Origin of the sequence: Viridibacillus sp. FSL H8-0110 (assembly GCF_038003565.1) — a bacterium.
Lineage (GTDB): Bacteria > Bacillota > Bacilli > Bacillales_A > Planococcaceae > Viridibacillus > Viridibacillus arenosi.
Window position 1 is genome coordinate 346,028 of the sequence record NZ_JBBOPJ010000001.1, and the last position, 57,671, is coordinate 403,698.

Below are 57,671 nucleotides of genomic sequence, written 5' to 3' on the forward strand. Positions count from 1 at the left end.
AACACTTTGAAAGCAAAACATATTACGGGTGTGCTTGTTGTCATTACAAGTTTACTGGCGCTATATTTCATCATTAAACAGAATTTTAATGTGGCTATACTGTTCATGACATTAATGTTCACGGTGACAAATGCATTTAGAGCAAAAGATTTTAAGGAAAAAGGTTTTGAAAAAGAGGCTAAATGGATGAGAGGAATGTCTATTTTCTTCGGTGTAGCTACGTTAGCGATTTTAGTAGTTAACTTCATGTAACCTTACTATGAAACGGTATCTTGCGATTGCTAGATATCGTTTTTATTGTTAAATGAAACATTAAAGCTTACATAGCGTCTATATAAAAGAGAATTGGTAATTGGTGATTCATTAGAATTACTAATAAATGATAGGAAATATACAAAAGAAGGATAGGTATCGATTTGTAATGAGTAAAAATAACCATATCGAATTTCCATTTAAGATGATGGCTTCATTTGCGGTTTTTGCGCTAATAATGTCAGGTTGTGGGAATAAAGATGCTGAAAATAAGGATGAACAATCATCAAAAACAACTGAAACATTCCAAGAGGATGTGGATTCTAAAGAGAGTTTAGAAACGCAAAATCCAAAAAAAAATGAGCAAGAAGTAGTACGTGATGCTGGTGGATATATTGTTGGACAAGAACTTCCTAAAGAAGCAACGTATATAAGCGATCTGTTAATCGCAAGTAAAAGGTATCCTTTACCTGCTGATTTTGCTCCAGGTGAAGATCCTGAAGCACGTGCAGCTTTTGAAGAATTAAATGCTGCAGGAATTCTTGAAGGATATACTTTTAATGCTTTTAGTACTTATCGTTCTTATGATCGTCAAGTTGAGTTGTATGCGAATTATGTAAATAGGGATGGCAAAGAAGCAGCAGATACATATAGTGCTCGTCCGGGTTATTCTGAACATCAAACAGGGTTAGCTTTTGATATCGGTGAGGTAGGAAGTGAACAGTTTTTTGCAGATGAAGGTTTTGGGAAAACTGAAGCAGGGAAATGGCTTGCAAAAAATGCCCATAAATATGGTTTCATCATGCGCTATCCCAAAGGAAAAGAAAATGTCACAGGTTATATGCATGAATCATGGCATTTCCGTTACGTAGGTAAAGATATTGCTAAAGATATCTATAATAATAAAAGTACATTAGAAGAATACTTAGAAATCGAAAAATAAAATACTATATATTAGGAAAGCCTTCTGAACATAAATTCAGAAGGCTTTTATTGTTTATAAAATTGGTGATAGCAACCGAGATATTGATTCTTTCATTTTAATCATTCGAGAGCGATTAGCGTATTTTTCGGGTGTTAATTCGGTACTTAACTGCATATCTTGCTCAAACAGTTCTGCTAATTGATGGGAAGTTTCTCGATCATAGATAAATGCATTCACTTCAAAATTCAATTTAAAGCTACGGAAGTCAATATTAGCCGTACCTACTGTAGAGGCTTCATCATCGATGACGATCATTTTTGAATGCAAGAAGCCATTTTCATAAATATAGATTTTAGCCCCAGCTTTAATGAGTTGACCAATATATGAATAGGTTGCCCAGTAAACAAACATATGATCAGGTTTGTTAGGAATCATAATACGCACATCAATTCCTGATAAACAAGCAATTCTCACTGCATCCATAAAACTATCATCAGGAATGAAATATGGTGTTTGAATATAAACGTACTTCTTAGCCATACCAATTAGTTTTACATAGCCGATTTTAATTTGTTCCCATTCTGAATCAGGTCCACTAGATACTATTTGCAAACCAACTTCACCTTTACGGGAAAACGTAGGGAAGTATCGATCAGAATATTCAATATCCTGATTATCAGATGCTTGATTCCAGTCTAAAATGAAGCGAGTTTGAAGTGGATGTACAGAACTTCCCTCTATACGTAAATGTGTGTCACGCCAGTAGCCGAATTTTTTGTTTAATCCAAGATATTCGTCACCGACATTAAATCCACCGATGTATCCTGTTCGACCATCAACTATAACAAGCTTGCGATGATTTCGGTAATTCAAACGGGGGTTAATGAGAGGTAAAATTGATGGGAAAAATACTTCCACCTCACCACCGGCCTCTATCAAATCCTTGAAATGCCGCTTGTGTACTCCTCTAGAACCCATTTCATCATATAATACTCTTACTTGTATCCCTTGCTTTGCTTTTTTTATTAACTCATTGTAGATATGTCTTCCCAAGTTATCCATTTTGAAAATATAGTATTGAATATGGATATGGTCTTTTGCGGTTTCAATATCTTTTAGCAAAGCTTTAAATTTTTCAGCACCATCAGAATAAATCCTCACAGAGTTATCTTGTGTTAGCACAGCATGATTTGTACTTAGGTGCATATAAATAAGGTCTTTATAATGAGCTGCATCATCTAAACGATATTCAAAGGTATCATCTTCAATTGCCTCCATTTGATAATCGATTAGTTTTTCAATCCCAATTTTCTTGCGACCTTCCCAACGGAAAAGGTGCTTTTTACGTAATTTTCGACCTAATAATAAATAAAGTATGAAACCGCCTACCGGGAAGAAGAAAAGGACTAATATCCAAGCCCACGTTGAGGAAGGCTCACGTCGTTCTAAAAATATAATGGGGATTGCTAATAAGATGTTCAACGATAAGATGAGGGATACCATAAATGAAAAGAATGTTACAACCATACGCTACACCTTCTTCCATTATTTCTTTTCTTTAGTATATCTTATAAATCTACAAGAAAGAAGAATATAAAGTCCATCTATAAGTTTCTTTAAAACCTACTTGACCAATAGGTATTAATGGTTTATGGTATTCTATATATTTATCATTATGTTGTTCTTTATTAGGAGGATTTACTATGGATACTTTATTGACATTACTCAATGTTGTAGTACTTGTATTACTCATTGGTTTATTAGTTATTATGCACCGCAAACATATATCATTTTCAAAGCGGGTATTTGCTGGACTAGGTTTAGGGATTGCATACGGTTTAATCTTACATTTTGCGTATGGCGTTGACGCACAAGTATTAGTGGATTCCGTTGGATGGTTTAGTATTATTGGCTCGGGATATGTAAAATTACTTCAAATGGTAGCAATGCCATTAGTGTTTATCTCAATACTTTCAGCGTTTACGAAAGTGATTATCGGCAAAAACTTTGGTAAAATGGCTGCACTTATTTTATTCATCTTAGTTGGTACAACGGCAATTGCTGCGGCAGTTGGCATTACTTCAGCAGTAGGTTTTCAATTGGATGCATCGCAAATTGTACAAGGTGATGCGGAAATGCAACGTGGTGAAGATATTGCTGCAAAATCAGCTGATATAAGTGAAAAAACATTACCACAACAAATTATCGATTTACTGCCTGCTAATCCATTTTTAGATCTAACAGGTGCACGTTCTTCTTCAACAATTGCAGTTGTTATTTTCGCAGCGTTTCTAGGGTTTGCTTATTTAGCAGTTAAGCGTCAAGACGAAAAGACAGCTGATACAATAAAAGTTGGGATTGATGCAATTTATGCTCTAGTAATGGGTGTTGTGAAAATCGTTTTACGTTTAACTCCATTCGGTATTTTGGCAATTATGGCAGCAACTGTTGCAACATCAGATTTTAGTGCAATCTACAATATGGGTAAATTCGTTATCGCTTCATATGTAGCGTTATTCGTTATGTTCATTGTTCATTTATTGATTGTAACTGCGTCAGGTTTAAATCCAATCACTTATGTAAAAAAAGTGGCGCCGACATTGTTATTTGCCTTCACTTCAAGATCAAGTGCAGGTGCATTACCACTTAATATTCAAACGCAGACAAATCGTTTAGGTGTTTCAGAGGGGATTGCAAACTTCTCAGGTTCGTTTGGTTTGTCAATTGGTCAAAATGGGTGTGCAGGTATTTATCCAGCTATGCTTGCTGTTATGATCGCACCAAGTGTTGGAATTAACCCACTAGAGCCATCATTCATTTTAACATTGATTGCTGTAGTGGCAGTTAGCTCATTTGGTGTGGCAGGTGTTGGCGGTGGTGCAACGTTCGCTGCAATCCTTGTCCTATCAGCGATGAATTTACCAGTAGCCCTTGCAGGTGTTTTAATTTCTGTTGAGCCTTTAATTGATATGGGACGTACAGCGTTAAATGTAAATGGTTCAATGACTGCAGGTGTTGCAACTGCACGTGTGACAGGTGAATTAGATAAAGATGTTTATAACACTGAAACATCACAAGAACTAACTGAAATTTAATGTACTTAATGAAAGCTTGCTCTAGTATTACTTAGAGTAGGCTTTTTTTACATCTAGCGTCCTTTTTTAAATACGTCTCTGGTCGGATATGGTATATCTTTCTTTTTGATATAGTAAAATAAAGGAAAGAGGTGCTGTAATGAAGAAAGTATTGATAAGTATATTCTTAATAGCAATAATTATAGTTTGTGGCTTTTATTACTTTACTGGATTGAAAATGAAAAATGCGATTATCGAGGAAGAGATTGACGTAACAGATATAGAGGCGATTGAGTTATTAAGCTCGTCGATTGACATTGAAGTCGTTGAAAGTAAAGGGGACAAAGCGGTTTTCACTATATCAGGGAAAGCAAATCCTAATTTGGCAAAGAAAGCTTCTTTAGATGTAAAGAAAACTGATCGCACTATTGTAGCTGAAGCGAAATTTAAAAGATCATTCTCATTTTTTAGTTTTAATAGAGGGTCAGTCCACTTAAAAGTAGCATTGCCTAAAGCTACGTATGAAAAAATATCAGTGAATACTTCTTCAGGTGATGTAGCGTTTATAGATATTGCTACAAAAGGGTTAGCTATTCATACCGCTTCAGGTGATATTGCTGGGAATAATATTGCTGTAGATGGTGACATAGAATTAACTACTTCTAGTGGGGATATAAGTGTTCGAGATATGCAAGCGAAGAAAGTTTTAATGGATGCAACTTCAGGAGATATTACAGGTCAAAGCATTATCGTAGATGGTGAAGCGAAATTAACGACATCTAGTGGAGATATAGGCACACAGGATGTAAAAGCAAAGAGCATAGTAATGAATAGTACATCGGGAGAGATAGCAGCGGATTATTTATCTGGGGATATTACAGCTAAAACTAGCTCTGGTGATATTGCAATTTTAGTGAATGCATTGAATGAAAATATAACGCTTAGTACTGCAAGTGGAGATACAGCAGTAATATTGAAAAACAAGGCAGATAATTTAAGTGTAGATTTCATGAGTGATTCAGGAGATGCGACAGTTATATATTCTGGTATGACTTTTAAAGAGAAAAAAGAACATCGAATTATGGGCGAAATCGGTAACGGAAACCCGATCGTGAAATCCCGAACAAATTCAGGTGACTTCGAATTAATTGCACAATAATACAAAATGGGGAATTACCTCCTTTTTTTCGTAGCCATTTAGCTATAAAATGAAAGTAGTAGAAAATATTCCTGTTTTGTAATTGATAGTATTAATATGGAAACTTCTATTTAAACATTTCGTTATTATAGTAAAACGTTAAAGGGGCTTTTCTATGTATTGGTGTAAAATTGCGCAAACAGAACATGAATTTGATGAAATCGCCAAACTTAACTACGAAACATTTGTAGAAGAAATCCCTCAGCATGAGCCAAACCCTAGCGGTCGACGAGTGGATGCTTTTCATCATGAAAATATGTACTTAATTGTATTGAAGGATGAAGAGCTCGTTGGTATGGTTGCTTTTCGAGATATTCGACCTTTCTCTTTAGATAAAAAGATTGGTCCAGTGGAAAAGTTATTACCTGCAGATGCTTTATTAGGGAAGCTTTGTGAGGTACGATTGTTAGCTGTTAAGAAGGAGCATCGTAATGGACGTGTCTTTTTTATGCTGACACGAGCTCTAATCGACTATGCTTATGAAAATGGCTATGGCGCTGCAGTTATCTCTGGTACTGTACGCGAAGAAAAATTGTATATGCAAATGGGTTTTGAGGCATTTTCAGAGCCAGTTGGGACAGATGATGCAAAATTTATCCCGATGGTATTAACGACAGAGCGCTATGAGAAATCGTTAGCAGGTCGTTTTAAACAACGACGTTACTCCTTTTATCCAGGGCCAGTCCAACTGACAGAGGACATTCAAGCACCCTTACTAAAAACGCCTGTATCACATCGTTCCTATTCTTTTTCTAGAACAATCGGACAGGTGCGAAGTAAACTGGAAGTACTTAGCGGAGCGCGTTATGCACACTTGCTGTTAGGAAGTGGCACATTGGCGAATGAGGCAATGATTGCGCAGCTTACTAAACTCTCTGGAAGAGGATTGATTGTTACAAACGGTGCCTTTGGTGAGCGCTTGCAAAAGCAAGCAGAGCGTTGGCATTTAGAACATGATTGGCTACGTTATGATTGGGGCCAATCTTTTAACGAAGCAGAATTAGATAGTATTTTAAAACAGTCTGATTTTGAGTGGCTGTTAATGGCTCATGGTGAAACATCTACTGGAATGTTAAATAATCTAGAGATGGTACAAAGTTTATGCGAGATATATAATGTGAAACTTTGTACGGATTGTGTAAGTTCTTTTGGAACATATCGCTTTTCAATGGAGAAGGTATTTATAGCAACAGCGGTTAGTGGTAAAGCAGTCGGCACAATGAGTGGTATAGCCGTAGTATTTTCAAATCATGTTATTGCAAAAAATGAGCAACTTCCATCGTATATTGATTTAGGCAATTATTCTAATCATAATATTCCATTTACTTATCCAGCGCAGTTGATGGAGAGTTTTAACAACGCGCTATTAGCCTATACTGAAGGAAATCGCTACGATTTATTGCAAACACGATATAAAAAATTACAACAGGCAGCTACAGATGGCGACTTTACTTTCTTAACAACTGAAGGCTATCCAATGATCGTCACATTGAAAGCAGACGAATCTTTAACGAGTATGGCAGATGCTGCAGCGATGAATGGTTTCCATTTACACTATGAAAGTACGTATTTAAAAGAGCGTGGATGGGTGCAAATTTCAATCATCCAACCTGACTTTGATGAAGCATGGGAACGCTTTAAGAAATGGTATAGTAAGTATAAGGAATACAGAAAAATTAAATGTTGAATAGGCTTGTATAGCTGATGAAAAAGGAAACTAAAAAGCAGATGGCGCTAACGCCCATCTGCTTTCTTTTTTAGCTTTTCATATGTGTTATTTATAAATTGCTTATAAGGTGTATCGATAAAATGTTCGACTATATCAACACCGATTTTAGCTTCCTCTAAAGCTTTTGCTAATTGACCTTGTTGCTCATAGCATAAAGCTTTATAAGCATGTAATTCATTTTGCATAGATAAATCATATGGGTGGTGAATTTTAGGAAACCCATCGATTTGTTCAAATGCTTCAAGTGCTTCAGAATAACGCTTCATCCCGAATAATGATTTACCTTTTTCAATATAGTAAAAGGCCATTGTTTTATTTCCTTCGCCTGCGTCAAAGTTGTAGAATTGCTCAGCAAATTCATTTCCTTTTTCATAATCTTTTAAAAAACTGTTATAGAAATGGGCTTTCGCGAAGAGGATAAAACCTTTTGTTGTGACATCGTCTGTAAAGTCAGCATATTGAGAGAGCTTTTTCAAATAATATTGTAAGTCTTGTTCGTTACCATACATCATTTCTTTGAACGCGGCTAATCGATAAAGGTCATCGATGCGATAGAAAATACGTGCTTCCTTCGATAGTTTGATGGCTTCGTTCATGACTCCAAAACCTTCTTCATCCATCCCGATAGCCAAGTATTCAACAGCTATCATATAAAGTAAATCAAGATTTGGTAGTTCATCTATTACATAGTGATTCAATTCCATGTCTTTTTTTGCCGCTAGTAAAATATTTAACGATTCTTCGTAATTATGATTAATGAACACAGCAGATGATTTTAAAATAAAGGCACGTAGCCAATCGTTCATTAAGTTCATCTTTTTGAAGGTGTGGATAGCACGATCTAATGGTTCTTCCCAATGTTGCTTCTCTACATCGTATTTGGCTTCAGCATATAACACTAAGAGTTGTCCTGCTTCGTAACTAATCGGGAGTCTGTCTATATAAGGCTCGATTAGTTGTAATCTTTCAAGTTGAGGATCAATTGCTTCTAACAGCTTAGGGACCTTGATACTTTTCACTTTCTCAAGTAACTCGCGTAATTCTGATGTGCTTACTTCCTCTAATAATTCACTTACTTCAATCTCAAGCTGTTCTGCAATATATGCCAAGCTATCCATAGAAGGATTGGCTTTATCATTTTCAATTAGACTAAGCATACCTTTTGTTAAACGGTCGCCTGCTAGCTCGGCTAATGTTAGCTTTCGCTCTTTGCGAATTTTACGTATTCGCGTTCCGAGAGTTTCCATACAGACACCTCACTATTTTGAATTAGTTTAATTATATTAAACTTTAGCTTGCAATGGAAGTCAAGTACATGGTATTATTTGTTTAATTAAATTAAACATTTCAATTAAATTAAACTGAAGGTGGAGATGGCAATTGGATGAAGCGTTAAAGTTAAAGAAAGCGACTTATCATTTATGGACTTTTACGATTAGTAAAATGATTTCTTCATTGGGTTCAAATGTATTGGGGTTTGGTATTAGTTTATATATTTTAGCGATGACGGGATCAGCGACTTCTTTTGCTGTGAATATGATTTGTTCCATTGTCCCTAGAACTTTGTTAGCACCAATTGCAGGTATGATGGCAGATAAATATTCGAAGAAACCTATCATATTAATTGCACAAGCTTGTACCGTATTAACTATGGGTGGACTCCTTACGTATTCATCTATATTTGGGATGTCAGTAACTGCGATCTATATTACAACAGCAATTTATTCAATCACTTCAACATTTATAGGTATTACATTTTCTTCTTCTATTGCAAATTTAGTTGATGGAGAACGTTTGCAAAAAGCTACATCATTTAATCAAGCTTCATTATCGGTAGCGGCAATTGGTGGTCCTGCTCTTGGTGGTATGATGTATGGTTTTGTTTCGATAGAAGTATTCTTAATAATTCATATGGCAGCATACGCTACAGCTTTTTTACTCGAAGCAACAATGGATTTTAAATTGTATTCAAAAAAAGAAGGTAAAAGTGATGGAGATAAAGAGAACTTTTTACAAAGCTTTAAAGAAGGGTTTAGATATTTAAAAACAAAGCGTGTCGTCTCAATTATTATATGGGTCGCGTTATGGATTAACTTTTTCTTCTCGGCTTTGAACGTAGGTGGAACTTATGTGTTAGTTGAATTATTACATGTGAATTCACGGCATATCGGAATTATTGAGGCATCAGGTGCAGTTGGGATGCTTATAGCTTCTATTTATTTTGCGACAAGAAAGCAAGTAAAATATCCTTTATTATTTTCAAAACGATTTATATTATTAATGGCAATATCTTTAGGTTTAATGACTATTCCACTTTGGATAGAGTTTTCGTATATTTTGATAGTTATTTTTTATATAGCTATTTTTATAAGCTTTTCAGTATTTGGAGTATTTACAAATACACCAATTGGCGTCATGATGCAAACTGAAGTAGAGGAAGAATATCGCGGTAGAGTATTCGGTATTCTGGAGACAATGGCGATGGCTATGATGCCACTTGGAACGATGCTATTTGGGGTGTTATTTGATAAATTCCCTGCACAGTGGATCTTGCTTGGATCAAGTAGTACTCTTATTGTTATTACGCTTTATATGTTGAGAGCATCTGTATTGAAAGAAGCGTATCCGGAATTGGCAAAAGTTGCAAACTCAATAAAATTTACAGAAAAAATCCAGCAACCATAATGGTTACTGGATTTTTGCTTTTATTCTGAAATACGTAATGTCTTTTTAGCTGATTTGAACAGCAAGATGACTAGAATACTTACTACTGCCAGTGAAGCGGAAATAAAGTATGTTGAGTTCGCTTGCATTGTGAAAACCCAAGTGAAGAATAGAGGGCCGATAATACGCCCCATATTATCCATTGAATATGTTATGCCAGCTGCTGTTCCGTATTTACCGCCAGATTCTTTTGATGTTAACGAAACTGTTAATGTTCTTGCTAAAGCGTTACCTGCTGTAAAGACGCATAGTGCAAAACCTGCGAAAGCAAGGCTTGTTGTAAAAGGAAATAGTAATAAACCGCATGCTGTAATAATTTGAGCGATCATTAACCATTTAGCTTCAGATCCGTCTTTAATACGACGAACAAGACCGCCTTGGACTAAGAAATCCACAAAGCCGCTAAATAAGAATAGTGACCCAAGTTGAGCAGAAGTGATGTTGATTTTATCCATTTGGAATAATTGGAGAGTAGACTCAACACCAGCAAGTAAAAATGTTACAACGAATGAAAATAGGAATAAGTATCGCACTCGATATTTGAAAAGAGTAGAAGCCCCTTTTGGAACAATTGCTCGTTTATTAGCTTCACCAAGTCGTTCAGGCTCTACTAACACAATACTTGCATAAATGAATAATAGGAAGATTAAAATGGCTGAGGCTGTAAATGGTAAGCTCAGGCTATAATGACCAAGTAATCCACCTATAGCTGGACCGAAGATGAAGCCTAAACCGATTGACATCCCCATGAAGCCCATGTACTTATTGCGATTTTCCTCTGTAGACATGTCACCTATAAAACCTGTGACAGCTGTATAAAGTGCTCCAGAGAATAGTCCACCGACAACGCGGGAAACATAGAGCATTGTAAGTGAATCGATAAAGAGCGAAATTAATAAGAAACTTGTGCAGAAGCCAAGAAGCCCCACTAAAATTAATTTTTTACGACCCATTTTATCTGATAACATACCCCAAAGAGGCGCTGTGAAGAAGCTTGCTAAAGAATAGACTGTTAATAATCCACCTACATGCATTTTGTTAAAGCCTTGTTGTACAACAACTTCAGGCAAAATAGGAATGATTAAACCAAATCCTAAATAAACGAAAAACTGTACGGACATTAATAATAGGATGGATTTTTTCATATAATCCCTGCTTTCTATAAACATAAGTATGTTCATTTTAACGCTGTATAAATTTAGAAACAACTATCAGAGATAAAATAAATGAGCGTTTGATTGTGTCGAAACGAAAGCTCATTACACCAAATTTATAGTTTTCCTGGTTGCAAGCATGAAGAATAATGAGACAACCATCGTGACACGATGACCTTTTGCGGTTGAGCAATTTCCTTTTTATCATAATGTGATAAGACTGAGTATTTTGTGATGATTTGTGGGTATATGAATAAAAAAGATTCTCCATGAACATAAAAAAACAACTGCTAGTAGCAGTTGTTTTGTGCGTGTTTTAAAATCATTAAGATATTTATGAAGGATCTACTAAGCCCTTTACGGCATATCCTGCTTCTTCAATAGCTCTTGAAATGTCTGTTTTATCCAATTTTGTATTATCATAAGCCACATCTACTGTGCTTTCTTGAAGATTTACTGATACAGCATCTACACCAGCAAGCTCACTAACGCCAGTTTCGATAGCTTTTACACAATGACCACAAGACATACCTTCTACGTTTAATTGAATTGTTTCTGCCATATCAAACACTCCTTATTTTCTCATTAATTTTTGTATAGTGGTGATAAGCTCATCTAATACTTCATCATCACCTTCAGCTAGTCTGTCCTTTACACAGCCTTTTAAGTGTCCGTTTAAGAGCACTTTTGCAACACTATTTAAAGCTGATTGTGTTGCGGATAGTTGTGTGATGATATCGTCACAGTAAACATCCTTTTCGACCATGCCCTTAATACCGCGAATTTGACCTTCGGCGCGATTTAGTCGAGTGATTAAATCTTTTTTTACTTGCTCTGGATGGTGACTTTTACGACAAGAGTTATCGTGACATTCGTTCGTCATTTTGTTCCTCCTACGTTTGATGAAATTATTTTATCATACTATAGGGGGGTATTCAAAATTAATGATTTGAATACCTTGTTTAAATATTGCTGTTCAAGGGAACTAAAGAGTAGTAAGTAGCATAAATATTTTGAAAATACCATTGTCAATGAGGCTTATCGTGTAGTATGATTTACTTCCGCTTAATATATGTAACAATATTGAAACGTATCAGATGGCGAAAAAATGTTATAATAATAAGCATGAAATACTTAATTAGTGGGTATGATGTAGTTGAAACCTTTTATGGGACACTGCGTCTTAAATACAAAGAAAAGAAGAGGTGGAAAGTATGGGAAGAGAAGTAGATTTGACTAAAATTGTTTCTAACTTATCAAAGCTTGGCGTTAAAGCAACGACTACAAAATCACGCTTGGAATTACTTAAAGCAATAGCACCACCAAAACAATCACCACAAACACAAAACTAACATGCTCCGCTTCGACTATACGATGTCGAAGTTTTTTTATTTGCAAAAAAGCCCAGAGAAAAAAATTTCTCTGGGCTTTACTATTATTATAAAAACTCTTCATCCTCATCATGATTTCCGAACATATAAGTACGGTGATGGAATTTCATACTGAATACTAGACCTAATGCCAGTGCATTTCCCATCATTGAGCTACCACCGTAACTGATGAATGGTAATGGAATACCTGTAATAGGTAGTAACTGAATTGTCATACCGATGTTTTCTAATACGTGGAATGTTATCATCGCTATAATCCCAGCACAAACATATGTACAGAATGGGTCTTTCATTTGCAAAGTTAACTTTGTTAAATGGAAGATAAGGAAAAAGAATAAACAAATAACGACGCTCGCTCCTATAAAGCCGTACTCTTCACCGATTACACTAAAGACAAAGTCTGTGTGGTTTTCAGGAACATATACTTCACGACCTTGGAAACCCTTTCCGAAAATCTCACCTGAGCCAATGGCGTTTAAGGATGAAATTAAGTGATAGCCATCACTAGAAGCATAGGAATAAGGGTCTAGCCAAGAATAGATTCGAGCAAATTGATAAGGGCTGAAACCCAATGTGTGTTGTAGGAAGTCTTGCATATAAAGGGCCATCCATAATAAACCCGCCCCTAAAGCTGCTGCACTACCTGCTATAGGTAAAATTATTTTCCAAGAAATCCCTGCTACAATTACAGTTGCAGCAGTAATAGCAAAGAATACGAGTGCAGAACCTAAATCAGGCTGTTTCATAATAAATGCTAATGGAATTAATAATACGCCAAAAATTTTACCCAATAACATGAAATCTGTTTTTAAAGATCTCATAGAGTATTTTTCATGATGCTTACTAACCATTCGGGCGAGTGCGAGTATGAAAAATGTTTTCATAAATTCGGAAGGCTGAATATCACCTACAGGTAAATGGAACCAACTTTTTGCACCATTTCTGGGTTCGGCAATTTGACCTTCTCCACCAGGGGCAATCAATAATAGAGCTAAAAGGAAAATTCCGGCTCCATATAAATACCAGGACATTTTCTTGTACTGGTCGGGTTCAAAATACATCATCGCACTAATAATACATCCACCGATAAAATACCAAAATAATTGTTTAGTTACAAAGTTTGCTGCATATTGACCAGAAGTTTGAGCTGAAGAGATAGCTATTATACTGATAATACAAAATAGGAGCATTATAAAAGCGAGCGTCCAGTCAAAACGATCGGAAAATTTTTTATTTGTATTCATTTACGTCACCTAAATTATTTAGTTTCATTTCTCATTTCATTATAGCGTAAATCATTGTATCACGCTTCATTATAAAGATGTGACGAAATCGAATCACAAATGTTTCAAATTATGATAATTCATCTTATAATGAGAGTTGGAAATGAGGTGATCGACTTGGCAAAAAAAATGCGAGCTGCTGATGATTTTTTGCACCACTTATATGTACATATGAATGAGATTAATCAATTTGTCATTTTTAGTGGTTTAACGTTTCAAGAATTCGTTTCTTCAGTCGGTCCGCTTCAAAATATTTTACTCTTGAAAAATGAATACGAAGACGGTTCATTCAATATGCATACACAGTTAGAATTCGTAGAGGAAAGAAGTATCCGCAAATTTATAAAGAAAGCCTCAGATTCAAAAAAAGAGCTTTGCTGGATTGATTTCTCTGACGAAAAACGATTAAATCTTTTAACGCCACAAGAACAGGCGGAGTTATTATATATTGGTCATAAAAAAGAGCCTGTCCGGACGCCGTTTTATCACCAGTTACAAAATAAATACGTATACTTGGCCAATGAAGATGAGAAGATGTCTAAAATTTATTTTCGAGATTTACAAGATGTCGAAGAATTAGTAGCTAATTTGTTTAATGCCATTATTCAAGAAAAAGAAAAACCTGCGACATTTTGGAGAAGAAAAGTAAAAGACAGTATTCCAGCCTTTACGAAAGAAATGCTTACAAGCTTTCGTGAGGAAGTGAAGGATGGCGTATTGTTTTCAATGTACAGAATTGAAAAGCCGGACCTTGCATATGTCTTAGAGCTACGCAATATTTCTGATTTAACTTTCCCGGATGAGATTTGGGATGAGTTAAATACAATATTAAAGAAAAAGGCAGAGCAAATTATGGAAGTTCATTGAGTGCCAACTGCTTTTAAAGGTTCTCCACGGATATTTCTGTGGAGAATTTTTTCATATAAGCATGCATAAATTTTCTAGAGTGCTATTATAAGTTAAGATATTTTTAGTAAGAAAAGATTGAAAGTCCTGCGACTCTTCACGATGAAATCATTTCATGAATCATTTTGATTCGTGATAAACTAAAAGTACAACAAACTGGAGGACGTTTATAAAATGAAAAAAAAATTAGGCTTATTATATGGTGGTAAATCAGCTGAGCATGATGTTTCTTTATCCACAGCAAGAGCAGTCACTCAAGCGTTAAACTTTGATAAATTTGATGTATTCCCTATTTTCATTACACGCGATGGTGAATGGAGAAAAGGAGACCAGCTAACTGCGCCAGCTGAGTCAATTGAACAATTACAAATAGGCAAAGGTACGCAGGATAGCATTCCGAATGATGTATCAAGCTTTTTGTTAAATAAAGATGAAAAAGAATTTGATGTTATTTTCCCATTACTTCATGGTACGAACGGGGAAGACGGTACAGTGCAAGGTTTATTAGAAGTATTGAACTTACCGTATGTCGGCAATGGAGTTTTAGCTTCTTCTGCAGGAATGGATAAAGTAGTGATGAAGCAATTATTTGAGCATGCTGGGTTAAAACAAGTTCCCTATGTCTACTTCATCCGTAAAGAGTGGAACAAAAGTCAAGATGCACTAATTGCTAAAATGGAAGAAGAGCTAACTTGGCCGATGTTCGTTAAACCTGCAAACTTAGGTTCAAGTGTTGGAATTAGTAAAGCATCTAACCGTGAAGAGTTGATTAAAGCAATCGATCTTGCGTCAAAATATGATCGCAAAATTATTGTTGAAACTGGAATCGTTGCACGTGAAGTAGAAATGGGTGTACTCGGAAACGATTCACCAAAAGTATCCGTACCTGGTGAAATCAAACCAGTAACAGACTTCTATGATTACGATTCAAAATATAATGATAATAATACAGGTCTAATTATACCTGCTCCAGTAACAACAGATGTTGTTGAACGTATGAAAGATATGGCTATTCGTGCATTTAAAGTATTAGATTGTTCGGGTCTTGTTCGTGCAGATTTCTTTGTAACAGCTGATGATGATATTGTTATTAATGAAGTAAATACTATGCCAGGTTTTACGCCTGTCAGTATGTATCCGATTTTATGGCAACATACAGGTGTTACCTACTCAGATTTAATCGAACAATTGATTGACCTGGCAATTGAAAGACATGATGAAAAGCAACAGCTTCAATATCAATAAGACATAAGACGCGAGTGTGATGAGAGAATGAAAAAAACATTAAAGCAAATTGCAAAGTGGTTAAATTGTGATCAGCAACAATTAGAAGATGTTGTTGTAACAGGAATCTCAATAAATACACGTACGTTGCAAGCGGGAGATTTATTTATCCCTTTCCGTGGTGAAAAAACAAATGGTCATCGTTATGTAACACAAGCATTTGAAAACGGCGCAGCGGCATCATTTTGGCTAAAGGATGAACCGAATCCTCCTGCTGGCCTCCCATTACTTTTTGTAGATGATGCAGAAGAGGCACTTCAACAAATGGCATCAGCATATCGCCAAGAGCATAGAGCAACGTTTATCGGTATTACAGGCTCAAATGGGAAAACTTCAACAAAAGACTTAGTAGCTGGAGTGTTATCGCCGTACTACAAAGTGCAAAAAACAGAAGGCAACTTTAATAATGAGTTAGGTTTACCGTTAACAATTTTATCACTAGACGAAGATACAGATTTTGCTATTCTCGAGATGGGAATGAGTGGTTTTGGTGAAATTGAATTTTTGACTAAATTAGCTAAACCACATTTTACAGCTATCACGAATATTGGAGAAGCGCATATGCAAGATCTTGGTTCAAGAGCGGGTATTGCAAAAGCAAAGTTTGAAATTGTTCAAGGTTTACAACCAGGTGGTAAGTTGTTCTATGACGGTGATGAGCCATTACTTACACCACTTGTTACAGTGCAAAAAGAATTACAAGCCGTATCATTTGGACTGAAAGGATCAGCGGATATAACGGCGACTAATATTGCGACAACTGAAAACGGTAGTTCTTTTACTGTTAAGGGTTTGTTGAATGGGGATTTCTTCATCTCAGTATTAGGAAGTCACCAAGTGAAAAATACATTGGTAGCGATTTTAATTGCTCGTGAAGTAGGGCTATCGGCGGAACAAATTCGCGAAGCTTTAAAAGAGGTTTCATTAACCAATATGCGCATGCAATTAGTAAATGGAGCGCAAGATATCTTATTTATTAATGATGCGTACAACGCAGCGCCAACTTCTATGAAGGCAGCATTACAGTTTTTACAAACGACAGAAATACGTTCAGATAAATGGGCAGTGCTTGGAGATATGTTAGAACTAGGTGAGCTAGAACAACAGTTCCATGAGGAAATTGCAGAGCAAATTGATGGTAAGAACATCCATCAAGTATGTTTATTTGGACCACGTATGAAGTGGTTATACGATAAGTTGAAAAATAATCTACCAGCAGATCGTCTATTATGGACTGCAGAAGATTATGAAATAATTATTCAACACCTTCGCAAGAATGCAGGTGCAGATTCTATTGTCTTGTTAAAAGGTTCACGTGGAATGGCACTCGAAAATATATTAAACGCGTTTAAATAATTTACTTATTTGTAAAAGCATCTAAAAAGGTTGAGTTCCTTTTAGATGCTTTTTTTCTATAAAATAATGGGTACACTATGAGCGGAGGTTGACGTGATGACAACAGGCGTGCTTTGTATTCATGGTTTTACAGGTGGACCACAAGAATTAAAACCGTTTGTGGATTTCTTGCAACAGAAAACGGATTGGCTTGTTCTTGTGCCTACTCTTTCAGGACATGGTGAAGAATTGCATTTAGATAATTATAAAGCTGAACATTGGCTAATGGATGCGGAACTTGCTTATAAAAAGTTAGCTAAAGAAGTAGATGTAGTCTTTGTTGTAGGTTTTTCGATGGGTGGACTAATAGCCCTTTATCTAGCGTTACGATATGAAGTGGAGAAGTTGATATTACTAAGCGCTGCGGCAAAATATATTAGCGTCCGTCAATTGCTAAAAGATATTAAAGAATTGACTAACGATTTGTTTCATGGAGAGCTAGAGCAAAATGAGCTATACCATCGTTATGACAATAAAATTAGCAATGTTCCGATGTCATCGACGTTAGAATTCCTTCGTTTAGTGCGGAAAATAGAACCTTATTATGAAAAAATCACAGTACCAATTTGTATAGTACAAGGGGAAGTGGATGGAATAGTGCCAGCAATAACCGCACAATTTTTATATGACCGATTAGGGTCTACAAAAAAACAATTAATACTTTCACCAAATGGTAAGCACCATATTTGCTTTAGCGATGATAGGTATGAATGGTTTCAATCTGTACTGAACTTTTTGTTAGAGTGAAAAAAACAGATAATTTTGACTGATGGATATTGATTGCATAGTGTGGATACTCGTGTTAGACTATTGAAAGCAATGGATACATTTTGTGTGAAGACTCTCCGAGATGATGGAGAGTGCTTTTTTTTGAACATTACGGTTTATTCTTTTTTGGGTTAGAATTCCCCGAGAATTGAACCGCTCGGCAAAGACCGGGCTTTACTTTATATATATAAAATTCCTCTGGAACTTATACAGAGATATATTAAGAGACGGAAACGTTCCTCTCACAAGGCTCGATTTGCCCTATTTTCATCTGAAAATGTAACCATTTGTCAAATGCATGAGCAAAAAGGAGAATGAAACTTTGACAAATTTTTCAGAATTAAACGTTAGCGCTTCTATCCAAAAATCCCTATCACGTATGGGCTTTGAAGAAGCAACCCCAATCCAAGAAGGTACAATTTCATTTGCGAAAGAAGGACGCGACATTATCGGCCAGGCACAAACTGGTACTGGTAAAACTGCAGCGTTTGGTATTCCGCTTATCGAGAAAATTGATATCAATAATCCTGCAATCCAAGGCTTAATTATTGCCCCAACTCGCGAATTAGCAATCCAAGTTTCTGAAGAACTTCATAAAATTGGTTATGATACACGTGCACGAATTTTATCAGTATATGGTGGACAGGATATTGGTCGCCAAATCCGTGCTCTTAAAAATAAACCGCAAATTATTGTTGGTACTCCTGGTCGTATTCTTGACCATATCAACCGTCGTACATTGAAATTAGATAACGTTCAAACACTTGTGTTAGACGAAGCTGATGAAATGTTAAACATGGGATTCATCGAAGATATCAATACAATTTTAGAAAACGTTCCAGCTGAACGCCAAACATTACTGTTCTCAGCTACTATGCCTGGACCAATTCGTAAAATTGCAGAGAAATTCATGAAAGATCCTGAAGTGGTTAAAATTAAATCTAAAGAAATGACAGTAGAAAACATTGAGCAATTTTTCGTTAAGTCTCAAGAACGCGAAAAATTCGATATCCTTTCTCGTCTTTTAAATGTTCACCAACCAGAATTAGCGATCGTATTTGGTCGTACAAAACGTCGTGTTGATGAATTAGCTCACGCTTTAAGCATTCGCGGTTACCTTGCTGAAGGTATTCATGGTGATTTAAGCCAAGCAAAACGTATTTCAGTATTACGTCAATTCAAAGAAAACAAAATTGATGTATTAGTTGCAACAGACGTAGCAGCTCGTGGCCTTGATATTTCAGGTGTAACTCACGTTTATAACTTCGATATCCCACAAGACCCAGAATCTTACGTTCACCGTATTGGACGTACAGGTCGTGCTGGTAAATCAGGTATGGCAATTACATTTGTAACTCCACGTGAAATGGGTTACCTACGTATCGTTGAAGAAACAACTAAAAAACGTATGACAGCTCTTCGTCCACCAACAGCGGATGAGGCTTTAGTTGGCCAACAAGCTCTTGCAGTAGAACAATTAACTGAACTAGTTGAGAAAAATCACTTAAGTGATTACCGTTCAATGGCAGAAGACTTATTAGCTAAACACGAAGCTGTTGACTTAGTAGCAGCGGCTATTAAATCAATGACTAAAGAGCCGGATGATACACCAATTAAAATCACTGAAGAACGCCCATTACCACAACGTGGCGGACGTTCAGGTGGTGGCGGCAGTCGTGGCGGTCGCTCAAGTGGCGGCGGTGGCGGTTACCGTGGCGGTCGCTCAAGCGGCGGCAGCAGCCGTGGTGGAGAACGCAGCGGACGTGGCGGAGAACGCGGTGGAAGCCGTGGAGAACGTGGAGGAGATCGTGGTCGTCGTGAAGGTGGCGGTCGTCGTGAAGGCGGAGCTAGCCAAGGTGGACGCACTCGTGCACCACGCAAACGTAGTGAAGACTAAAATTTATTTGAAAAAGCTATTCCATTTCGGTGGGGTAGCTTTTTTATTTTATATATATAGGTATGGATGTATTTGGCACTTAACTATTGGACAGTTCAACGGCCTCTCTGTAGACTGAAAATAATTGAAACATTTCATAGTATTCAAACGTAAAAGATTTATAAGAGAAGTGAGGTGGACAAAGTGAGTGTAGAACCAAAATACCAAATATCGAGAAAAGGTCTAACCGTATGGCGTGTTTACGGTATCATTCAATCACTGATTGTTTTATTAGTGGTGGCAGGTGTTGGGGCGTTAACGTGGTTTTTTGAATGGTATTGGTGGATATACATAATCTGCGCAGTAGTGCCGTTTGTTTTTGCATTTTTATTTATTTATCTATTTCCTAAAATACGTTGGGACCATTGGCGTTACGAAGTACGTGAACAAGAAATTGAAGTGCAACATGGGTTGTTTATTGTTGTTAGGACATTAGTGCCGATGGTGCGAGTACAACATGTTGATACTTCGCAAGGTCCAATATTAAAGCGTTATGGATTAGCTGAAATGACAATCTCAACAGCAGCAACGACGCATACAATTCCGGCGCTCGTCATGGCTGAGGCAGATGATTTACGGGCGCGTATATCTGAATTAGCAAGGGTGGCGGAAGACGATGTCTGATGAAAAATTTAAATTGCACCCAATATCAGCTGTTATAAATTTCATCACAGGTTTGAAGGATTTAATATTACCGTTTGTCATTATTTTAGTTAGTAATGGCTTTAAGTTGAATTTAGATCCACATGATGAAGAATTTTGGTCGGATCTTATACCATTAGCAATTGCTGTTTTCTTATTAATGCTAAATTTAATTGGTGGGATTGTGAAATGGAGGCGCTTTGTTTACTGGTTTGAAGACGGTGAACTTAGAGTGGAGTATGGACTTTTCGTAAAAAAGAAACGTTATATCCCATTTGAAAGGATTCAAAGCTTGAATTATCAAGAGGGGATTTTCCATCGGCCATTTGGGCTTGTCAAAGTCAGTGTAGAAACAGCTGGTAGTAATGATGGGAAAGCAGAGGCGGAATTGACTGCTATCACGCGAATCGCTGCTGACATGATTGAAATTGAGATGAAACGGACGAAAAGGGAGAAACGACAAGTAACTACTCTAAATGAATCAGTAGATGAAATTGGACATGAAAATGTAACTGAAACTGATGCTAAGACAGTCTCAAATCAACAAAAACAATATATTGAAGAGGATATCCAAAGAGATGTTATCTTCAATATGTCTATAAAGGACTTACTTGTTTTAGCAACCACATCAGGTGGTATTGGAGTGGTGTTTTCAGGCATAGCGGCTATTGCATCACAGTTTGGAAATATTATTCCTTACGATTATTTGTATGGTGAATTTCAAGCATTTATTAAAGTGGGCGTAGTATTATTAGCTCTAATGGTATTTTTCGTGCTACTTATTGCTTGGGCACTGTCTGTCGTTCTAACATTATTAAGTAATTATGGATTCATTGTTGAACGTGAAAATGACAAGCTTATTATTACGCGGGGGTTATTAGAGAAAAAACGTATAACTATTCCAATCAATCGAATTCAAGGTATTAAAATTGTAGAGAATCCATTGCGTCAAATGTTTGGTTATGCAACGGTTGTTGTGGAAAGTGCTGGAGGTGCAGTGCTGGATAAAGATAAGAAAATTATTCTTATGCCACTTGTGAAAAGGGGTCAAGCAATAACTCCTTTACAACAATTGTTCCCAGAAATTAATTGGTTACCAATACTGAAACGTTCCCCTAAAAAGGGTCGTTCGTTTTACTATCGCTCCGATTTTTTATGGATGCTACCATTGATTGGGGTGGTAAGTTACTTCTTTTTCCCTTATGGATTATTGTCATTAATCATTATACCGTTAGCGATTTTACTTGGTTTATGGCAGCATAAGACTGCGGGTTATGCAGTAGAGGGGCATCAACTAACAATTAGTTATCGTTCATTTAGTCGGATTACAGTCTTCATGGAGAAAAAACGTATTCAGCAGATGAGTTTGCGGCAAACGTACTTCCAAAGAAAAAAAGGTGTTGCTTCAATTGGAACGACGATTATGTCAGGTTCAATGGGGTCATCCGCAGTGATTGCTCATTTTGAAAAAAATGATATGGAAGAAATAATGACTTGGTATAAACCGAATATGAAACAGGTTCATGATGAACAACAGGTTTATGGGCCATAAGAAAAAGCTGTTGAGTATGAAACTCAACAGCTTTTCTTATTTTTTCTTTTTTATCCGCCAATTTAATATTCTTCGCGGATGGAAGTCAATTAGACCGATAATGAAACCGGTTAGCAAACCAACAATGTGCGCAGTTGCATTAACATTAGATTGTAGGAATGTCATTATTACACTTACAATGATAAGAGGCAGGATTGTTTGTTTTAATTGTGGCATGGTATTTCTCGTATAATAGACTAGTGCAGCAAATGCACCGAAAATACCAAATATAGCACCACTAGCACCAACGCTGATGTAGTTTGGTGGTTGTATTAAATAGGTTGCTACATTACCTAAAAGTCCTGCGAAAAAATAGATGGTGAAGAATCTCATCTTCCCTGCAATTTTTTCAAGTTCAGGACCAAATAAATAAAGCCAGAACATATTAAATAGTAAGTGTAGAAAACCTGCGTGAAGGAAGATAGGAGTCACTAGTCGCCAATATTCCCCGTCGGCAATTAAAAAGTTTGCACCGGCACCTAAGTTGAATACGTTATCACCAACAATAGGTAAAACCCCTATTGCATAGATTAAAATATTTAATGCAATTATTAATGAAACGACAGGGTAATATTTTATGTACTGTGAAAAATTTTCTCTACGATTAAACATCTATTCACCTCAATTTTGTATAATTATTATACATTGTTTTAGCTGATGAAAGAAAGGGGAACCTTATATGATAAAAGGAATCGGATTAGATATCGTCGAAATCAAACGTGTCAAACGATCCAATGATCTCAGTGAAAAATTTAGACAGCGCATTTTAACAAATAAGGAACTCGCTATTTTTGATACATTAAAAGCACGTCGCCAAATGGAGTTCTTAGCAGGGAGATTTTCTGCTAAGGAAGCTTACTCAAAAGCAAATGGAACGGGCATTGGTAAGAGTTGCGGATTTCTAGACATCGAAGTTTTGCCCAATCAGTTGGGTCAACCGATTCTTTATTTTAAAGGGAAAAGTGTAGATGGTTATGTAAGTATAACCCACTCTAAAGAATATGCTGCAGCTCAAGTAATCCTTCTAGCATAAACGCTTAGCTTGTTTCATAAGATATCTTAACGGATAGAATTGAGAAGGGATGGGAAATTGCGAAAACGTTTTATAGTGTTTGCGTTACTTATGATTGTATCACTGGTTTTGGGAGCTTGTGGTTCAAATTCAAAGGAAGCAGTTTTGAAAAAAACGAGTAATAAATGGACAGAAACAAAGGGGTATGATTTGACCGCCCAGATGGAGATTAAATCAGGTACAGAACCCCGTACTTATGATGTAAATGTATGGCATACAAAACCCGATTTTTATCGTGTAGCCGTTGCACAACAAGGGGAAAAAGATTCGCAAATGATTATACGCAATGAAGATGGTGTATTTGTAGTAACACCTTCTATGAAAAAGACGTATAAATTCCAAAGTGATTGGCCGAAACAAAATAGTCAGGCTTACTTAATCGGTGCACTTGCTGAAGATTTAAAGGCTGACGAGAATGCAAAAATGACAGAATCAGACAAGTCTTATGTCTTTGAAGTTAAGACACGTAATAATCATTCGAAGATGTTACCTTATCAGCAAATTTTTATTGATAAAAAGACATTACTTCCAACTAAAGTTTCGGTATTAAATGAAGCAAAGGAAGAACAAATTGTTATTACATTTAAGAAAATCTCGCTTGGAACGTCAAGAAAAGGTACAGACTATGCAGTAGAGGATTTCTCTAAAAAAGGCGCGAATGATAAAGGGACAACTGATGAAACAGCAACGAAGGAAAATGCAACTGATGAAAAAGCTGAAGGAACCACAACTGAAAAAGAAAATGCTAAAGATGACTCTGGAAAAACATCAGAGAATGCAACTGGAGAAGATAAAGCAGGGACTAAAAGCGTAACAGGTGATGCACAAGCAGGAGCTGAAATTGAAAATCCTGAATTCCAAACGCATTATCCAGTTCTTAAATGGGATAATGTCAAACTGACTGATGAAAAAACAGTTGCAAGTGCAGATGGTGAAAGAAGAATTTTGACATTCGAGGGTGACAAGCCATTCACAGTGATTGAACAAGCTGCTAAAACAAATCCACTCTCTGTTCCGGTATTTGCACCAGGTGATCCTGCTGATTTAGGATTTACTATTGGAGCAATTACAGATAATTCGATTAGCTGGGAGAAAAATGGGGTATCTTTCTTTATAGCGACAAATTCTTTAACTCGTGAAGAGATGGTGGAAGTTGCATCATCTATGGTAAATGGCGAAGTAAAGTGATGAAACATTTGACCTAACCTTTTTCAGGGCGGATAATAGAAAAAAATCCATTTTTAAAGAGGGATCATCTATGTATCAGCATCAATATTTCCGCCCTACTAAGGCAATCGTTGAATTAGAAAATATTCAATTTAACATCAAACAACTGCGTGAACACTTAAATACGACGACAGAAATTATTGCAGTTGTTAAAGCGAATGCATACGGTCATGGTGATTTACAGGTAGCAAATGCATCGTTACAGGCTGGAGCTTCAATGCTAGCCGTAGCGACTCCTGAGGAAGCACTTCATTTAAGAGAGTTTATAAAAGAAGCTCCAATTTTAATTTTAGGAGCAACACCGGTATATTTTGCAACTTTTGCAGCACAATACGATATATCTCTAACTGTGTTTTCGTTGGATTGGGTAAATGAAGTTGCGAAACAAGCAGCGAACTTTGAAAAACCTTTGAAGCTACATATTAAAATTGATAGCGGTATGGGACGTATCGGCGTTAGAAAACTAACTGAGTTAACAGCATTATATAATGCCATCGATGCGAACGAGCACTTTTTAATCGATGGCATTTTCACTCATTTTGCAACAGCAGATGAAGAAGATTCTACTCAATACAACGAACAATTAGCAACGTTCATATCGTTTGTAGAGAGTTTACCTAAGAAGCCGCGTCTTGTACATGCTGCCAATACAGCTGCCACATTAAATAAAGAAAATGTGCAATTTGATGCCGTCAGATTCGGTGTGTCTATGTATGGACTAGCACCATCACCATATGTGGAAAAGCATCTACCATTTTCTTTGAAACCAGCTTTGTCACTTGAAAGTGAACTTGTTCATGTGAAGAAAATTGAACAAGGTGATACAGTGAGTTATGGTGGCAACTATGTAGCAACTGAAGATGAGTGGATTGGTACAATGCCGATTGGCTATGCTGATGGTCTATTACGAGGACTTGCTGGTCAAGAAGTATTGATACAAGGGAATCGCGTTCCGATAATTGGACGTATTTGCATGGATCAATGTATGATCAAGCTTCCATATGAAATGTCGGTTGGAGAAAAGGTTATATTAATTGGTCGACAACAGCAAGAGGAAATTCAGATGAAAGAATGGTCAGATAGACTTCAGACAATTGTATATGAAATACCGTGTATGTTAACATCAAGAATCCCAAGAATTTATAAGTAATTTCAACAACTTTAAGTCTTTAATAACAATGATTGCAGCCGACAAATAAAAACATTTCCACCCACAATGTCAAATTCTTACCTTTCTTGTCTATTCAACAATTAATTTCAATGTTAAGATAGGGATAAGTTGAAAGTTGAATTGAAAAAGATGGAATGTTTTGTCGGAGGTGCTGGCCGTGAATAAGAAGAGGATAAGTGAAGTTATCTTAGAGCTCCCTAAGCATAAGATGGCTGAGAATATTGAACAAGCTTATAGACAAATTACGACAGAATGCGATGAATTCGTTTATACACCAACCAAGAGATACAAAAGAGAATACAAACAAAATCAAATACGAGAAGCAATGGTTAAAGGTTATATAGAGATGTCACAAATTAACTTATCCATATGTAGCGAATGTTTACATTTAGAATATGAAGCTGAACATATGGTGGAGCGTCTCGTAAGCGGAGGATGAAAACTTGATCGTAAAACGTGGTGACGTTTTTTTTGCTGATTTATCACCAGTTATCGGGTCTGAGCAAGGTGGTACAAGACCCGTTCTGGTTATTCAAAATGACATAGGAAATCGTTTCAGCCCAACAGTAATTATTGCGGCCATTACTGCGCAAATTCAGAAGGCAAAACTACCAACTCATGTCGAAATAGATGCTAAGCAGTATGGTTTCGAAAGAGATTCAGTCATCTTACTTGAACAATTGCGTACAATAGATAAATCACGATTGACTGATAAAATAACACAACTTGATGATCCCTTAATGGAAAAAGTAGAAGAAGCATTAGAAATTAGCTTGGGACTTTTGAAATTTTAACGGTATACATAAATGTTAAGCACTGAAGTGAATCTCACTTTGGTGCTTTTTTTAATTGATGATTGTCATTATTAGTCTAATGAGAGGGTGGATACTGAGTACATTTAATGTAAGAAATTTTAAAAAAACTAATGAAAAGGTTTAATGCTATCAAAATAGGGTAATATATGAGTAATTGAACTAGATTAGTAGTTGGAAGGAGATTTTAATGTGGATTTCAAACTAGAAACTATAGACGCACAAAAAAGTATAGCTTATGTCAATGGAGAAATAGATGCCTTCACTGCACCTAAGCTTCGTGAGCAACTAAATATCATTAAATTAACTGAGAATATTCAGATTGAATTAGACTTTCATGATGTAGTATATATGGATAGTACAGGATTAGGTGTCATCGTTGCTTTTTACAAAAACGTAATTAGCGTCGGTGGAGATGTGAAATTAAGAGGGTTATCACCACGTTTATATCGCTTGTTTAATATAACTGGACTAAGTGACATAATGAATATTGAAGAAGAGGGGAAGGCGACTACTAACCATGAAGGAATTTGATTACTTTGAAATGAGAATACCAGCAAAGCCTCAATATGTAGGGGTTATACGTTTAACCATTTCAGGTTTAGCGAATCGAATTGGCTTTTCTTATGATGATATTGAAGATTTGAAAATTGCATCAAGTGAAGCGATTACTAATGCTATTCAACACGCTTATGAAGAAGATGATGACGGTGAAGTCGTAGTAGGTTGTGCGTTATATAAAGAAAAAATTGAAATCATGGTAGCGGATTATGGTTATAGCTTTGATTTTAAGGAAGTGAGAAAAAGGGTTGGTCCTTATCATGAAGAAGAAGATGTTCAATTTATTCGAGAAGGTGGCCTCGGTCTTTATTTAATAGAAACTCTAATGGATGAGGTAAAAGTGCTTAACGACAATGGCGTTACTGTTTTAATGACAAAATATGTCGCCAGAGAGCAGGTGACTGAAAATGTGGAAAAAATCACCCTCTAAATCAGCTTCAAAAGAGCAAGTTATAGAATGGATTAATAGATATCAAGAAAATGAAGATAATGAAGCGCAAACCAATTTAGTTTTACAATATAAATACTTAGTAGAGTCGCTTGCAAGAAAGTATTCAAAAGGTGGATCTTACCACGATGATATTGTCCAAGTAGGTATGCTTGGATTACTTGGTGCTATTAGAAGGTTTGATGTGTCTTTTGGTCGTAACTTTGAAGCTTTTGCAGTTCCCACAATTATTGGTGAGATAAAGCGTTTTTTACGTGATAAATCGTGGGATGTCCATGTGCCAAGACGTATTAAAGAGCTTGGGCCACGTATTAAGTCCGCAGTAGAACAACTGACAATAGAATTCCAGCGTTCTCCTCATGTAAATGAAATTGCAGAGTACTTGGGAGTGGAGGAAGAAGAAATATTAGAAGCAATGGAAATGGGGCAGAGTTATCAAGCGTTATCGATGGATTATACATTGGAATCCGATTCAGATGGTAGTTCTATGACTCTTTTCGATATCGTTGGTAATGAAGATGAAGAATATGAGAAAACAAATCGACGCATGATTGTAGCTGAAGCTATGACGGTTTTAACAGAGAAAGAAAAACGTATCATTCAGCTTACATATTTGGAACAATTAAGCCAGAAAGAAGCAGGGGAAAGTCTGGGGATCTCACAGATGCATGTTTCAAGACTACAAAGAAAAGCGATTAAAAAGCTACGAGAAGCCGTTGGTGCCACCAGTAGTATCCATTGAAAATTTTTATATAAAATAGATTAATGGTTTAATAATCGTTATAAATGCAGGTTTATGTAATATAAGAATCTCTATCTATGCCATGCGCGAATTAATAATATGGCGTGGTATTGAAAGACTGGACACCTTATTAAAGCGGCGATGGTTGGCGAGAGCCAAAATAACAATAGAAACTTTGATGTTAGGAGTCTGCTCTTTTGAGTAGGCTTTTTTATTTATTGTAAATTAATGAAATTTAAGGTGATTCAAAGCCACCTGATAAAGGTTTTTGAACTTACCTATATGATAAGATAAATAGGATAGAGAAAGGTTGTGACTGTATGGACAACAAAAAAATGCAGCAATTAATTTCGAAAGAACTTAGCATCCGACCAAAACAAGTAGAATCGGTTATCGAATTGCTAGAAGGCTCAAATACAGTGCCGTTTATAGCGCGCTATCGTAAAGAAGCAACTGGTTCACTTGATGAAGTCCAGATTAAAGCAATCGAAGATCGTTATCAGTATTTACAACAACTACAACAACGAAAAGAAGAAGTACTTCGCCTTATTGATGAACAAGGCAAACTAACTGAAGAACTTAAAAAAGATATAGAGGCGGCATCCATTTTAAAAAGAGTGGAAGATTTATATCGTCCCTATAAACAAAAGCGTAGAACAAAAGCGACAATTGCTAAAGAAAAGGGGTTAGAGCCTTTAGCGGATGAATTGATGAAATTTGAATTAACTTCACTAGCTGAGTTAGCTGCACCTTACATTAATGAAAATGTGGAGTCAATAGAGGAAGCATTACAAGGTGCTAGCGATATTTTAGCAGAACGTTTTGCAGATGATGCAGCTATTCGTGAGAAAATTCGTAAGCTATCATGGCAAAATGGCAAGATTCTTTCGGCAGTAAAAGATCAAAGTTTAGACGAAAAATCAGTCTATGAAATGTACTATGAATATGAAGAACCAATTAATAAAATTGTTCCTCATCGCATACTAGCTATTAATCGTGGTGAAAAAGAAGACATTTTGAAAATCAATATAGCTGTACCAGTAGAGCGTGTACATCAATTGATGTGTACAGAATGGATTCCGCGTACATCCTCACCAGCAGCCAAACAAGTTGAATTAGCCGTTGAAGATGCATACAAACGATTAATTCAGCCTTCAATTGAAAGAGAATTGCGCGGAGAGTTGACGGAGAAGGCAGAGGCTCAAGCAATTCATATTTTCTCTGAAAATTTACGTAACCTACTATTACAACCTCCATTAAAAGATCGCTTTGTATTGGGACTTGACCCAGCATATCGAACGGGTTGTAAATTAGCTGTAGTGGATGACATGGGTAAAATGCTTGAAATCTCTGTTATCTATCCACATCCGCCAAAAGCGGATCCAGTGCAATCCAAGAAGGTATTCAAGGACATATTGCAAAGGTATCCTATATCTATTATCGCTATTGGTAATGGGACAGCCTCCCGCGAGTCAGAGCAGTTTGTAGCAGAATGTTTGAAAGAATTAAATAGTGAAACAGCATTTGTTATTGTTAATGAAGCTGGAGCAAGTGTGTATTCCGCATCGGAAGTAGCACGGGATGAGTTTCCGGATTTACAAGTTGAACAACGTAGTGCTGTTTCGATTGCGAGAAGATTACAAGATCCGCTGGCTGAGCTTGTGAAAATTGAACCGAAGGCAGTAGGTGTTGGGCAATACCAGCATGACGTATCTCAGAAAAAGCTTGCAGACTCTTTAACATTTATCGTTGAAACAGCTGTTAACCAAGTAGGTGTAGATGTGAATACTGCATCATCTTCACTTTTACAATATGTTTCAGGGTTATCAAAAACAGTAGCAGAAAACATTGTTAAAGTCCGTGGTGAAAATGGGAAGTTTACAGCTCGTACACAGTTGAAGAAAATTCCGCGTCTGGGGGCTAAAACGTATGAACAAGCAATCGGTTTCTTACGAATTTCTGAAGCGAAAAACCCGTTAGATGCAACGGGTATTCACCCAGAAAGTTATGACCTTGCAAACCAACTACTTGAAGTTGCTTCTATTAAGAAGGAACAGCTAGGTACAACAGAAGCTGAAAAAGCGCTAGCAAACTTAGATATTTCAACTTTGAGCTCCCAGTTGGATATAGGTGAAGTAACGTTAAAAGATGTCATTGATACATTGATGAAACCTTCACGTGATCCACGCGACGCTTTCCCGCAACCATTATTAAAGAAAGATATTTTGAAAATGGAAGATTTGCAATCAGGAATGGAGATGCAAGGGACGGTACGCAACGTAGTGGATTTCGGTGCATTTGTCGATATCGGTGTTAAACAAGATGGTCTTGTCCATATTTCTAAATTAAAAAACGGCTATGTAAAACATCCTTTAGATGTAGTAGCTCTTGGCGACATCGTAACAGTATGGGTAGAAAAGATTGAAAAGGATAAAGGGAGAATTGCCTTAACGATGCTTCCCCCAACAAAACAAATCGATTAAAATAGCAGGAAAATAAACCTCGCTTTAAAGCGAGGTTTATTTTATAGAAGAAAGGGAAGGATAATATGACAGATAAAGAGCTACAAAACCTTGTAATAGAAATCTCTATAAATGTATTCCATAAATCATTTAGACATCAAGCTTATTTTAATAAGCGATTACGCTCTACAGGCGGTAGATACTTATTACGATCTCATAATATAGAGATTAATCCGAAAGCGTTTGAAAAGTTCGGTATTCAAGAAGTAGAAGGGATTATTCGTCATGAGCTATGTCATTATCATCTTCATATAGAAGGAAAGGGGTATAAACATCGGGATGCAGATTTTCGGTTTCTATTAAAAGAAACTAATGCTCCTAGATACTGTTCTAACTTAACAGAGATAACGGGGAAGAAGTCTAATAAAAGTTATACTTATATATGTATAAAATGTGGTACAAACTATGATAGAAAAAAAAGAATGAACCCCGCAAAATACCGTTGTAGCAAGTGTTTAGGGCACATTAAACAAATTGGTTGAAAGTTTTTTTAGAAAAATGCTTGACCTTTTCAAAATACCTGTCTATAATAATAAAAGTCGACAAGGTGATGACGACAAAATGTAACGAAATGCAACATATTTTTCCGAAGTAGCTCAGTGGTAGAGCATCCGGCTGTTAACCGGACGGTCGTAGGTTCGAGTCCTACCTTCGGAGCCATATGGCCCCTTGGTCAAGCGGTTAAGACACCGCCCTTTCACGGCGGTAACACGGGTTCGAATCCCGTAGGGGTCACCAATCTTTATATGGTCCGGTAGTTCAGTTGGTTAGAATGCCTGCCTGTCACGCAGGAGGTCGCGGGTTCGAGTCCCGTCCGGACCGCCATTTATTTTTGGGGTATAGCCAAGCGGTAAGGCAACGGATTTTGATTCCGTCATGCCCTGGTTCGAATCCAGGTACCCCAGCCATTTTCATTATTTTAGCTACGAGTCATTAGCTCAGTTGGTAGAGCATCTGACTTTTAATCAGAGGGTCGCAGGTTCGAATCCTGCATGACTCACCATTTTAACTTGACATTATGTTTTAAGGTGATATAATATAACCTACATGTTTCAATTAAAATGCGGCCGTGGCGGAATGGCAGACGCGCTAGGTTGAGGGCCTAGTCGAGGTTTACTCGGTGGAGGTTCAAGTCCTCTCGACCGCACCAAACACTTATAATATATAATATACGATATGCGCCCGTAGCTCAATTGGATAGAGCGTCTGACTACGGATCAGAAGGTTGTGGATTCGACTTCTGCCGGGCGCGCCATATTTTTTAAAAACATAATATTAATGCGGGTGTAGTTTAGTGGTAAAACCACAGCCTTCCAAGCTGTTGTCGAGAGTTCGATTCTCTTCACCCGCTCCAATATAATTTATGAACCTTGAAAACTGAACATGCAAGACGTTAATCAATAAATGTTTTTGAACATCAACTCTGTTGGTGGATCAAAACAAAAATAGATATCATCTTCGGATGATACGCTAGCAAAGCTAATGAGCTTTCAAACTACTTTTATGGAGAGTTTGATCCTGGCTCAGGACGAACGCTGGCGGCGTGCCTAATACATGCAAGTCGAGCGAATGATGAAGAAGCTTGCTTCTTCTGATTTAGCGGCGGACGGGTGAGTAACACGTGGGCAACCTACCTAGTAGATTGGGATAACTCCGGGAAACCGGGGCTAATACCGAATAATCCATTTTGTCACATGGCAAAATGCTGAAAGGCGGTTTCGGCTGTCACTACTAGATGGGCCCGCGGTGCATTAGCTAGTTGGTGGGGTAACGGCCTACCAAGGCAACGATGCATAGCCGACCTGAGAGGGTGATCGGCCACATTGGGACTGAGACACGGCCCAAACTCCTACGGGAGGCAGCAGTAGGGAATCTTCCACAATGGACGAAAGTCTGATGGAGCAACGCCGCGTGAGTGATGAAGGTTTTCGGATCGTAAAACTCTGTTGTAAGGGAAGAACAAGTACGTTAGTAACTGAACGTACCTTGACGGTACCTTATTAGAAAGCCACGGCTAACTACGTGCCAGCAGCCGCGGTAATACGTAGGTGGCAAGCGTTGTCCGGATTTATTGGGCGTAAAGCGCGCGCAGGTGGTTTCTTAAGTCTGATGTGAAAGCCCACGGCTCAACCGTGGAGGGTCATTGGAAACTGGGAGACTTGAGTGCAGAAGAGGAAAGTGGAATTCCAAGTGTAGCGGTGAAATGCGTAGAGATTTGGAGGAACACCAGTGGCGAAGGCGACTTTCTGGTCTGTAACTGACACTGAGGCGCGAAAGCGTGGGGAGCAAACAGGATTAGATACCCTGGTAGTCCACGCCGTAAACGATGAGTGCTAAGTGTTAGGGGGTTTCCGCCCCTTAGTGCTGCAGCTAACGCATTAAGCACTCCGCCTGGGGAGTACGGCCGCAAGGTTGAAACTCAAAGGAATTGACGGGGGCCCGCACAAGCGGTGGAGCATGTGGTTTAATTCGAAGCAACGCGAAGAACCTTACCAGGTCTTGACATCCCAATGACCGCTCTAGAGATAGAGTTTTCCCTTCGGGGACATTGGTGACAGGTGGTGCATGGTTGTCGTCAGCTCGTGTCGTGAGATGTTGGGTTAAGTCCCGCAACGAGCGCAACCCTTGATCTTAGTTGCCATCATTTAGTTGGGCACTCTAAGGTGACTGCCGGTGACAAACCGGAGGAAGGTGGGGATGACGTCAAATCATCATGCCCCTTATGACCTGGGCTACACACGTGCTACAATGGACGATACAAAGAGTCGCTAACTCGCGAGGGTATGCTAATCTCATAAAATCGTTCTCAGTTCGGATTGTAGGCTGCAACTCGCCTACATGAAGCCGGAATCGCTAGTAATCGTGGATCAGCATGCCACGGTGAATACGTTCCCGGGCCTTGTACACACCGCCCGTCACACCACGAGAGTTTGTAACACCCGAAGTCGGTGAGGTAACCTTTATGGAGCCAGCCGCCGAAGGTGGGATAGATGATTGGGGTGAAGTCGTAACAAGGTAGCCGTATCGGAAGGTGCGGCTGGATCACCTCCTTTCTAAGGATAATTACGGAAACAGATCTTGGATCTGTCGATTAACGTCTTGCGTTCAGTTTTGAAGGCTCATTGTAAAATGATCTTCAAAACCTTGTTCTTTGAAAACTGGATAAAACGACATTGAAGCAAATTAAGTAACACATTTTTTATTATTAAGTTTTTTAGGCTTAATAACTAACTTTTAGGTTAAGTTATTAAGGGCGCATGGCGGATGCCTTGGCACTAGGAGCCGAAGAAGGACGGCACTAACACCGATATGCTTCGGGGAGCTGTAAGTGAGCTTTGATCCGGAGATTTCCGAATGGGGGAACCCACTGTTCGTAATGGAGCAGTATCTTGACGTGAATACATAGCGTCTTGATGGCAGACCCAGGGAACTGAAACATCTAAGTACCTGGAGGAAGAGAAAGAAAAATCGATTCCCTGAGTAGCGGCGAGCGAAACGGGAATAGCCCAAACCAAGAGGCTTGCCTCTTGGGGTTGTAGGACACTCTATATGGAGTTACAAAGGAATGAGTTAAACGAAGCGGTCTGGAAAGGCCCGCCAGAGCAGGTAACAGCCCTGTAGTTGAAAGTTCATTCTCTCTTGAGTGTATCCTGAGTACGGCGGAACACGTGAAATTCCGTCGGAATCTGGGAGGACCATCTCCCAAGGCTAAATACTACCTAGTGACCGATAGTGAACCAGTACCGTGAGGGAAAGGTGAAAAGCACCCCGGAAGGGGAGTGAAATAGATCCTGAAACCATGTGCCTACAAGTAGTTAGAGCCCGTTAATGGGTGATAGCGTGCCTTTTGTAGAATGAACCGGCGAGTTACGATTACATGCGAGGTTAAGTTTTAGAAGACGGAGCCGCAGCGAAAGCGAGTCTGAATAGGGCGAATGAGTATGTGGTTGTAGACCCGAAACCAGGTGATCTACCCATGTCCAGGGTGAAGGTAAGGTAACACTTACTGGAGGCCCGAACCCACGTACGTTGAAAAGTGCGGGGATGAGGTGTGGGTAGCGGAGAAATTCCAATCGAACCTGGAGATAGCTGGTTCTCTCCGAAATAGCTTTAGGGCTAGCCTCGTGATAAAGAATCCTGGAGGTAGAGCACTGTTTGAACTAGGGGTCCATCCCGGATTACCGAATTCAGACAAACTCCGAATGCCAGTGATTTATGCACGGGAGTCAGACTGCGAGTGATAAGATCCGTAGTCAAGAGGGAAACAGCCCAGACCACCAGCTAAGGTCCCAAAGTAATTGTTAAGTGGAAAAGGATGTGACGTTGCTTAGACAACCAGGATGTTGGCTCAGAAGCAGCCATCATTTAAAGAGTGCGTAATAGCTCACTGGTCGAGTGACGCTGCGCCGAAAATGTATCGGGGCTAAACAATTCACCGAAGCTGTGGATGGACATCTTAGATGTCCGTGGTAGGAGAGCGTTCTAAGTGCTGTGAAGTCAGACCGGAAGGACTGGTGGAGCGCTTAGAAGTGAGAATGCCGGTATGAGTAGCGAAAGACGGGTGAGAATCCCGTCCACCGAATGACTAAGGTTTCCTGAGGAAGGCTCGTCCGCTCAGGGTTAGTCGGGACCTAAGCCGAGGCCGATAGGCGTAGGCGATGGACAACAGGTTGATATTCCTGTACCACCTATTTACCATTTGAGCAATGGGGGGACGCAGTAGGATAGGGTAAGCATGCTGTTGGTTATGCATGTTCAAGCAGTGAGGCGTGAAATGAGGCAAATCCCATTTCTATAACGTTGAGCTGTGATGACGAGGACGTATGTCCGGAGTTCCTGATTTCACACTGCCAAGAAAAGCCTCTAGCGAGGTAAAAGGTGCCCGTACCGCAAACCGACACAGGTAGTCGAGGAGAGAATCCTAAGGTGTGCGAGAGAACTCTCGTTAAGGAACTCGGCAAAATGACCCCGTAACTTCGGGAGAAGGGGTGCTCTAGTAGGGTGAAAGCCCGAGAGAGCCGCAGTGAATAGGCCCAGGCGACTGTTTAGCAAAAACACAGGTCTCTGCAAAACCGTAAGGTGACGTATAGGGGCTGACGCCTGCCCGGTGCTGGAAGGTTAAGAGGAGTGCTTAGCGCAAGCGAAGGTGCGAATTGAAGCCCCAGTAAACGGCGGCCGTAACTATAACGGTCCTAAGGTAGCGAAATTCCTTGTCGGGTAAGTTCCGACCCGCACGAAAGGCGTAACGATCTGGGCACTGTCTCAACGAGAGACTCGGTGAAATTATAGTACCTGTGAAGATGCAGGTTACCCGCGACAGGACGGAAAGACCCCGTGGAGCTTTACTGTAGCCTGATATTGAATTTTGATACATCTTGTACAGGATAGGTAGGAGCCAGAGATTCCGGAGCGCCAGCTTCGGAGGAGGCGTTGGTGGGATACTACCCTAGATGTATTGAACTTCTAACCCATGCCCCTTAGCGGGGTAGGAGACAGTGTCAGGCGGGCAGTTTGACTGGGGCGGTCGCCTCCTAAAGAGTAACGGAGGCGCCCAAAGGTTCCCTCAGAATGGTTGGAAATCATTCGTAGAGTGTAAAGGCATAAGGGAGCTTGACTGCGAGACCTACAAGTCGAGCAGGGTCGAAAGACGGGCTTAGTGATCCGGTGGTTCCGCATGGAAGGGCCATCGCTCAACGGATAAAAGCTACCCCGGGGATAACAGGCTTATCTCCCCCAAGAGTCCACATCGACGGGGAGGTTTGGCACCTCGATGTCGGCTCATCGCATCCTGGGGCTGTAGTCGGTCCCAAGGGTTGGGCTGTTCGCCCATTAAAGCGGTACGCGAGCTGGGTTCAGAACGTCGTGAGACAGTTCGGTCCCTATCCGTCGTGGGCGTAGGAAATTTGAGAGGAGCTGTCCTTAGTACGAGAGGACCGGGATGGACACACCGCTGGTGTACCAGTTGTTCTGCCAAGGGCATCGCTGGGTAGCTATGTGTGGACGGGATAAGTGCTGAAAGCATCTAAGCATGAAGCCCCCCTCAAGATGAGATTTCCCATTACGCAAGTAAGTAAGATCCCTCAAAGACGATGAGGTAGATAGGTTCGAGGTGGAAGTGTGGCGACATACGGAGCTGACGAATACTAATAGATCGAGGACTTAACCAAATTTTACTTAACAAACTTCAATGTAATTTATCCAGTTTTGAGAGAACAAGTTCTCTAAAAGAGAGTTTCAAGACACAAGTAGTACAAGGAAATGAACGAATGATAACCGGAATGTACTTTAGTACATGAGGATTTGAATGAGTGAAATTGACGTAGTAATACGATGTGTATTGGAAGTCTAATATAGTCTAGTGATGATGGCAAAGAGGTCACACCCGTTCCCATGCCGAACACGGAAGTTAAGCTCTTTAGCGCCGATGGTAGTTGGGGGTTTCCCCCTGTGAGAGTAGGACGTTGCTAGGCACATCAAAGCACAGCTGATTTAATCAGTTGTGTTTTTTTATTTGTCAAAAATGTAATGGTATATAAGATTTATATATCATTAAATGTAGTTTTTTATATTGTTATAAGTTTGGCGGGTTTGCGGGTTTTATTTTCCGAATCAGAGGAGAGCTGGATTAGTAGCTTCATTATTATGGCTAATTTAATTTGAGACATGGTAAACAGTGATCAAAATTTGCTTGGTAGGGAAATTTCTTTATTTAGGAAAGTTTGAGATTTACAATTATTGAATATTGCCATTTAAATAGAGTAAATGTAACTTCATTAGTGTAACTATTAATGATAGGTAGTTTAAAGTATTAGAAAAAGCTAGAATCATACAATATTAGCTGGATAAAGTAAAAATATTTTATGTAAAAGTAGTTTTTTTATGAAAATCTATTGCTAAAGCGTAGATTAGCTGATATAATAAATCTTGTCTTAAAGAAATGGTTCGGTAGTTCAGTTGGTTAGAATGCCTGCCTGTCACGCAGGAGGTCGCGGGTTCGAGTCCCGTCCGGACCGCCATTTACTTTTAAATTCAAATGTAAACACAGCTAATGTAGCTGTGTTATTTTTTTATGTCCAAAAAATTTTAGCCCGTTCACTTTGAACATTTGCGGCGCTTTAGGTAAACTATAGTTAATGTAAGTTTGAGAGGATAAGGTCGAATGACAATGGAGATATTGGTTAATTCATTAGAAGAAACACAAAATCTTGCTTTGAAACTGGCTGATTTGCTGGAAGCGCAGGATACGATTACACTTGAAGGAGATCTTGGCGCAGGTAAGACGACTTTTACACAGTCTTTGGCGAAGGGATTAGGAATTACACGTACAGTAAATAGTCCAACATTTACAATTTTAAAGCAATATGAGGGTAGATTGCCATTCAATCATTTAGATGTCTATCGACTAGCTGATAGCGACGAAGATTTAGGCTGGGATGAATTGTTTTTCGGTGATGCTGTGTCTGTAATAGAATGGGCTCATCTTATTGAGCAAGATCTGCCAGCTGAACGTCTAGGGATTGAAATCCATCGAATAGATGAAAATAAAAGACGATTTTTATTGAAACCAATCGGTAAGCGTTATGAAAGATTGTGTGAGGAGTTAATGAAATGATTTGGTTAGGGATAGATACATCGAATTCCCCGTTAGCTGTAGCCATTGTAAAAGATGGTCAAGTTGTAGCGGAGGAAGTAGCGAATATTAAATTAAATCATTCAATTGGGGCTATGCCTGCAATTGAGCGATTATTTGAAAGAGCAAAGATGAAACCAGCTGAAATTGATGCAATTGCAGTTGGAGAGGGTCCTGGTTCTTATACAGGTGTGCGCATTGGTGTTACGATTGCTAAGACACTTGCTTGGACATTAAAGAAACCACTAGTTGGTATTTCTAGTTTAAAGCTCTTAGCAGCAAATGCAGCACTTTATAATGGAGTTGTATGCTCTATTATTGACGCGAGAAGACAAAATGTCTACGCAGGTGCTTATAATATGTCAGCAGGTCTAACGTCAGCAGTTGAGGATGGGCATTATAGCTTGCAAGGATTACTTGAAAATTTAAAGAACTTAAATGCACCAGTGATGTTCGTTGGACATGATGTGGATTTATTTTGGGAGTCAATCCAAGACCAACTAGGAGATCATGCAGTACGTGCACCTTTTACTTTAGATTTACCTAGTGCTAGTCAGCTAATTCAATTAGCTTCACAACAGGAATTGCCTGATATTGAAGCTGTACATTCATTTGTACCTCAATATCGTCGTTTAGCTGAAGCTGAGGCGAATTGGATAAAAGAGCAGAAAGGTCAGTAATAGGTGAAACGATGATTATTTATCGAGAGATGACAGTGGCGGATGTACCAGCAGTGCATGCAATTGAAGCTGAAGTATTCCCATCACCGTGGACGATGGATTCTTTTTATCATGAAATGACTACAAATACACAAGCTACCTATGTTGTTGCTGTGGACGGCACAGAGCAAATTATAGGGTTTTGTGGCATGTGGATTGTATTAGATGAAAGTCAAATTACAAATGTGGCAGTAACAGCATCTGCTAGGGGTTTAGGGATAGGTGAAGGACTAATGCGTGAAGCAATTCGTATCGCTCGTGAACGGGCAGTTGTCGTTATGAGTTTAGAGGTACGTGTTACAAATACAGTTGCCCAAAATCTCTATCGTAAACTTGGCTTTCAAGATGGAGGTATCCGAAAAGGATACTATACAGATAATCAAGAGGACGCTCTTGTCATGTGGGTGAATTTATAATGGAAAATCGATATATATTAGGAATCGAAAGTAGTTGCGATGAAACGGCAGCTTCTATTGTCAAAAATGGGTGTGAAATAGTGTCAAATGTAGTGGCATCTCAAATTGAGAGTCACAAACGTTTTGGTGGTGTTGTACCAGAAATTGCTTCAAGACACCATGTAGAGCAAGTGACACTAGTGATTGAAGAGGCATTGGCGCAGGCAAATATGAAGCCAGAGAATCTAGATGCGGTAGCAGTAACAGAAGGTCCTGGGTTAGTTGGGGCACTTTTAATTGGTATTAATGCAGCGAAGGCTTTTGCATTTGCTAATGGCCTCCCGTTAATAGGTGTACATCATATTGCAGGGCATATATATGCAAATGCTTTAATGCAGCCGATGGAATTTCCTTTACTTGCTCTAGTGGTATCTGGTGGACATACAGAACTTGTTTTCATGAAGGAACATGGCTCATTTGAATTGATTGGAGAAACTCGTGATGATGCTGCTGGTGAAGCTTATGATAAGGTAGCTCGCGTATTGAATATTCAATATCCAGGTGGTCCGCATATTGACCGTATGGCGCATGAGAGTGATGAAGCAGTTAAATTTCCCCGAGTTTGGTTGGAAGAGGATTCATATGATTTCAGCTTTAGTGGTTTAAAATCTGCAGTGATTAACTATAAGCATAATGCCGAGCAACGAGGCATCGAAGTAAATCCATTACATGTTGCTAAAGGTTTCCAAGATAGTGTTGTAGAAGTGTTAACAGCGAAAACATTACGTGCAGCGCGACAGTTCAATGTGAAACAAGTAATTGCAGCTGGTGGTGTTTCAGCTAATAAAGGTCTGCGTAAATCACTAGAAGAAACATTTGCTAATGAAGGTATTCCTTTTTATGTGCCACCACTTAAATTGTGCACAGATAATGCGGCAATGATTGCTGCTGCTGGTACATTTATGTTTGAAGCTGGAAAGCGTAGCGATATGGGAATGAATGGACGCCCAGGTATGGAATTAGTATCTTGGCATAAATAATATCACTTATTTACTAAAACTAAATTGTGTATGAGAAAAGATTACTTTCGTCAGAAAGTGATCTTTTTTTCATAAAATGGGAACAAGGGATGAAAAATACGAACATTCGTACTTATGCACAATCTGTGGATAAGTTGTGGATAATATGTGTGTTTTCAACATATGGTATTGTCTTTTACACAACTAAATGTGTGTAAAATAAATTTACGTTGTGGATAATGTGTATAACTATGTTAATATACTGGGAATAAAGGAGTTATAATGTGTATAACCCTGTGGAGAAAAAATACGTAAAATTTCTTCTTGACCTATATATGGGACATGAATTGTTCTTATACGACAAAAACCGCGTGCTCATCGACACGCGGTTTTCTTTTAAAACATTTCAAGTTGTTCGTTTAGTTCAAGCCATTCCATCTCAGCTGTTTCATGCTCTTCTTTGGTTTCATCAAGTTGATGTTGAAGGGCCATTACTTTTTCGTGATCAGGGAAGATTTCTGGATCGCACAGTTGCTCCTCTATGAAACGGATTTGCTCTTGATAGTTTGCCATACTATCTTCAATCTCTTCAATTCGTCGACGAATTTGACGTTCCTTCTTTTTCGCTTCCTTATCGATTTTTCCATTTGTCGTCACTTTTTCTGGAGCTTGCTCTTTTGGAAGAGGTATTGCTGCAAGTTTTTCAGCTGCTAATTCTTCAAGCTCTTTTTTCTTCTCTACAAAATAATCATAATCACCTAAATATTCAAAGCTACCATCAGCCGATAAATCAATAACTTTTGTAGCAATACGATTAATGAAATAACGGTCGTGGGAAACAAATAGTAAAGTGCCTGGATAATCGATGAGCGCATTTTCCAATATTTCCTTACTATCTAAGTCTAAATGGTTCGTCGGTTCATCAAGAATAAGGAAATTACATTTTTGAAGCATCAGTTTCGCGAGTGCAAGACGTGCTTTTTCCCCACCCGATAAATCTTGTACGATTTTACTGACGTCATCACCAGAGAATAGGAAGCGACCTAGCACTGTGCGAATGTCTTTTTCGTTCATTAATGGCCATTCATCCCAAAGCTCTTTTAAAACAGTTTTGTTGCTTGTAAGCTTCGCTTGCTCCTGGTCATAATAACCGATTTGAATATTCGTACCATAATGAATGTCTCCCGCAATGACAGGTTTGTCCTTTACAATGGTTTTTAGTAGTGTAGATTTACCAACACCATTTGGTCCAACAAGGGCAATGCGATCTTCGCGGAAAATACGCATATTAATATGTTGAGATACTAATTTCCCATCATAGCCTATTGCTACATCATTTACTGCCAGTACATCATTACCACTTTGTCGGTCGATGCCAAAGGTAAATGTCGCTGATTTCTCATCGCCATCAGGTGAATCCATCCAATCAGTCTTCTCTAACACTTTACGTCGGCTTTGTGCCATTTTCGTCGTTGAAGCACGAGCGATATTTTTTTGGATAAAGACTTCTAATTTTGCCTTTTCATCTTGTTGCTTTTCGAATAGTTTCATATCACGTTCATAGTTTTTCGCCTTCTCATCTAAGTAGCGACTATAGTTACCTGTGAACTTTGTGACATGATGACGAGAAACTTCGTAAACAATAGATACAACTTGGTCCAAGAAATAGCGGTCATGTGATACGATTAAAATAGCGCCGTCATAATTTTTTAAATAGTTTTCAAGCCAGCTTAATGTTTCAATATCTAGATGGTTTGTAGGTTCATCCAAGATTAACAAATCAGGCTTAGTTAAAAGAAGCTTTGCAAGGGCAAGACGGGTACGTTGCCCACCAGAAAGGGCAGAAATATACTTGTCATAATCAGCTGGATAGAATTGCATACCATGCAAAACGGAGCGTGTATCGGCTTCGTATTGATAGCCACCTTGCTCTTTGAAGTCATGCTGTAACTGATCGTACTCAGCCATTACCTTAGCATAAGTTTCTGCATCCTCATAAACAGCAGGATCAGCCATTTTATGCTCTAAGTTTCGTAACTGCTGTTCTTGTTTTTTTATCGGTTCGAAAATAGTCATCATTTCTTCCCATATAGTTAGAGAAGATTCTAAACCAGCATGTTGTTCTAAATATCCTAGGCGAACATCTTTTGGCATAATGATATCACCAGAATCATAAGAAAGCTGACCCGCTATAATTTTCAGTAATGTAGATTTACCAGCGCCGTTACGGCCAACAAGTGCAACACGATCTCGATGCTGTACTTCTAGCTTAACGCCGCTTAAAATTTCATCCGCAATGTAAGATTTATATAATTGATTGACTTGTAAAACAATCATTTTAGACACCTCAGTTCAATCTTAGTTTATCGGATTGCGCAGTTGGGTGCAATGAGATAACTTTACAGGATAACAATCGTCATGTAATATTGAAACGATTTCGGATTGATTGCAGGAGGAAACTGTGTGAAACACGAAACAACTAAAATTCCACAAGCTACGACAAAAAGGCTTCCTCTCTATTATCGATTTATTCAAAACTTCGCTAAAGCAGGGCAGGAACGCGTCTCTTCAAAGGAATTAAGTGAAGCGATGAAAATTGATTCTGCGACCATTCGTAGAGACTTTTCTCATTTTGGAGCGCTTGGCAAAAAGGGCTACGGCTACGATGTCCAAAAAATGCTAGCGTTTTTTAGAAATATATTAGACCAAGATGAGCGTATGAATGTAGCACTAATAGGGGTAGGGAATTTAGGGAATGCCTTTTTGAAATATAACTTTCAAAAGAATCATAATACAAAAATTGTCGTTGCATTTGATACAAAAGCTCCGCTAGAAGGTAAAATGATAAGTGGTATACCTGTGTATCATCCGGATGCGTTAGAGGACAAGTTTGTTGAGTACGGAGCAGAGCTTCCTATCTTAACTGTACCATCACGCTCTGCACAGATGATGACAGATCGTTTAGTGAAGATGAATGTTAGAGGTATATTAAACTTCACACCGATTAGAATATCAGTACCGGATTCAATTCGGGTGCATACGATTGACTTATCTATCGAGTTACAAACGCTTATATACTTCATGCGAAATGATGAAGAATAACTCGAAATATTCACATTTATAAAATAGCATAATTTAGCGAAATGAGTTAAAATAAGAAGATATTATGAGGAGGTGTCTGTTATGGTTGGCCCAGGGAGTGCTATTATCATAGGGACTGTAGCCCTACTTATTTTCGGACCGAAGAAATTACCTGAGCTTGGAAAAGCAATGGGTTCTACTCTCCGCGAATTCAAAAACGCTACTAAAGGTTTAGCAGAAGACGAAGAGGATACAAAAAAAGTCGTCGATGTTAAAAAAGAAGAAAAATAAGTTAGGATGTTAGTTGGATGAACAATAATGAACTAACGATAATCGAACATATAGAAGAATTAAGAAAACGGCTATATATTGTTGCCGTTTTCTTTGTTATTAGTGTTATCGGTAGCTTCTTTTTAGCTGAACCGTTAATCCACTTTTTACAATTTAATAGTGAAGAAGCACAACAACTACAATTGCATTCATTTAAAGTAACAGATCCAGTAAAGGTCTATTTCCAAGTTATTTTCATTCTATCTGTTGTCATAACATCGCCTGTTATTTTGTATCAGATTTGGTCATTTATTAGTCCAGGTTTATATGAAAAAGAACGTAGAGTAACACTAAGCTATATTCCATACAGTGTATTACTATTCTTGGGAGGCGTCGTGTTCTCATATGAACTATTGTTCCCTTATATTATTAAGTTTATGATGCAAATGTCTGTGGAATTAGATGTGCAACAAACGATAGGAATCAATGAATACTTCGAATTTTTAATGCAAATCACCTTGCCATTCGGAGTAATATTCCAATTGCCAATAGTGGTCTTATTCCTTACACGCTTAGGTATAATCACACCAATGATGTTGACTAAAGTACGAAAATACGCGTACTTTATCTTACTAATCATTGCGGCTATCATTACCCCACCAGATATTATGTCTCATATGTTTGTAACATTACCGCTTTGTATTTTATATGAGATTAGTATCCTTATTTCTCGTGTAGGCTACCGCAAGTATTTAAAAGCGGAACAGCAACGCCAAATTGAATTGGCAAACAATCCTTCTACTGATGAATAATCAGTAGAAGGATTTTTTATTTGGAAAATTAAAAATAGATGAGGGAATACATAAAAAAACCTACTCCACAAAAGAGTAGGTCGGCAATCTTACTGTCCTAAAAACTTCATAAGATCATCTTGATAAAGTTGAACTAAAGTTACAAAGCCATTTAGCATCATATGCGCAATAATCGATGTAATAATGCGTTGTGTCTTATGATATAAAAACGCGAATATAAAGCCTGAAATCGCATACAGTATGATGTGTGAAAAGTCGAAGTGGATCACGGCAAAGACAATTGCACTTACTGCAGCAGCAATAAAGAAATTTGTCTTTCGGAAAATTGAACCGAAAATAACACGGCGGAAGATAAATTCCTCTAAAATCGGTCCAAACACTACAATACCTATAATAGCTACTGGTGCCACATCTGCAATTTCAATTAAATTAGCTGTATTTTCTGAGCCAGTTTTTATGCCTAGACCTTGTTCGATGAGGGCACCGACTGTTTGGCCAAAGAATACGAGGAAGAAGCCAATTATACCCCAGCCGATTGACATAGGAATAGAAGCCTTTTCACCTTTAAAAACTTGCCAAAAACCTTTATCTCTCCTAACGAGAATGAGTGAAACGATTAGAGCGGTACCCATGCTGATGAATATCCACCAACCTTGGGTCATGAGAATAGCTGAGTTTAAACTAAGGTCAGGATTCATTTTCTGTATGAGCTTAAGAAGCGGTTTCAAAAAAAGAATAGATGACAGTTGCATAATAATGTAGACAATCAAAACAAAAAATGCGGTTTTCTTTGATTTCAAATTTAAAATCCTCTCTTAAAAAAGGTGTTATCTCTATTGTAGAATACTCGCTTTAGAAAACAAAATAATTTATGCTTCTTACTTGCAAAAAAAGATGGAATTCTTTATTATAAGAATTGTGTTAGCACTCATGACTTAAGAGTGCTAATAAAATATAAATTCAACATTTCTAGGAGGTTGTTTCACTTGTTAAGACCATTAGGTGATCGCATTATTATCGAATTAGTCGAAGTAGAAGAAAAAACAGCATTCGGCATCGTTCTTCCAGACTCTGCAAAAGAGAAACCTCAGGAAGGTAACGTTATCGCAGTAGGTACTGGCTTCTTGACTGACAGTGGTACAACAGTTCCACTTAACGTAAAAGAAGGAGACCGCGTTATCTACTCTCAATACGCTGGTACTGAAGTAAAATATGAAGGTAAAGAATATTTAATTTTACGCGAAAGCGATATTTTGGCTATTATCGGCTAATAACTGAAACTAAAAACTATTCAGGGGGTACGCATCAATGGCAAAAGATATTAAATTTAGTGAAGAAGCACGCAGCTTAATGCTTCGCGGAGTAGATAAATTAGCAGATGCTGTTAAAGTAACATTAGGACCTAAAGGACGTAACGTCGTTTTAGAAAAAACTTTTGGCTCACCACTAATCACAAACGATGGTGTAACAATCGCAAAAGAAATCGAGTTAGAAGATCCATACGAAAACATGGGTGCAAAACTTGTATCTGAAGTAGCTTCTAAAACTAACGAAATCGCTGGTGACGGTACTACTACTGCAACAGTTCTTGCGCAAGCAATGATCCGTGAAGGATTGAAAAACGTTACAGCTGGTGCTAACCCAGTTGGTATTCGTAAAGGTATCGACAAAGCAGTAGCTACAGCTATTACTGAACTACAAACTATTTCTAAACCAGTTGAAAACAAAGAAGCAATTGCTCAAGTAGCGGCTATTTCTGCAGCTGACGAAGAAGTAGGCGAGTTAATCGCAGAAGCTATGGAACGTGTTGGTAACGACGGCGTTATCACTATCGAAGAGTCAAAAGGCTTCACTACTGAACTTGATGTAGTAGAAGGTATGCAATTCGACCGTGGTTATGCATCTCACTACATGGTTACTGATACAGATAAAATGGAAGCTGTCCTAGACAATCCATATATCTTAATCACTGACAAGAAAATCGCTAACATCCAAGAAATTTTACCAGTACTTGAACAAGTTGTTCAACAAGGTAAACCACTTTTAATCATTGCTGAAGACGTAGAAGGCGAAGCACTTGCTACATTAGTAGTGAACAAACTTCGTGGCACATTCAATGCAGTAGCAGTTAAAGCTCCTGGATTCGGTGACCGTCGTAAAGCTCTATTAGAAGATATCGCAATCCTAACTGGTGGACAAGTAATCACTGAAGATATCGGTTTAGATCTTAAACAAACTTCAATCGATATGCTTGGTCGCGCAGCGAAAGTTGTTGTAACTAAAGACCACACTACAGTAGTAGAAGGCGCTGGCGAAATCGGTTCAATCGAAGCTCGCGTAGGCCAAATTCGTGCACAATACGAAGAATCTACTTCTGAATTCGATAAAGAAAAACTACAAGAACGCCTTGCTAAATTAGCTGGTGGTGTAGCAGTTATCAAAGTTGGTGCTGCAACTGAAACAGAACTTAAAGAACGTAAACTACGTATTGAAGATGCTCTAAACTCAACTCGCGCAGCAGTACAAGAAGGTATTGTAGCTGGTGGTGGTGTTGCACTAGTAAGCATCTACAACAAAGTAGCTGAAGTTGCAGATGCATACGAAGGCGACGTAGCAACTGGTGTTAAAATCGTTCTTCGCGCTCTTGAAGAACCAGTTCGTCAAATCGCTAACAACGCAGGTCTTGAAGGTTCAATCATCGTAGACCGCCTAAAACGCGAAGAAAAAGGCATTGGTTTCAACGCAGCAAACGGCGAATGGGTTAACATGATCGACGCTGGTATCGTAGATCCAACTAAAGTAACTCGTTCAGCACTACAAAACGCAGCATCTGTAGCAGCTCTATTCTTAACTACAGAAGCAGTTGTAGCAAACATCAAAGAAGCAGCAGCTCCTGCAATGCCTGATATGGGCGGCATGGGCGGTATGATGTAGGGTTCGCACGATGCGAATCACGTAATCGTTGCGACAGGACGTCGCGAACTTAGGTTACGTTCCTTACCAATGTGGTAAGACATCTCGTACGCTTTCACTGCGCTAAAAAAACGCAAGGCACTATCTAACCTTGTTTTGTAAGACCCTAGCATTAGACTACTCATCTAAAGTGAAACCCCCTTATCAATTCTTAAGTGAATTGGTGAGGGGGTTTTTTGTAAAGTGTTAAATAGTAAATTACTATTAGTGATTGATACTGATTTATCTTTTATGGTTATTCATGTGAAATTATTAAATTAGATATATTTTACGGAAATATATCTGAAGGTGACGGAGTTATATCCTATTACAGCAATACACAGGAGAAAATGCATTGGTGCACTATTGAACATTAATGAAAAAATATTTCCTTGAGAAAATATGCTACTTATATAAACTTTTAATAATAATAAAAGCAGCCCTGCAATCACTGCAAGGCTGCTTTTTAAGTATCAAAATTTATTTACTATGAAGTAATATTTTCATTGCTTACTCTATACATCTACATATCTAAAGAGTAAGCATACTATAACTTTATAAAAAATAGGAGGGATATCCAGTGTCTAATGCTTACTTAGACTTATTAGCATACTTTGGAATTGGTGGTGCACATCCTGGTGGGTTTAATCTAACCCAATCAATATTAAAAGACGCAAATATTAAACCAAGTGAATCTGTATTAGATGTAGGTTGTGGTACAGGGCAGACATCAGCTTTCTTGGTGAAAAGATTTAAGTGCCAAGTGACTGCAATAGATAAACATCCAATTATGATAGCAAAAGCAGTGGAACGATTTAAGAATGATCCATCCACAGTTAAGGTAATGGAAGGGAACGCGGAATGTTTGAATTTTGAGGATGACTCCTTCGATTTCATCATTGCTGAATCTGTTATCGTGTTCACAAATATTGAAAAGACGTTACATGAACTTGCTAGGGTGTTGAAAAGTGATGGCAGGTTGATCCTTCTTGAAATGACGGCTGAACAGAACCTGACGGAAAAATTGCAGAGAAAAGTATGCAATTTATATGGAATCAAAGAAATTTTAAGCGAAGATGAGTGGCGGGCTAAGTTACAGCAAGCTGGATTTACTCGTCTTGAAATAATCGATACACCATCTGAACTTAGTCCAAGTGAAGTAGATGATATTAATCAATCGGATAACATAAAAAAAGAGCTGTTTGATTTATTGGAAGAGCATAACGAATTAATAAATCATTATCGTCATTTCATAGGCTATCGAGCTTTTAAATGCTATTTCTAACATAACTTTTAAAAAAAGAATTGAAATGGCATCCTTAAAGTTACTCATCAATTGCAAATTTGGAACCGGCAATTATTTCATCAGAGGATTTATAATATAACTCGCCCTTTTTAAAGGGACCGTGATTCTTTTGATAGCTATCAACAATCTGAAAGCCTAGATGATAACCAATCCATTTTGGCAGTGGTCCTCTAGCTTTACCATATAAAAAAGGGTAATGATTATTTATGTCTTGAACATTTAAAGAAGGTATAAAACGTCGTTTCCATATAGCAGAAGCATCTTCAAATGAGTAGAGATTGACCCAAGGACCAATCCATTTTTCACCATACAAATCTTTTACTGCATATTCTCCAAGTCCTTCAATGATGAGTGAATCTTTTAACGTAATTTTATTCGAAGCCAAATCTAAATGTTTTATTCTACAAACATGGTTATATTCATGGGCTAATAAAGCCTTTAGTTCTGTTATTGGAAGATCTACAGATACGAATAAAAATAATGCCCCACTATAGGCCACACCGTTTTTACTTGGTGTTTGTTTTCTTGACTTTATATTCGCGTTTTTTATAGGGAAAATATAGATTGAAACTTTTGGACCTTTCCATAATCTCCTTAAATACTGATATTCCTGCTCAACAATTTGCCAAACTTTTTGATCTTCTAACTTCTTTACGGTGCTCTTTAAGTTGGTCCATTCATACGGCTCAAAAAGTCCATAATTCTGGAGTTCATATTGCCAGACTTCTGGGTTGGCCTTAGGCTTTAATCCTTCGAGTGGTCCGCATAGTGTCTCACATTGTAAGTAAGATGCTCCTTTACCAGACTGCTCTTCACATAGTTCAATAAACTCATAAAGCCAAGGTTGCGTTTTGATCACTGACATATATCTCATCCTTTTAGTTTTGATGTCTTTTAGTATATGTATGGGATGCATCATTGCTTTTGATAAATATAAATAGCTACTAATCCTTTATTCACTAGACGATTGTCCATTACGTAAATTTATCACCTCCATATACTAGCAGAGCATACTTGTATGTAAATAGTCGTGGAAGGAGGATTAAAATGAATCAAATATATGATCAATGTTGTAGATTTCATGGAAGAACGGTGAGGATTACTTGCAATGATGGTAGAGTTCATGTAGGGGAAATTACCAGAGTTAATAGAGATATGGTCTGGATTCGACCTACTGGAGGTCTTGGTGGTTATGGTTTGGGATTCTTTGGGGGAGGTTTTGGATTCAGACGTGGATTTGGACGTGGATTTGGTTTTGGATTTGGCATAGCTCTTGGTGCAATTACTGGAATCGCCTTGGCTTCAGCATTTTTCTGGTAAGACCTATTTAATCCAAGTTCACGTTCCCACAAGCATAGTATAACTTCCATTAATTAATCTCTTGCAAATAATAAGGGAAATGGGGTAAACGCGTGCTTTGGCTGAACAACAAAGCCATAAAAAGGAGAGTAAATTGAACTGTGCCTAATTGTTAGATACAAACTGACAATTGAAGGTGCAGTTTTTTTGTACATAGGTGCTTTTATTGAAAGCTCAGGAAATTTTCCTGGTTATTCCAACGAATCAAGGGGCAGCTTCTTTCATTTGAACGATGATATAAAATATTATATTTTTGCTTATAAAAAAACGTGCAAGCAAGTGCTGCACGTTTTTATTTCTTATCTATCTTCTTCTTCCCAACATTCCGTGTTTTTTAATCCCGGAATTGATTTTGCATAAAATGAAGGGTTTTTACCTTGTTTACGTTGTTTGGTAAAGTCATCCAATACACGGAAAGCTACTTTTCCTAGTAAGATAATGATGATGATATTTAACATCGCCATTAGCCCCATAAATAAATCAGCTAAGTTCCAAACAAGTGATACATGAGCTACAGAACCGAACATGACCATTCCTAGAACTACTAAACGGTAACCCGTTAACCATCCTTTATGTGCGTTCATAAATTCGATATTTGTTTCACCATAATAGTAATTTCCCACAATCGAACTAAATGCGAAGAAAATAATCGCAATTGCTATAAAGTATGGAGCCCAACTTCCTACATGTACAGCGAAGGAATTTTGAGTTAGGACGATTCCGTCATCTGGTCCTGTTGAATATAGACCTGCCAAAATAATAATGAAAGCAGTAGCAGAACAAATAACAATTGTATCAAAAAATACGCCTAGGCTTTGAACGAGACCTTGTTTTGCAGGATGTGAAGTACTTGCAGTAGCAGCTGCATTTGGTACACTACCCATACCAGCTTCATTTGAAAATAAGCCGCGGCGTACACCTTGCATAATTGCAACCCCAATAGCTCCTCCAGCTGCTTCTTTCAAGCCGAATGCTTCAGATAAAATTAGGCTGAAGACTCCTGGTATTTCCGATAAATTAGTTGCGACCACGTAAAGAGCGATGAGTAAATAGAATATGGCCATAACGGGTACAATTACTTGTGTAACTTTCACAATTCTATGTACGCCACCAAAAATAATCATAGCTGTTAACACAACTAATACGATCCCAATGATATAAGGCTCGATATTAAATGCTTCTCCAACTGAAGTAGCAATCGTATTGGACTGTACTGCATTGAAGATAAAACCAAAGCTTAAAGTTAAAAGAATACTAAAGACTATTGCCAGTTTGCGTTGGCCTAGCGCTTTTTCCATGTAGTAAGCAGGACCACCACGGAAAGAGTTACCATCTCTTACTTTGTAAACCTGTGCAAGTGTACTTTCAATAAACGCGGTAGCCATTCCGATAATGGCGATAATCCACATCCAGAATATAGCTCCAGGTCCACCGACCCCGATAGCTAGTGCTACTCCTGTTATATTTCCTGTACCTACACGAGAAGCTGTACTAATAGTAAAAGCCTGAAACGCGGAAACGCCCTCGTCTTTTTCTTTTTTCTCCATTATTAAACGGAACATTTCGCCAAACATACGAAACTGTACAAATTTAGTTCCAATCGTAAAATACAAACCAGCACCTAGTAGTAATACGATTAATATATATGTCCATAAAACATTATTTGTTTCATCAACTATATTCCCGATCCATTCCATTTATCTGCCTCCTTTTTTGCATACCTTTTAGTTTATAACATTTTTTAATAAACAATCAACTTAAAAGAGAAAATAAGTACGGTCAGTCTTTGACTTAATTTTTTTATTTTATTAATAATATTAAAGTCATAAATAAAGACGAACCTAAGTTGATTACAAAGGAATTTTTCGAATGTTGCTTAATCTATAGTTATGATTTTTACTGATTTGTACTGTCTTTCTTCATATTTAAATATAAGTCTAAAATTTTCAGCATCATAATGAGTATACTGTAATTTGATTATTCACCAATGCTATACTTTGAATAATTGTTTGTTAGGTGGTGTTAGAAGTGAATATAAAGGAACATGTATTAAAAAGGTTAGAAGAACAGCTTCAATTGCACGGCCATCTCATTGGAGTAGCAGCAGGTTCCGGGATGACGGCTAAGTATGCAGAAGTTGGTGGAGCGGATTTTATACTGGCTTTGAGTTCCGGGCGCTTTCGTCAAATGGGTGTTAGCTCATTAGGAGGCTTTTTAGCTTACGACAATAGCAATGATCTTGTTATGAGTTATGCATCGAAAGAGTTGATCCCTATTGTTAATAATATTCCTGTAATCTTTGGATTACAGGCAACAGATCCCACAATCGAGTTGGCTGAAAAACTAAATGAAATTGAGAGGGCAGGATTTGCTGGTATTAATAATTTCCCGAGTGTGGGGTTAATAGATGGCCAATTTCGTGAGGCATTAGAGGAAAATGGGATGAGTTATGCACGTGAAGTGGAAGTTATTGCGATGGCGAACAAGAGAGGACTATTTACTGTTGCTTTTGTATTTAATGTGGAACAGGCAGAGCAAATGATGAAAGCTGGGGCAGCGATCATTTGCGCGCATTTGGGACTAACAGTAGGTGGTTCTCTCGGAGCTAAGAAGATTTTATCATTGCAGCATGCAAAGAATCTTGCAATGGAAATATTTGAACGTTGTGAGCAATTTAATAGACCGGTTATACATATGATATATGGTGGTCCCGTGAATAAACCAATAGATGTCCAATTTATGTATGATGGTACATCAATCATGGGATATATTGGCGGTTCTTCTATAGAACGCATACCTACTGAACAAACAGTTACACAAGTTACAAAGTCTTTTAAGAAATCGGATGACTTTCATTATGATGAGCTAATAGAGAAGATTATTGATGGGATGGGGAGTCAAAGAGACTATATTGAATTTGTGAAGAAATATATTCACCTTCATTATATGGATCAAATTCATTTACGGGATATTGCCAAAATGTTGAATTTATCAAGTTCATATTTAAGTACATTATTTAAATCTGAAGTAGGAATGGCTTTTACACAATATCTAATTGAATTTAGATTGAATAGAGCTGTTGATATATTAAAAAAACAGTCTTTACCATTAACGAATGTGGCTGAAATGGTAGGTTACCCAAACTATGTACAATTTAGCGTCATATTTAAAAAGCATAAAGGCGTTTCTCCAAAAGAATTTATAGAATCTAACATAAACAAAAGTTAATGAAATATAAACAGATTCATTTTGCCTGTATGAATTGGTATATTAATGATAAGAAGTTTTGAAAGCGTTTTCTTCATTATTTATAGATTTACCAAAAGGGAGAGATGAACTTGAAAACAATCGCATTGACAGGTACCTTCGATACAAAAGGACAAGAGTTTCTATTTGTAAAAGAACTTATTGAATCTTTAGGAATGCAAACATTGACGATTCATACGGGAGTATTTGATCCTCAATTTAAACCAGATGTGAATAATGATGAGGTTGTAGGTATTGTTGGTGAAGACATTATAGCAATTCAAGAAAAAAAGGATCGAGCACATGCTACAGCGGTTCTATCAAAAGGTATGGAACTACTAATTCCAAAACTCTATGCTGAAGGTAAATTTGATGGCATTCTATCGTTCGGTGGCACAGGTGGAACCTCGATTGCGACACCAGGTATGCGTAAATTACCAATAGGTGTTCCAAAAGTGATGGTTTCAACTGTAGCTTCTGGTAACACTGAGCCATATGTTGGAACAAGCGATATCGTGATGATGCCATCTGTTGTAGATATTGCAGGGCTAAATGTCATTTCTACTCGTATTTTTACAAATGCAGCCTTTGCGATTGTGGGTATGCTTCACTTTGAACATGATTTGAAATTTGAAAAGAAACCGCTAGTAGCAGCTACAATGTTTGGTTTAACAACTCCTTGTGTGAATTTCGCTAAGAAATATATGGAGGACCGCGGATATGAAGTACTGATATTCCATGCTACTGGTGTAGGTGGACGGACAATGGAACAGTTAATCGAAACAGGATTTATAGATGGTGTATTAGACTTCACCACTACTGAATGGGCAGATGAATTAGTTGGCGGTGTTTTAGCTGCTGGACCAAGTCGTTTAGAAGCAGCGGCTAAAAAAGGTATCCCACAAGTTGTTTCTTTAGGTGCTCTTGATATGGTGAACTTCGGACCATTTGATTCTGTTCCAGAGAAATTTGGAGGACGTAATTTCTACAAACATAATCCAACAGTTACATTAATGCGAACAAATGAAGAAGAAAATAACCGAATTGGTGAAGTAATTGCTGAAAAGTTAAATATGGCAAAAAAAGATACAGTATTAATGCTTCCGTTGAAAGGTTTATCGGGGCTTGATGTAAAAGGACAGTCTTTCTATGGTCCTGAAGAGGACACTGCGTTATTTACTGCACTGCGTAAAAAATTAGATAATCCAACAGTTGAAATTGTTGAAATGGATTTAGATATTAATGCACAAGCATTTGCAGAACAAGCAGCTGAGCGCTTAATAGCAATGATGAACAAATAAAGAGGAGTGACAAAAATGGTTCAATTAAATAGAAAAGATATTTTAGCACGTTTTACTGAAGAAATTTCCAATGGAAACATCTTATTAGGAGTAGGAGCAGGTACAGGTATTACTGCAAAAAGTAGTGAGGCAGGCGGAGCTGATATGCTAATTGTATATAACTCAGGTCGTTACCGTATGGCTGGTCGTGGCTCACTTGCAGGATTGTTATCTTATGGAGATGCAAATCAAATAGTTATAGAAATGGGCAATGAAGTATTACCAGTAGTCAAAGATACACCAGTTTTAGCAGGTGTGAATGGTACTGACCCATTCCGTGTAATGGATGTCTTTTTAAAGCAATTAAAAGAACAAGGTTTCAGCGGTGTTCAAAACTTCCCAACAGTTGGTTTAATCGATGGTGTATTCCGTCAAAACCTTGAGGAAACTGGCATGGGTTATGGACTTGAAGTAGAAATGATTCGTAAAGCGCATGAATTAGATATGTTGACAACACCTTATGTGTTTGATGAAGAACAAGCGAAGCAAATGGCTGAAGCAGGTGCAGATATCTTAGTTGCTCACATGGGACTGACGACAAAAGGAACAATTGGTGCACATACTGCATTAACATTGGATGACTGTGTGGAACGAATTCAAAAAATTATCGAAGCAGGTCGCGCTATCAATCCTGATATTTTAGTTATTTGCCATGGTGGACCAATCGCGGAACCAGCAGATGCTGAATATGTAATTAACAAAGTGGACGGTATTTGCGGTTTCTTCGGTGCCTCAAGTATAGAGCGTTTCGCTGCAGAAAAAGGAATTAGAGAACAATCAGAAGCGTTCAAGAATATTCGTTCTTAACTTGCTAAGCAAGAGATTGTTACTTTATTAAAATGATTGTAATTCACTCTTGCTCAAAATGAAAATCTAAAGCAACCTTGCAAATACTTAGCAAGGTTGCTTTTACATATCATCTATTATTTCTGCATAATCCATTTTTCCGTGGAAAGACTATATTTACAGAAAGGATGAGTGTTTAGATGGAAGAAAATAAATACGCACAACTTAACCATGAACAATTGAGAGAAATTAATGAAATGGAAGAGAAATTGGGTGTAACATTGATTGCTTACGATACATCTGCAACTCAAACTAATAGGTCTACATCCTTTAATAATGCTTCTTCTGAAATCAATCCGTCTTAGAATCCCATTACTCATGGGCAGTAATTAGTAAGAGTATAAGCTGAAAATCAAAAGAACCTCCTCATCTTATGAAAAAGGTGAGGAGGTTCTTTTTTTTATAATAACACTTATGGATTTGTTGACCATAAACCAGCTGATTTTAGAAGAACTCTTGGGTGTAATTTAAGTTGGGCAACCATAAAGTCTGCAATATCTTCTGGCTGCATTACTTTATCTGGATTGCCATCAGTTAAATTCAGTTCGACTGCCATATCAGTAGCAACAGTGCTTGGTGTTAAGGTACTAACACGAATATTATGTTTTCTTACTTCAAGCATTAATGATTCACTTAGAGCAATAACAGCAGCTTTTGAAGCACTGTATGCACTAGTAACAGGTGCCCCTTTTTGACCAGCTGTTGAAGAGATATTAATGATATCACCAGTTTGGCGTTCAATCATTTCTGGAAGTACAGCACGTGTTATGTAATATACGCCCATGACATTTACTTGGATGATTTTCGCCCACTCTTCTGGATCAAGCTCAAGGAAATTTCCGAATTTAGAAATACCAGCGCTGTTTACTAAAATATCGATAGCACCAAGTTCCCCACGAATTTTTTCGACTGTTGCATTTGCTTCATCGATATTCGATACATCACCTGTTGCAATGGCTACCTTCACTCCGTATTCATTTAGTTCAGCTACTACATTTTCTAAATTTTCAAGAGTTCGGCCAATTAAGCCAATGTTAATGCCCTCTTTTGCGAAAGCAATTGCTGTAGAACGTCCAATTCCACGTCCTCCACCAGTTATAAGCGCTGTTTTACCATTTATAATTTGCATCTATCTCTCTCCTTACTATTTATAAAATCGTACGAATTTTAATTTAGTATTCATATATGGTACCTTGACCGAATGAAAATGTATATTATTTTGCTTTGTAGCCGTTATCTAACACACTGAAAAATGATTGTGAAAACATAGTTATGTCTTCCACTAAAAATTAATCATTCGCTTTGTAGTCATATGCTAAAGTGTGAATCACTTTCTTTACAAACTCATCAATTTTACTATCTAAGCGACACTTAGGGTAAACGAGCTGAATTTTGCGGGTTAGAGTAATATCGTTCAATTCCTTTTTGAGTAATGTTCCTGATTTTAGTTCTTCATCCATTAGAGCAATAGAGATAAAGGCTAATGTTTTGCCGTAAGTTAACATCTTCTTAATGGTACTAACTGAATCTAGTTCAATTGTGTAGATAGATGGTGCAAAAGGATCTAACCACTTTCCGATGAAATGATTAGTTGAGCTTGAAGAGGTATGCAATAATATTTTGCTTTTAAGGACATCTGATTTTGAGATGTCCTTTTTTGTTGCAAGTTCGTGTGTGGGACTTAATGCAAGAACAAGAGAATCTTCACCAATAGTTTCGTAAATGAGTGCTTGATCTTCTTGTTTTGTTTCCATTATAAGTCCAAAGTCTAGCTCTTGAAGTATTAACTTCCTTTCGATTTCAGGAGCCGTCTTTACTTCTAAAGAAATTCTTATATCTGGATAAGCTGTGGAAATTTGATCGATGATATCAGGCATGAAAATATGGGC

General features: G+C 37.9%; 52 protein-coding genes, 9 tRNA genes and 3 rRNA genes (1 of these 64 cut by a window edge). 51 read left to right on the plus strand and 13 right to left on the minus strand.

Annotated elements, in window-relative coordinates; all coding sequences use genetic code 11:
• The first annotated feature begins 6 nt into the window (after window positions 1–6).
• Window positions 7–252: a hypothetical protein gene (locus tag MHH98_RS01795; RefSeq protein ID WP_038185990.1), complete on the plus strand. Its 246-nt coding sequence runs from the start codon at window positions 7–9 to the stop codon at window positions 250–252.
• A 169-nt stretch (window positions 253–421) separates the two neighbouring features.
• Window positions 422–1,195, plus strand: a complete 774-nt coding sequence (locus tag MHH98_RS01800) for a M15 family metallopeptidase (RefSeq protein ID WP_038185988.1) — start codon at window positions 422–424, stop codon at window positions 1,193–1,195.
• A gap of 54 nt (window positions 1,196–1,249) precedes the next feature.
• Here the strand turns inward: MHH98_RS01800 and cls are convergent, their stop codons facing one another.
• Window positions 1,250–2,704 (minus strand): cardiolipin synthase, encoded by a 1,455-nt coding sequence (gene cls / locus MHH98_RS01805; RefSeq protein ID WP_038185985.1) that lies wholly within the window; start codon window positions 2,702–2,704, stop codon window positions 1,250–1,252.
• Between the two features lie 176 nt (window positions 2,705–2,880).
• Between cls and MHH98_RS01810 the strand changes: the two genes are divergently transcribed.
• The 3 genes from MHH98_RS01810 to MHH98_RS01820 all read left to right on the plus strand — a co-directional run bounded on the left by MHH98_RS01810 (window position 2,881) and on the right by MHH98_RS01820 (window position 7,136).
• The gene (locus tag MHH98_RS01810) at window positions 2,881–4,272 is read left to right on the plus strand and encodes an L-cystine transporter (RefSeq protein WP_038185982.1); all 1,392 of its coding nucleotides are present in this window, start codon (window positions 2,881–2,883) and stop codon (window positions 4,270–4,272) included.
• Between the two features lie 139 nt (window positions 4,273–4,411).
• Window positions 4,412–5,410, plus strand: coding sequence for a DUF4097 family beta strand repeat-containing protein (locus MHH98_RS01815; protein WP_076065587.1), 999 nt, complete (start codon window positions 4,412–4,414; stop codon window positions 5,408–5,410).
• A 154-nt stretch (window positions 5,411–5,564) separates the two neighbouring features.
• The gene (locus tag MHH98_RS01820) at window positions 5,565–7,136 is read left to right on the plus strand and encodes a GNAT family N-acetyltransferase (RefSeq protein WP_038185976.1); all 1,572 of its coding nucleotides are present in this window, start codon (window positions 5,565–5,567) and stop codon (window positions 7,134–7,136) included.
• A gap of 47 nt (window positions 7,137–7,183) precedes the next feature.
• On the opposite strand, the gene MHH98_RS01825 is transcribed toward MHH98_RS01820, so the two are convergent.
• Entirely contained in the window at window positions 7,184–8,425 is a 1,242-nt protein-coding gene (locus MHH98_RS01825) for a helix-turn-helix domain-containing protein (protein WP_038185973.1), read from the minus strand.
• Window positions 8,426–8,558: 133 nt separating this feature from the next.
• On the opposite strand from MHH98_RS01825, the gene MHH98_RS01830 reads away from it, so the two are divergent.
• Entirely contained in the window at window positions 8,559–9,863 is a 1,305-nt protein-coding gene (locus MHH98_RS01830) for an MFS transporter (protein ID WP_340712195.1), read from the plus strand.
• Between the two features lie 20 nt (window positions 9,864–9,883).
• Here MHH98_RS01830 and MHH98_RS01835 read toward each other — a convergent pair whose 3' ends face one another.
• From MHH98_RS01835 to MHH98_RS01845, 3 genes are all read right to left on the minus strand, one after another.
• Window positions 9,884–11,047: an MFS transporter gene (locus MHH98_RS01835; protein ID WP_038185967.1), complete on the minus strand. Its 1,164-nt coding sequence runs from the start codon at window positions 11,045–11,047 to the stop codon at window positions 9,884–9,886.
• Between the two features lie 343 nt (window positions 11,048–11,390).
• Window positions 11,391–11,618 carry a copper ion binding protein gene (locus tag MHH98_RS01840; protein ID WP_340712196.1) on the minus strand — a complete coding sequence of 76 codons (228 nt, stop codon included), beginning with the start codon at window positions 11,616–11,618 and terminating at the stop codon, window positions 11,391–11,393.
• Between the two features lie 12 nt (window positions 11,619–11,630).
• A complete protein-coding gene (locus MHH98_RS01845; protein ID WP_038185961.1) occupies window positions 11,631–11,939 on the minus strand; it encodes a metal-sensing transcriptional repressor in 309 nt (102 codons plus the stop codon).
• Between the two features lie 331 nt (window positions 11,940–12,270).
• On the opposite strand from MHH98_RS01845, the gene MHH98_RS01850 reads away from it, so the two are divergent.
• Window positions 12,271–12,408 carry an Lmo0850 family protein gene (locus MHH98_RS01850; protein WP_164491933.1) on the plus strand — a complete coding sequence of 46 codons (138 nt, stop codon included), beginning with the start codon at window positions 12,271–12,273 and terminating at the stop codon, window positions 12,406–12,408.
• An 86-nt stretch (window positions 12,409–12,494) separates the two neighbouring features.
• On the opposite strand, the gene MHH98_RS01855 is transcribed toward MHH98_RS01850, so the two are convergent.
• On the minus strand, window positions 12,495–13,691 hold the full coding sequence (locus MHH98_RS01855) for an FtsW/RodA/SpoVE family cell cycle protein (protein WP_038185946.1): 1,197 nt from the start codon (window positions 13,689–13,691) through the stop codon (window positions 12,495–12,497).
• A gap of 147 nt (window positions 13,692–13,838) precedes the next feature.
• Between MHH98_RS01855 and MHH98_RS01860 the strand changes: the two genes are divergently transcribed.
• The 7 genes from MHH98_RS01860 (at window position 13,839) to MHH98_RS01890 (ending at window position 22,213) form a co-directional block, all read left to right on the plus strand.
• Entirely contained in the window at window positions 13,839–14,597 is a 759-nt protein-coding gene (locus MHH98_RS01860) for a hypothetical protein (protein WP_327192128.1), read from the plus strand.
• Between the two features lie 213 nt (window positions 14,598–14,810).
• Entirely contained in the window at window positions 14,811–15,881 is a 1,071-nt protein-coding gene (locus tag MHH98_RS01865) for a D-alanine--D-alanine ligase (protein ID WP_076034780.1), read from the plus strand.
• A gap of 27 nt (window positions 15,882–15,908) precedes the next feature.
• Entirely contained in the window at window positions 15,909–17,276 is a 1,368-nt protein-coding gene (locus MHH98_RS01870; RefSeq protein WP_038185937.1) for a UDP-N-acetylmuramoyl-tripeptide--D-alanyl-D-alanine ligase, read from the plus strand.
• Between the two features lie 96 nt (window positions 17,277–17,372).
• The gene (locus tag MHH98_RS01875; protein WP_038185924.1) at window positions 17,373–18,062 is read left to right on the plus strand and encodes an alpha/beta hydrolase; all 690 of its coding nucleotides are present in this window, start codon (window positions 17,373–17,375) and stop codon (window positions 18,060–18,062) included.
• A gap of 343 nt (window positions 18,063–18,405) precedes the next feature.
• A complete protein-coding gene (locus MHH98_RS01880; protein WP_038185921.1) occupies window positions 18,406–19,980 on the plus strand; it encodes a DEAD/DEAH box helicase in 1,575 nt (524 codons plus the stop codon).
• Between the two features lie 183 nt (window positions 19,981–20,163).
• A complete protein-coding gene (locus MHH98_RS01885; protein ID WP_038185918.1) occupies window positions 20,164–20,643 on the plus strand; it encodes a PH domain-containing protein in 480 nt (159 codons plus the stop codon).
• Window positions 20,636–22,213 carry a PH domain-containing protein gene (locus tag MHH98_RS01890; protein ID WP_038185915.1) on the plus strand — a complete coding sequence of 526 codons (1,578 nt, stop codon included), beginning with the start codon at window positions 20,636–20,638 and terminating at the stop codon, window positions 22,211–22,213. Before MHH98_RS01885 ends, MHH98_RS01890 begins: the two co-directional genes overlap by 8 nt.
• 36 nt (window positions 22,214–22,249) lie before the next feature.
• Here the strand turns inward: MHH98_RS01890 and MHH98_RS01895 are convergent, their stop codons facing one another.
• Complete coding sequence (locus tag MHH98_RS01895) at window positions 22,250–22,864, minus strand: rhomboid family intramembrane serine protease (protein ID WP_076034782.1); 615 nt, start codon at window positions 22,862–22,864, stop codon at window positions 22,250–22,252.
• Window positions 22,865–22,931: 67 nt separating this feature from the next.
• Here MHH98_RS01895 and acpS point away from each other — a divergent pair, with 67 nt between their 5' ends.
• The 26 genes from acpS to tsaD all read left to right on the plus strand — a co-directional run bounded on the left by acpS (window position 22,932) and on the right by tsaD (window position 40,591).
• Window positions 22,932–23,285 carry a holo-ACP synthase gene (gene acpS / locus MHH98_RS01900; protein WP_038185908.1) on the plus strand — a complete coding sequence of 118 codons (354 nt, stop codon included), beginning with the start codon at window positions 22,932–22,934 and terminating at the stop codon, window positions 23,283–23,285.
• Window positions 23,286–23,342: 57 nt separating this feature from the next.
• Window positions 23,343–24,512 carry a LolA family protein gene (locus MHH98_RS01905; RefSeq protein WP_340712197.1) on the plus strand — a complete coding sequence of 390 codons (1,170 nt, stop codon included), beginning with the start codon at window positions 23,343–23,345 and terminating at the stop codon, window positions 24,510–24,512.
• Window positions 24,513–24,582: 70 nt separating this feature from the next.
• Window positions 24,583–25,701, plus strand: a complete 1,119-nt coding sequence (alr, locus tag MHH98_RS01910; protein WP_340712198.1) for an alanine racemase — start codon at window positions 24,583–24,585, stop codon at window positions 25,699–25,701.
• Between the two features lie 178 nt (window positions 25,702–25,879).
• On the plus strand, window positions 25,880–26,161 hold the full coding sequence (locus MHH98_RS01915) for a hypothetical protein (RefSeq protein ID WP_038185902.1): 282 nt from the start codon (window positions 25,880–25,882) through the stop codon (window positions 26,159–26,161).
• 4 nt (window positions 26,162–26,165) lie between these two features.
• Window positions 26,166–26,516: a type II toxin-antitoxin system PemK/MazF family toxin gene (locus MHH98_RS01920; RefSeq protein WP_038185900.1), complete on the plus strand. Its 351-nt coding sequence runs from the start codon at window positions 26,166–26,168 to the stop codon at window positions 26,514–26,516.
• A gap of 210 nt (window positions 26,517–26,726) precedes the next feature.
• On the plus strand, window positions 26,727–27,068 hold the full coding sequence (locus MHH98_RS01925; RefSeq protein WP_051448738.1) for an STAS domain-containing protein: 342 nt from the start codon (window positions 26,727–26,729) through the stop codon (window positions 27,066–27,068).
• Window positions 27,055–27,525 (plus strand): anti-sigma B factor RsbW, encoded by a 471-nt coding sequence (rsbW, locus tag MHH98_RS01930; protein WP_038185897.1) that lies wholly within the window; start codon window positions 27,055–27,057, stop codon window positions 27,523–27,525. Before MHH98_RS01925 ends, rsbW begins: the two co-directional genes overlap by 14 nt.
• Window positions 27,503–28,285, plus strand: a complete 783-nt coding sequence (sigB, locus tag MHH98_RS01935) for an RNA polymerase sigma factor SigB (protein ID WP_038185895.1) — start codon at window positions 27,503–27,505, stop codon at window positions 28,283–28,285. The genes rsbW and sigB overlap by 23 nt, the downstream gene beginning before the upstream one ends.
• 320 nt (window positions 28,286–28,605) lie before the next feature.
• The gene (locus MHH98_RS01940; RefSeq protein ID WP_340712199.1) at window positions 28,606–30,768 is read left to right on the plus strand and encodes a Tex family protein; all 2,163 of its coding nucleotides are present in this window, start codon (window positions 28,606–28,608) and stop codon (window positions 30,766–30,768) included.
• Between the two features lie 65 nt (window positions 30,769–30,833).
• Window positions 30,834–31,289: a SprT family protein gene (locus MHH98_RS01945; RefSeq protein ID WP_038185889.1), complete on the plus strand. Its 456-nt coding sequence runs from the start codon at window positions 30,834–30,836 to the stop codon at window positions 31,287–31,289.
• Between the two features lie 103 nt (window positions 31,290–31,392).
• A tRNA-Asn gene (locus MHH98_RS01950) sits at window positions 31,393–31,467 on the plus strand.
• 3 nt (window positions 31,468–31,470) lie between these two features.
• A tRNA-Glu gene (locus tag MHH98_RS01955) sits at window positions 31,471–31,545 on the plus strand.
• A 10-nt stretch (window positions 31,546–31,555) separates the two neighbouring features.
• Window positions 31,556–31,632, plus strand: a tRNA-Asp gene (locus tag MHH98_RS01960).
• An 8-nt stretch (window positions 31,633–31,640) separates the two neighbouring features.
• Window positions 31,641–31,715: transfer RNA gene (locus MHH98_RS01965), tRNA-Gln, on the plus strand.
• A 19-nt stretch (window positions 31,716–31,734) separates the two neighbouring features.
• A tRNA-Lys gene (locus MHH98_RS01970) sits at window positions 31,735–31,810 on the plus strand.
• A gap of 60 nt (window positions 31,811–31,870) precedes the next feature.
• Window positions 31,871–31,957, plus strand: a tRNA-Leu gene (locus MHH98_RS01975).
• Window positions 31,958–31,985: 28 nt separating this feature from the next.
• Window positions 31,986–32,062 (plus strand) — tRNA-Arg (locus MHH98_RS01980).
• A gap of 25 nt (window positions 32,063–32,087) precedes the next feature.
• A tRNA-Gly gene (locus MHH98_RS01985) sits at window positions 32,088–32,161 on the plus strand.
• A gap of 146 nt (window positions 32,162–32,307) precedes the next feature.
• Window positions 32,308–33,860: ribosomal RNA gene (locus MHH98_RS01990) — 16S ribosomal RNA — on the plus strand.
• A gap of 184 nt (window positions 33,861–34,044) precedes the next feature.
• Window positions 34,045–36,974 (plus strand): 23S ribosomal RNA (locus MHH98_RS01995).
• Window positions 36,975–37,161: 187 nt separating this feature from the next.
• Window positions 37,162–37,277, plus strand: a 5S ribosomal RNA gene (gene rrf / locus MHH98_RS02000).
• The 16S, 23S and 5S rRNA genes sit together here with 9 tRNA genes alongside, the layout of an rRNA operon.
• Before the next feature lie 469 nt (window positions 37,278–37,746).
• A tRNA-Asp gene (locus MHH98_RS02005) sits at window positions 37,747–37,823 on the plus strand.
• A gap of 143 nt (window positions 37,824–37,966) precedes the next feature.
• On the plus strand, window positions 37,967–38,419 hold the full coding sequence (tsaE, locus tag MHH98_RS02010) for a tRNA (adenosine(37)-N6)-threonylcarbamoyltransferase complex ATPase subunit type 1 TsaE (protein WP_038179489.1): 453 nt from the start codon (window positions 37,967–37,969) through the stop codon (window positions 38,417–38,419).
• The gene (tsaB, locus tag MHH98_RS02015) at window positions 38,416–39,117 is read left to right on the plus strand and encodes a tRNA (adenosine(37)-N6)-threonylcarbamoyltransferase complex dimerization subunit type 1 TsaB (RefSeq protein WP_038179487.1); all 702 of its coding nucleotides are present in this window, start codon (window positions 38,416–38,418) and stop codon (window positions 39,115–39,117) included. Before tsaE ends, tsaB begins: the two co-directional genes overlap by 4 nt.
• A gap of 11 nt (window positions 39,118–39,128) precedes the next feature.
• On the plus strand, window positions 39,129–39,572 hold the full coding sequence (gene rimI, locus MHH98_RS02020; protein ID WP_038179485.1) for a ribosomal protein S18-alanine N-acetyltransferase: 444 nt from the start codon (window positions 39,129–39,131) through the stop codon (window positions 39,570–39,572).
• A complete protein-coding gene (gene tsaD / locus MHH98_RS02025) occupies window positions 39,572–40,591 on the plus strand; it encodes a tRNA (adenosine(37)-N6)-threonylcarbamoyltransferase complex transferase subunit TsaD (RefSeq protein WP_340712200.1) in 1,020 nt (339 codons plus the stop codon). Before rimI ends, tsaD begins: the two co-directional genes overlap by 1 nt.
• A gap of 375 nt (window positions 40,592–40,966) precedes the next feature.
• Here tsaD and MHH98_RS02030 read toward each other — a convergent pair whose 3' ends face one another.
• Window positions 40,967–42,907, minus strand: a complete 1,941-nt coding sequence (locus MHH98_RS02030) for an ABC-F family ATP-binding cassette domain-containing protein (protein WP_038179481.1) — start codon at window positions 42,905–42,907, stop codon at window positions 40,967–40,969.
• A 126-nt stretch (window positions 42,908–43,033) separates the two neighbouring features.
• Here MHH98_RS02030 and MHH98_RS02035 point away from each other — a divergent pair, with 126 nt between their 5' ends.
• From MHH98_RS02035 to tatC, 3 genes are all read left to right on the plus strand, one after another.
• Window positions 43,034–43,672: a redox-sensing transcriptional repressor Rex gene (locus MHH98_RS02035; protein ID WP_038179479.1), complete on the plus strand. Its 639-nt coding sequence runs from the start codon at window positions 43,034–43,036 to the stop codon at window positions 43,670–43,672.
• An 81-nt stretch (window positions 43,673–43,753) separates the two neighbouring features.
• Window positions 43,754–43,942, plus strand: coding sequence for a twin-arginine translocase TatA/TatE family subunit (locus tag MHH98_RS02040; RefSeq protein ID WP_038179477.1), 189 nt, complete (start codon window positions 43,754–43,756; stop codon window positions 43,940–43,942).
• 17 nt (window positions 43,943–43,959) lie between these two features.
• Entirely contained in the window at window positions 43,960–44,733 is a 774-nt protein-coding gene (tatC, locus tag MHH98_RS02045; RefSeq protein WP_038179469.1) for a twin-arginine translocase subunit TatC, read from the plus strand.
• An 89-nt stretch (window positions 44,734–44,822) separates the two neighbouring features.
• Here tatC and MHH98_RS02050 read toward each other — a convergent pair whose 3' ends face one another.
• Window positions 44,823–45,533, minus strand: coding sequence for a CPBP family intramembrane glutamic endopeptidase (locus tag MHH98_RS02050; RefSeq protein WP_051448553.1), 711 nt, complete (start codon window positions 45,531–45,533; stop codon window positions 44,823–44,825).
• A gap of 186 nt (window positions 45,534–45,719) precedes the next feature.
• On the opposite strand from MHH98_RS02050, the gene groES reads away from it, so the two are divergent.
• The 3 genes from groES (at window position 45,720) to MHH98_RS02065 (ending at window position 48,970) form a co-directional block, all read left to right on the plus strand.
• Window positions 45,720–46,004, plus strand: a complete 285-nt coding sequence (groES, locus tag MHH98_RS02055) for a co-chaperone GroES (RefSeq protein ID WP_038179465.1) — start codon at window positions 45,720–45,722, stop codon at window positions 46,002–46,004.
• A 37-nt stretch (window positions 46,005–46,041) separates the two neighbouring features.
• Window positions 46,042–47,667, plus strand: coding sequence for a chaperonin GroEL (gene groL / locus MHH98_RS02060; RefSeq protein WP_038179462.1), 1,626 nt, complete (start codon window positions 46,042–46,044; stop codon window positions 47,665–47,667).
• Between the two features lie 598 nt (window positions 47,668–48,265).
• Window positions 48,266–48,970: a class I SAM-dependent methyltransferase gene (locus MHH98_RS02065; RefSeq protein ID WP_038179461.1), complete on the plus strand. Its 705-nt coding sequence runs from the start codon at window positions 48,266–48,268 to the stop codon at window positions 48,968–48,970.
• A gap of 40 nt (window positions 48,971–49,010) precedes the next feature.
• Here MHH98_RS02065 and MHH98_RS02070 read toward each other — a convergent pair whose 3' ends face one another.
• Window positions 49,011–49,856 (minus strand): DUF2268 domain-containing protein, encoded by an 846-nt coding sequence (locus MHH98_RS02070; RefSeq protein WP_038179459.1) that lies wholly within the window; start codon window positions 49,854–49,856, stop codon window positions 49,011–49,013.
• 182 nt (window positions 49,857–50,038) lie between these two features.
• On the opposite strand from MHH98_RS02070, the gene MHH98_RS02075 reads away from it, so the two are divergent.
• Window positions 50,039–50,311: a hypothetical protein gene (locus tag MHH98_RS02075; protein ID WP_038179457.1), complete on the plus strand. Its 273-nt coding sequence runs from the start codon at window positions 50,039–50,041 to the stop codon at window positions 50,309–50,311.
• A 338-nt stretch (window positions 50,312–50,649) separates the two neighbouring features.
• On the opposite strand, the gene MHH98_RS02080 is transcribed toward MHH98_RS02075, so the two are convergent.
• Window positions 50,650–52,047: an alanine/glycine:cation symporter family protein gene (locus MHH98_RS02080; protein ID WP_038179455.1), complete on the minus strand. Its 1,398-nt coding sequence runs from the start codon at window positions 52,045–52,047 to the stop codon at window positions 50,650–50,652.
• Window positions 52,048–52,378: 331 nt separating this feature from the next.
• Between MHH98_RS02080 and MHH98_RS02085 the strand changes: the two genes are divergently transcribed.
• The 4 genes from MHH98_RS02085 (at window position 52,379) to MHH98_RS02100 (ending at window position 56,087) form a co-directional block, all read left to right on the plus strand.
• Window positions 52,379–53,578, plus strand: a complete 1,200-nt coding sequence (locus MHH98_RS02085) for a phosphoenolpyruvate hydrolase family protein (RefSeq protein WP_340712201.1) — start codon at window positions 52,379–52,381, stop codon at window positions 53,576–53,578.
• A gap of 110 nt (window positions 53,579–53,688) precedes the next feature.
• Window positions 53,689–54,897, plus strand: coding sequence for a Tm-1-like ATP-binding domain-containing protein (locus tag MHH98_RS02090; RefSeq protein WP_340712202.1), 1,209 nt, complete (start codon window positions 53,689–53,691; stop codon window positions 54,895–54,897).
• 15 nt (window positions 54,898–54,912) lie between these two features.
• Window positions 54,913–55,743: a phosphoenolpyruvate hydrolase family protein gene (locus MHH98_RS02095; protein ID WP_038179449.1), complete on the plus strand. Its 831-nt coding sequence runs from the start codon at window positions 54,913–54,915 to the stop codon at window positions 55,741–55,743.
• Window positions 55,744–55,922: 179 nt separating this feature from the next.
• Window positions 55,923–56,087 carry a hypothetical protein gene (locus MHH98_RS02100; protein ID WP_164491919.1) on the plus strand — a complete coding sequence of 55 codons (165 nt, stop codon included), beginning with the start codon at window positions 55,923–55,925 and terminating at the stop codon, window positions 56,085–56,087.
• A 107-nt stretch (window positions 56,088–56,194) separates the two neighbouring features.
• On the opposite strand, the gene MHH98_RS02105 is transcribed toward MHH98_RS02100, so the two are convergent.
• Together MHH98_RS02105 and MHH98_RS02110 are read right to left on the minus strand one after the other, a co-directional pair.
• Complete coding sequence (locus MHH98_RS02105; protein WP_340712203.1) at window positions 56,195–56,911, minus strand: 3-ketoacyl-ACP reductase; 717 nt, start codon at window positions 56,909–56,911, stop codon at window positions 56,195–56,197.
• 160 nt (window positions 56,912–57,071) lie between these two features.
• On the minus strand, window positions 57,072–57,671 hold the 3' portion of the coding sequence (locus MHH98_RS02110; protein WP_038179446.1) for a LysR family transcriptional regulator. It continues 303 nt past the right edge of the window; the window shows 600 of its 903 coding nt (coding positions 304–903); its start codon lies off the right edge, out of view; the stop codon is at window positions 57,072–57,074.

Bases quoted from the DNA above. Each gene is read 5' to 3' on its own strand.
- rsbW (WP_038185897.1), top strand. From the start codon at position 27,055: ATGAAGGAATTTGATTACTTTGAAATGAGAATACCAGCAAAGCCTCAA.
- tsaB (WP_038179487.1), top strand. From the start codon at position 38,416: ATGATTTGGTTAGGGATAGATACATCGAATTCCCCGTTAGCTGTAGCC.
- MHH98_RS01855 (WP_038185946.1), bottom strand. From the start codon at position 13,691: ATGAATACAAATAAAAAATTTTCCGATCGTTTTGACTGGACGCTCGCT.
- tatC (WP_038179469.1), top strand. From the start codon at position 43,960: ATGAACAATAATGAACTAACGATAATCGAACATATAGAAGAATTAAGA.
- MHH98_RS01845 (WP_038185961.1), bottom strand. From the start codon at position 11,939: ATGACGAACGAATGTCACGATAACTCTTGTCGTAAAAGTCACCATCCA.
- MHH98_RS02030 (WP_038179481.1), bottom strand. From the start codon at position 42,907: ATGATTGTTTTACAAGTCAATCAATTATATAAATCTTACATTGCGGAT.
- alr (WP_340712198.1), top strand. From the start codon at position 24,583: ATGTATCAGCATCAATATTTCCGCCCTACTAAGGCAATCGTTGAATTA.
- MHH98_RS01895 (WP_076034782.1), bottom strand. From the start codon at position 22,864: ATGTTTAATCGTAGAGAAAATTTTTCACAGTACATAAAATATTACCCT.
- MHH98_RS01945 (WP_038185889.1), top strand. From the start codon at position 30,834: ATGACAGATAAAGAGCTACAAAACCTTGTAATAGAAATCTCTATAAAT.
- MHH98_RS01800 (WP_038185988.1), top strand. From the start codon at position 422: ATGAGTAAAAATAACCATATCGAATTTCCATTTAAGATGATGGCTTCA.
- tsaE (WP_038179489.1), top strand. From the start codon at position 37,967: ATGACAATGGAGATATTGGTTAATTCATTAGAAGAAACACAAAATCTT.
- MHH98_RS01890 (WP_038185915.1), top strand. From the start codon at position 20,636: ATGTCTGATGAAAAATTTAAATTGCACCCAATATCAGCTGTTATAAAT.
- MHH98_RS01810 (WP_038185982.1), top strand. From the start codon at position 2,881: ATGGATACTTTATTGACATTACTCAATGTTGTAGTACTTGTATTACTC.
- MHH98_RS01820 (WP_038185976.1), top strand. From the start codon at position 5,565: ATGTATTGGTGTAAAATTGCGCAAACAGAACATGAATTTGATGAAATC.
- MHH98_RS01815 (WP_076065587.1), top strand. From the start codon at position 4,412: ATGAAGAAAGTATTGATAAGTATATTCTTAATAGCAATAATTATAGTT.
- MHH98_RS02105 (WP_340712203.1), bottom strand. From the start codon at position 56,911: ATGCAAATTATAAATGGTAAAACAGCGCTTATAACTGGTGGAGGACGT.
- MHH98_RS01850 (WP_164491933.1), top strand. From the start codon at position 12,271: ATGGGAAGAGAAGTAGATTTGACTAAAATTGTTTCTAACTTATCAAAG.
- MHH98_RS02070 (WP_038179459.1), bottom strand. From the start codon at position 49,856: ATGTCAGTGATCAAAACGCAACCTTGGCTTTATGAGTTTATTGAACTA.
- acpS (WP_038185908.1), top strand. From the start codon at position 22,932: ATGATAAAAGGAATCGGATTAGATATCGTCGAAATCAAACGTGTCAAA.
- MHH98_RS02075 (WP_038179457.1), top strand. From the start codon at position 50,039: ATGAATCAAATATATGATCAATGTTGTAGATTTCATGGAAGAACGGTG.
- MHH98_RS02080 (WP_038179455.1), bottom strand. From the start codon at position 52,047: ATGGAATGGATCGGGAATATAGTTGATGAAACAAATAATGTTTTATGG.
- MHH98_RS01875 (WP_038185924.1), top strand. From the start codon at position 17,373: ATGACAACAGGCGTGCTTTGTATTCATGGTTTTACAGGTGGACCACAA.
- MHH98_RS02040 (WP_038179477.1), top strand. From the start codon at position 43,754: ATGGTTGGCCCAGGGAGTGCTATTATCATAGGGACTGTAGCCCTACTT.
- sigB (WP_038185895.1), top strand. From the start codon at position 27,503: ATGTGGAAAAAATCACCCTCTAAATCAGCTTCAAAAGAGCAAGTTATA.
- MHH98_RS01865 (WP_076034780.1), top strand. From the start codon at position 14,811: ATGAAAAAAAAATTAGGCTTATTATATGGTGGTAAATCAGCTGAGCAT.
- rimI (WP_038179485.1), top strand. From the start codon at position 39,129: ATGATTATTTATCGAGAGATGACAGTGGCGGATGTACCAGCAGTGCAT.
- MHH98_RS01940 (WP_340712199.1), top strand. From the start codon at position 28,606: ATGGACAACAAAAAAATGCAGCAATTAATTTCGAAAGAACTTAGCATC.
- cls (WP_038185985.1), bottom strand. From the start codon at position 2,704: ATGGTTGTAACATTCTTTTCATTTATGGTATCCCTCATCTTATCGTTG.
- MHH98_RS01840 (WP_340712196.1), bottom strand. From the start codon at position 11,618: ATGGCAGAAACAATTCAATTAAACGTAGAAGGTATGTCTTGTGGTCAT.
- MHH98_RS01825 (WP_038185973.1), bottom strand. From the start codon at position 8,425: ATGGAAACTCTCGGAACGCGAATACGTAAAATTCGCAAAGAGCGAAAG.
- tsaD (WP_340712200.1), top strand. From the start codon at position 39,572: ATGGAAAATCGATATATATTAGGAATCGAAAGTAGTTGCGATGAAACG.
- MHH98_RS01835 (WP_038185967.1), bottom strand. From the start codon at position 11,047: ATGAAAAAATCCATCCTATTATTAATGTCCGTACAGTTTTTCGTTTAT.
- groL (WP_038179462.1), top strand. From the start codon at position 46,042: ATGGCAAAAGATATTAAATTTAGTGAAGAAGCACGCAGCTTAATGCTT.
- MHH98_RS02095 (WP_038179449.1), top strand. From the start codon at position 54,913: ATGGTTCAATTAAATAGAAAAGATATTTTAGCACGTTTTACTGAAGAA.
- MHH98_RS02100 (WP_164491919.1), top strand. From the start codon at position 55,923: ATGGAAGAAAATAAATACGCACAACTTAACCATGAACAATTGAGAGAA.
- MHH98_RS01870 (WP_038185937.1), top strand. From the start codon at position 15,909: ATGAAAAAAACATTAAAGCAAATTGCAAAGTGGTTAAATTGTGATCAG.